This is a genomic window from Curtobacterium sp. MCLR17_051, assembly GCF_003234395.1.
Classification (GTDB): Bacteria; Actinomycetota; Actinomycetes; order Actinomycetales; family Microbacteriaceae; genus Curtobacterium; species Curtobacterium flaccumfaciens.
The window spans coordinates 1-54,226 of record NZ_QKTA01000002.1; the positions used below are offsets into that span (position 1 = coordinate 1).

General features: G+C 71.5%; 60 protein-coding genes (1 of these 60 cut by a window edge). 34 read left to right on the forward strand and 26 right to left on the reverse strand.

Annotation, left to right across the window (positions count from 1 at the left end):
• From DEJ06_RS02975 to DEJ06_RS02985, 3 genes are all read left to right on the forward strand, one after another.
• On the forward strand, positions 1 to 414 hold a 414-nt coding region (locus DEJ06_RS02975), incomplete at its 5' end, for a MauE/DoxX family redox-associated membrane protein (RefSeq protein ID WP_258372583.1).
• Between the two features lie 71 nt (positions 415 to 485).
• The gene (locus DEJ06_RS02980; RefSeq protein WP_228516464.1) at positions 486 to 1,046 is read left to right on the forward strand and encodes an MOSC domain-containing protein; all 561 of its coding nucleotides are present in this window, start codon (positions 486 to 488) and stop codon (positions 1,044 to 1,046) included.
• On the forward strand, positions 1,046 to 2,014 hold the full coding sequence (locus tag DEJ06_RS02985; protein ID WP_111038375.1) for an NAD-dependent epimerase/dehydratase family protein: 969 nt from the start codon (positions 1,046 to 1,048) through the stop codon (positions 2,012 to 2,014). Before DEJ06_RS02980 ends, DEJ06_RS02985 begins: the two co-directional genes overlap by 1 nt.
• A 23-nt stretch (positions 2,015 to 2,037) precedes the next feature.
• Here DEJ06_RS02985 and DEJ06_RS02990 read toward each other — a convergent pair whose 3' ends face one another.
• Positions 2,038 to 2,481, reverse strand: coding sequence for a MarR family winged helix-turn-helix transcriptional regulator (locus tag DEJ06_RS02990; protein WP_146245532.1), 444 nt, complete (start codon positions 2,479 to 2,481; stop codon positions 2,038 to 2,040).
• Positions 2,482 to 2,657: 176 nt separating this feature from the next.
• On the opposite strand from DEJ06_RS02990, the gene DEJ06_RS02995 reads away from it, so the two are divergent.
• From DEJ06_RS02995 to DEJ06_RS03010, 4 genes are all read left to right on the forward strand, one after another.
• Complete coding sequence (locus DEJ06_RS02995) at positions 2,658 to 3,311, forward strand: hypothetical protein (protein WP_027466885.1); 654 nt, start codon at positions 2,658 to 2,660, stop codon at positions 3,309 to 3,311.
• Between the two features lie 122 nt (positions 3,312 to 3,433).
• Positions 3,434 to 4,318, forward strand: coding sequence for a S26 family signal peptidase (locus DEJ06_RS03000; protein ID WP_111038376.1), 885 nt, complete (start codon positions 3,434 to 3,436; stop codon positions 4,316 to 4,318).
• Positions 4,315 to 5,169: a LamG domain-containing protein gene (locus tag DEJ06_RS03005; protein ID WP_111038377.1), complete on the forward strand. Its 855-nt coding sequence runs from the start codon at positions 4,315 to 4,317 to the stop codon at positions 5,167 to 5,169. The genes DEJ06_RS03000 and DEJ06_RS03005 overlap by 4 nt, the downstream gene beginning before the upstream one ends.
• A 231-nt stretch (positions 5,170 to 5,400) precedes the next feature.
• Entirely contained in the window at positions 5,401 to 5,970 is a 570-nt protein-coding gene (locus DEJ06_RS03010) for a manganese efflux pump MntP family protein (RefSeq protein ID WP_027466883.1), read from the forward strand.
• An 81-nt stretch (positions 5,971 to 6,051) separates the two neighbouring features.
• On the opposite strand, the gene DEJ06_RS03015 is transcribed toward DEJ06_RS03010, so the two are convergent.
• The gene (locus DEJ06_RS03015; RefSeq protein WP_111038378.1) at positions 6,052 to 6,384 is read right to left on the reverse strand and encodes a DUF4190 domain-containing protein; all 333 of its coding nucleotides are present in this window, start codon (positions 6,382 to 6,384) and stop codon (positions 6,052 to 6,054) included.
• A 96-nt stretch (positions 6,385 to 6,480) separates the two neighbouring features.
• Positions 6,481 to 7,887, reverse strand: a complete 1,407-nt coding sequence (locus tag DEJ06_RS03020) for a hypothetical protein (RefSeq protein ID WP_111038379.1) — start codon at positions 7,885 to 7,887, stop codon at positions 6,481 to 6,483.
• Positions 7,888 to 8,025: 138 nt separating this feature from the next.
• On the opposite strand from DEJ06_RS03020, the gene DEJ06_RS03025 reads away from it, so the two are divergent.
• The 7 genes from DEJ06_RS03025 (at position 8,026) to DEJ06_RS03055 (ending at position 15,279) form a co-directional block, all read left to right on the forward strand.
• On the forward strand, positions 8,026 to 8,748 hold the full coding sequence (locus DEJ06_RS03025) for an SDR family NAD(P)-dependent oxidoreductase (protein ID WP_111038380.1): 723 nt from the start codon (positions 8,026 to 8,028) through the stop codon (positions 8,746 to 8,748).
• Between the two features lie 97 nt (positions 8,749 to 8,845).
• Complete coding sequence (locus DEJ06_RS03030; protein ID WP_164941154.1) at positions 8,846 to 9,538, forward strand: DUF6766 family protein; 693 nt, start codon at positions 8,846 to 8,848, stop codon at positions 9,536 to 9,538.
• A gap of 151 nt (positions 9,539 to 9,689) precedes the next feature.
• Positions 9,690 to 10,700 carry a LacI family DNA-binding transcriptional regulator gene (locus tag DEJ06_RS03035; RefSeq protein ID WP_111038381.1) on the forward strand — a complete coding sequence of 337 codons (1,011 nt, stop codon included), beginning with the start codon at positions 9,690 to 9,692 and terminating at the stop codon, positions 10,698 to 10,700.
• Between the two features lie 134 nt (positions 10,701 to 10,834).
• A complete protein-coding gene (locus tag DEJ06_RS03040) occupies positions 10,835 to 12,100 on the forward strand; it encodes an ABC transporter substrate-binding protein (protein WP_111038382.1) in 1,266 nt (421 codons plus the stop codon).
• A gap of 25 nt (positions 12,101 to 12,125) precedes the next feature.
• Positions 12,126 to 13,079 carry a carbohydrate ABC transporter permease gene (locus DEJ06_RS03045; RefSeq protein WP_111038383.1) on the forward strand — a complete coding sequence of 318 codons (954 nt, stop codon included), beginning with the start codon at positions 12,126 to 12,128 and terminating at the stop codon, positions 13,077 to 13,079.
• The gene (locus DEJ06_RS03050; RefSeq protein WP_071404106.1) at positions 13,076 to 13,948 is read left to right on the forward strand and encodes a carbohydrate ABC transporter permease; all 873 of its coding nucleotides are present in this window, start codon (positions 13,076 to 13,078) and stop codon (positions 13,946 to 13,948) included. Before DEJ06_RS03045 ends, DEJ06_RS03050 begins: the two co-directional genes overlap by 4 nt.
• A 53-nt stretch (positions 13,949 to 14,001) precedes the next feature.
• Positions 14,002 to 15,279, forward strand: coding sequence for a family 1 glycosylhydrolase (locus DEJ06_RS03055; RefSeq protein ID WP_111038384.1), 1,278 nt, complete (start codon positions 14,002 to 14,004; stop codon positions 15,277 to 15,279).
• 58 nt (positions 15,280 to 15,337) lie between these two features.
• On the opposite strand, the gene DEJ06_RS03060 is transcribed toward DEJ06_RS03055, so the two are convergent.
• Positions 15,338 to 15,733, reverse strand: coding sequence for a MerR family transcriptional regulator (locus DEJ06_RS03060; RefSeq protein ID WP_111038385.1), 396 nt, complete (start codon positions 15,731 to 15,733; stop codon positions 15,338 to 15,340).
• 95 nt (positions 15,734 to 15,828) lie between these two features.
• Here DEJ06_RS03060 and DEJ06_RS03065 point away from each other — a divergent pair, with 95 nt between their 5' ends.
• Positions 15,829 to 16,530: an SDR family oxidoreductase gene (locus DEJ06_RS03065; protein ID WP_111038386.1), complete on the forward strand. Its 702-nt coding sequence runs from the start codon at positions 15,829 to 15,831 to the stop codon at positions 16,528 to 16,530.
• Positions 16,531 to 16,652: 122 nt separating this feature from the next.
• On the forward strand, positions 16,653 to 17,639 hold the full coding sequence (locus tag DEJ06_RS03070; protein ID WP_111038387.1) for a matrixin family metalloprotease: 987 nt from the start codon (positions 16,653 to 16,655) through the stop codon (positions 17,637 to 17,639).
• Positions 17,640 to 17,718: 79 nt separating this feature from the next.
• Here DEJ06_RS03070 and DEJ06_RS03075 read toward each other — a convergent pair whose 3' ends face one another.
• Positions 17,719 to 18,369: an NAD(P)H-binding protein gene (locus tag DEJ06_RS03075; RefSeq protein ID WP_111028867.1), complete on the reverse strand. Its 651-nt coding sequence runs from the start codon at positions 18,367 to 18,369 to the stop codon at positions 17,719 to 17,721.
• A gap of 136 nt (positions 18,370 to 18,505) precedes the next feature.
• Between DEJ06_RS03075 and DEJ06_RS03080 the strand changes: the two genes are divergently transcribed.
• Positions 18,506 to 18,991 carry a DUF4126 family protein gene (locus DEJ06_RS03080; protein ID WP_163342984.1) on the forward strand — a complete coding sequence of 162 codons (486 nt, stop codon included), beginning with the start codon at positions 18,506 to 18,508 and terminating at the stop codon, positions 18,989 to 18,991.
• Positions 18,992 to 19,137: 146 nt separating this feature from the next.
• Complete coding sequence (locus tag DEJ06_RS03085; protein WP_111038389.1) at positions 19,138 to 20,109, forward strand: NAD(P)-dependent oxidoreductase; 972 nt, start codon at positions 19,138 to 19,140, stop codon at positions 20,107 to 20,109.
• Between the two features lie 9 nt (positions 20,110 to 20,118).
• On the opposite strand, the gene DEJ06_RS03090 is transcribed toward DEJ06_RS03085, so the two are convergent.
• From DEJ06_RS03090 to DEJ06_RS03105, 4 genes are all read right to left on the reverse strand, one after another.
• Positions 20,119 to 21,312 (reverse strand): MFS transporter, encoded by a 1,194-nt coding sequence (locus DEJ06_RS03090; RefSeq protein ID WP_111028870.1) that lies wholly within the window; start codon positions 21,310 to 21,312, stop codon positions 20,119 to 20,121.
• Positions 21,309 to 21,551 carry a hypothetical protein gene (locus tag DEJ06_RS03095; RefSeq protein WP_111038390.1) on the reverse strand — a complete coding sequence of 81 codons (243 nt, stop codon included), beginning with the start codon at positions 21,549 to 21,551 and terminating at the stop codon, positions 21,309 to 21,311. Before DEJ06_RS03095 ends, DEJ06_RS03090 begins: the two co-directional genes overlap by 4 nt.
• 133 nt (positions 21,552 to 21,684) lie before the next feature.
• The gene (locus DEJ06_RS03100) at positions 21,685 to 22,563 is read right to left on the reverse strand and encodes a helix-turn-helix transcriptional regulator (RefSeq protein ID WP_111028872.1); all 879 of its coding nucleotides are present in this window, start codon (positions 22,561 to 22,563) and stop codon (positions 21,685 to 21,687) included.
• Positions 22,564 to 22,618: 55 nt separating this feature from the next.
• Positions 22,619 to 23,776, reverse strand: coding sequence for a sorbosone dehydrogenase family protein (locus tag DEJ06_RS03105; protein WP_111038391.1), 1,158 nt, complete (start codon positions 23,774 to 23,776; stop codon positions 22,619 to 22,621).
• A 110-nt stretch (positions 23,777 to 23,886) separates the two neighbouring features.
• Between DEJ06_RS03105 and DEJ06_RS03110 the strand changes: the two genes are divergently transcribed.
• Both DEJ06_RS03110 and DEJ06_RS03115 read left to right on the forward strand, forming a co-directional pair.
• Positions 23,887 to 24,285 (forward strand): cupin domain-containing protein, encoded by a 399-nt coding sequence (locus tag DEJ06_RS03110; RefSeq protein WP_071248546.1) that lies wholly within the window; start codon positions 23,887 to 23,889, stop codon positions 24,283 to 24,285.
• Positions 24,282 to 24,953 (forward strand): SDR family oxidoreductase, encoded by a 672-nt coding sequence (locus DEJ06_RS03115; protein ID WP_111038392.1) that lies wholly within the window; start codon positions 24,282 to 24,284, stop codon positions 24,951 to 24,953. Before DEJ06_RS03110 ends, DEJ06_RS03115 begins: the two co-directional genes overlap by 4 nt.
• Positions 24,954 to 25,065: 112 nt before the next feature.
• Here DEJ06_RS03115 and DEJ06_RS03120 read toward each other — a convergent pair whose 3' ends face one another.
• From DEJ06_RS03120 to DEJ06_RS03155, 8 genes are all read right to left on the reverse strand, one after another.
• The gene (locus tag DEJ06_RS03120) at positions 25,066 to 25,500 is read right to left on the reverse strand and encodes a hypothetical protein (protein WP_111113913.1); all 435 of its coding nucleotides are present in this window, start codon (positions 25,498 to 25,500) and stop codon (positions 25,066 to 25,068) included.
• A 199-nt stretch (positions 25,501 to 25,699) separates the two neighbouring features.
• Positions 25,700 to 28,522 carry an ABC transporter permease gene (locus DEJ06_RS03125; protein ID WP_111038394.1) on the reverse strand — a complete coding sequence of 941 codons (2,823 nt, stop codon included), beginning with the start codon at positions 28,520 to 28,522 and terminating at the stop codon, positions 25,700 to 25,702.
• A complete protein-coding gene (locus DEJ06_RS03130; protein WP_027466859.1) occupies positions 28,519 to 29,247 on the reverse strand; it encodes an ABC transporter ATP-binding protein in 729 nt (242 codons plus the stop codon). The genes DEJ06_RS03125 and DEJ06_RS03130 overlap by 4 nt, the downstream gene beginning before the upstream one ends.
• A complete protein-coding gene (locus tag DEJ06_RS03135; RefSeq protein ID WP_258372378.1) occupies positions 29,244 to 29,828 on the reverse strand; it encodes a PadR family transcriptional regulator in 585 nt (194 codons plus the stop codon). The genes DEJ06_RS03130 and DEJ06_RS03135 overlap by 4 nt, the downstream gene beginning before the upstream one ends.
• Before the next feature lie 177 nt (positions 29,829 to 30,005).
• Complete coding sequence (locus DEJ06_RS03140; protein WP_110859382.1) at positions 30,006 to 30,887, reverse strand: aldo/keto reductase; 882 nt, start codon at positions 30,885 to 30,887, stop codon at positions 30,006 to 30,008.
• Between the two features lie 74 nt (positions 30,888 to 30,961).
• Positions 30,962 to 31,549, reverse strand: coding sequence for a YdeI family protein (locus tag DEJ06_RS03145; RefSeq protein ID WP_111038396.1), 588 nt, complete (start codon positions 31,547 to 31,549; stop codon positions 30,962 to 30,964).
• A 32-nt stretch (positions 31,550 to 31,581) separates the two neighbouring features.
• Positions 31,582 to 32,127 (reverse strand): acyl-CoA thioesterase, encoded by a 546-nt coding sequence (locus DEJ06_RS03150; protein WP_111038397.1) that lies wholly within the window; start codon positions 32,125 to 32,127, stop codon positions 31,582 to 31,584.
• A 123-nt stretch (positions 32,128 to 32,250) separates the two neighbouring features.
• Positions 32,251 to 32,487, reverse strand: a complete 237-nt coding sequence (locus tag DEJ06_RS03155) for a hypothetical protein (RefSeq protein ID WP_111038398.1) — start codon at positions 32,485 to 32,487, stop codon at positions 32,251 to 32,253.
• A 111-nt stretch (positions 32,488 to 32,598) separates the two neighbouring features.
• Between DEJ06_RS03155 and DEJ06_RS03160 the strand changes: the two genes are divergently transcribed.
• Positions 32,599 to 33,585, forward strand: a complete 987-nt coding sequence (locus DEJ06_RS03160; protein WP_071248528.1) for an aldo/keto reductase — start codon at positions 32,599 to 32,601, stop codon at positions 33,583 to 33,585.
• Between the two features lie 177 nt (positions 33,586 to 33,762).
• On the opposite strand, the gene DEJ06_RS03165 is transcribed toward DEJ06_RS03160, so the two are convergent.
• Both DEJ06_RS03165 and DEJ06_RS03170 read right to left on the reverse strand, forming a co-directional pair.
• Positions 33,763 to 34,245 carry an FBP domain-containing protein gene (locus tag DEJ06_RS03165; RefSeq protein WP_111038399.1) on the reverse strand — a complete coding sequence of 161 codons (483 nt, stop codon included), beginning with the start codon at positions 34,243 to 34,245 and terminating at the stop codon, positions 33,763 to 33,765.
• A gap of 168 nt (positions 34,246 to 34,413) precedes the next feature.
• On the reverse strand, positions 34,414 to 35,160 hold the full coding sequence (locus DEJ06_RS03170) for a class I SAM-dependent methyltransferase (RefSeq protein WP_111038400.1): 747 nt from the start codon (positions 35,158 to 35,160) through the stop codon (positions 34,414 to 34,416).
• Positions 35,161 to 35,198: 38 nt separating this feature from the next.
• Here DEJ06_RS03170 and DEJ06_RS03175 point away from each other — a divergent pair, with 38 nt between their 5' ends.
• Positions 35,199 to 35,402 (forward strand): hypothetical protein, encoded by a 204-nt coding sequence (locus DEJ06_RS03175; RefSeq protein ID WP_017887883.1) that lies wholly within the window; start codon positions 35,199 to 35,201, stop codon positions 35,400 to 35,402.
• A gap of 44 nt (positions 35,403 to 35,446) precedes the next feature.
• On the opposite strand, the gene DEJ06_RS03180 is transcribed toward DEJ06_RS03175, so the two are convergent.
• The 3 genes from DEJ06_RS03180 to DEJ06_RS03190 all read right to left on the reverse strand — a co-directional run bounded on the left by DEJ06_RS03180 (position 35,447) and on the right by DEJ06_RS03190 (position 39,363).
• Positions 35,447 to 36,358 carry a helix-turn-helix transcriptional regulator gene (locus DEJ06_RS03180; RefSeq protein WP_071406260.1) on the reverse strand — a complete coding sequence of 304 codons (912 nt, stop codon included), beginning with the start codon at positions 36,356 to 36,358 and terminating at the stop codon, positions 35,447 to 35,449.
• 450 nt (positions 36,359 to 36,808) lie between these two features.
• Positions 36,809 to 38,083, reverse strand: coding sequence for a hemolysin family protein (locus DEJ06_RS03185; protein WP_111038401.1), 1,275 nt, complete (start codon positions 38,081 to 38,083; stop codon positions 36,809 to 36,811).
• A 161-nt stretch (positions 38,084 to 38,244) separates the two neighbouring features.
• Entirely contained in the window at positions 38,245 to 39,363 is a 1,119-nt protein-coding gene (locus DEJ06_RS03190) for a M23 family metallopeptidase (protein ID WP_111038402.1), read from the reverse strand.
• A gap of 162 nt (positions 39,364 to 39,525) precedes the next feature.
• On the opposite strand from DEJ06_RS03190, the gene DEJ06_RS03195 reads away from it, so the two are divergent.
• Positions 39,526 to 40,020 carry a hypothetical protein gene (locus tag DEJ06_RS03195; protein WP_111038403.1) on the forward strand — a complete coding sequence of 165 codons (495 nt, stop codon included), beginning with the start codon at positions 39,526 to 39,528 and terminating at the stop codon, positions 40,018 to 40,020.
• Positions 40,021 to 40,023: 3 nt separating this feature from the next.
• Here DEJ06_RS03195 and DEJ06_RS03200 read toward each other — a convergent pair whose 3' ends face one another.
• Complete coding sequence (locus DEJ06_RS03200; protein ID WP_111038404.1) at positions 40,024 to 40,389, reverse strand: hypothetical protein; 366 nt, start codon at positions 40,387 to 40,389, stop codon at positions 40,024 to 40,026.
• A gap of 193 nt (positions 40,390 to 40,582) precedes the next feature.
• Between DEJ06_RS03200 and DEJ06_RS03205 the strand changes: the two genes are divergently transcribed.
• On the forward strand, positions 40,583 to 42,808 hold the full coding sequence (locus DEJ06_RS03205; RefSeq protein WP_111038405.1) for an NADP-dependent isocitrate dehydrogenase: 2,226 nt from the start codon (positions 40,583 to 40,585) through the stop codon (positions 42,806 to 42,808).
• 17 nt (positions 42,809 to 42,825) lie between these two features.
• On the opposite strand, the gene DEJ06_RS03210 is transcribed toward DEJ06_RS03205, so the two are convergent.
• Complete coding sequence (locus DEJ06_RS03210; protein ID WP_035809287.1) at positions 42,826 to 43,281, reverse strand: DUF3817 domain-containing protein; 456 nt, start codon at positions 43,279 to 43,281, stop codon at positions 42,826 to 42,828.
• 79 nt (positions 43,282 to 43,360) lie between these two features.
• Positions 43,361 to 44,800 carry a DUF4832 domain-containing protein gene (locus DEJ06_RS03215; RefSeq protein WP_111038406.1) on the reverse strand — a complete coding sequence of 480 codons (1,440 nt, stop codon included), beginning with the start codon at positions 44,798 to 44,800 and terminating at the stop codon, positions 43,361 to 43,363.
• Positions 44,801 to 44,940: 140 nt separating this feature from the next.
• Here DEJ06_RS03215 and DEJ06_RS03220 point away from each other — a divergent pair, with 140 nt between their 5' ends.
• Both DEJ06_RS03220 and DEJ06_RS03225 read left to right on the forward strand, forming a co-directional pair.
• Positions 44,941 to 45,717: a ThuA domain-containing protein gene (locus tag DEJ06_RS03220; RefSeq protein WP_258372379.1), complete on the forward strand. Its 777-nt coding sequence runs from the start codon at positions 44,941 to 44,943 to the stop codon at positions 45,715 to 45,717.
• Complete coding sequence (locus DEJ06_RS03225) at positions 45,714 to 46,871, forward strand: GAF domain-containing protein (protein WP_111038407.1); 1,158 nt, start codon at positions 45,714 to 45,716, stop codon at positions 46,869 to 46,871. Before DEJ06_RS03220 ends, DEJ06_RS03225 begins: the two co-directional genes overlap by 4 nt.
• A gap of 54 nt (positions 46,872 to 46,925) precedes the next feature.
• On the opposite strand, the gene DEJ06_RS03230 is transcribed toward DEJ06_RS03225, so the two are convergent.
• On the reverse strand, positions 46,926 to 47,369 hold the full coding sequence (locus tag DEJ06_RS03230; protein WP_111028891.1) for a disulfide bond formation protein B: 444 nt from the start codon (positions 47,367 to 47,369) through the stop codon (positions 46,926 to 46,928).
• A gap of 90 nt (positions 47,370 to 47,459) precedes the next feature.
• Here DEJ06_RS03230 and DEJ06_RS03235 point away from each other — a divergent pair, with 90 nt between their 5' ends.
• The 8 genes from DEJ06_RS03235 to DEJ06_RS03270 form a co-directional block, all read left to right on the forward strand.
• Positions 47,460 to 48,110, forward strand: coding sequence for a ScbR family autoregulator-binding transcription factor (locus DEJ06_RS03235; protein ID WP_111023391.1), 651 nt, complete (start codon positions 47,460 to 47,462; stop codon positions 48,108 to 48,110).
• Positions 48,111 to 48,227: 117 nt separating this feature from the next.
• Entirely contained in the window at positions 48,228 to 49,103 is an 876-nt protein-coding gene (locus DEJ06_RS03240) for an aminoglycoside phosphotransferase family protein (RefSeq protein ID WP_111038408.1), read from the forward strand.
• A 58-nt stretch (positions 49,104 to 49,161) separates the two neighbouring features.
• On the forward strand, positions 49,162 to 49,773 hold the full coding sequence (locus tag DEJ06_RS03245) for a hypothetical protein (RefSeq protein WP_111038409.1): 612 nt from the start codon (positions 49,162 to 49,164) through the stop codon (positions 49,771 to 49,773).
• Positions 49,770 to 50,501, forward strand: coding sequence for a DinB family protein (locus DEJ06_RS03250; RefSeq protein ID WP_111038410.1), 732 nt, complete (start codon positions 49,770 to 49,772; stop codon positions 50,499 to 50,501). The genes DEJ06_RS03245 and DEJ06_RS03250 overlap by 4 nt, the downstream gene beginning before the upstream one ends.
• Before the next feature lie 208 nt (positions 50,502 to 50,709).
• Positions 50,710 to 51,357: an ABC transporter permease gene (locus DEJ06_RS03255; protein ID WP_071245638.1), complete on the forward strand. Its 648-nt coding sequence runs from the start codon at positions 50,710 to 50,712 to the stop codon at positions 51,355 to 51,357.
• Positions 51,344 to 52,615: an ATP-binding cassette domain-containing protein gene (locus DEJ06_RS03260; RefSeq protein ID WP_071406247.1), complete on the forward strand. Its 1,272-nt coding sequence runs from the start codon at positions 51,344 to 51,346 to the stop codon at positions 52,613 to 52,615. The genes DEJ06_RS03255 and DEJ06_RS03260 overlap by 14 nt, the downstream gene beginning before the upstream one ends.
• Positions 52,612 to 53,376 (forward strand): ABC transporter permease, encoded by a 765-nt coding sequence (locus tag DEJ06_RS03265; RefSeq protein WP_111038411.1) that lies wholly within the window; start codon positions 52,612 to 52,614, stop codon positions 53,374 to 53,376. The genes DEJ06_RS03260 and DEJ06_RS03265 overlap by 4 nt, the downstream gene beginning before the upstream one ends.
• Positions 53,373 to 54,226, forward strand: the 5' portion of a protein-coding gene (locus DEJ06_RS03270; RefSeq protein ID WP_111038412.1) for a glycine betaine ABC transporter substrate-binding protein. Its footprint extends 163 nt past the window's final position; only the first 854 of its 1,017 coding nucleotides appear in the window; the start codon lies at positions 53,373 to 53,375; its stop codon lies off the right edge, out of view. The genes DEJ06_RS03265 and DEJ06_RS03270 overlap by 4 nt, the downstream gene beginning before the upstream one ends.

Genomic DNA, 54,226 nt, shown 5'->3' on the forward strand with positions numbered 1-54,226 from the left:
ACCCGCACCCCCGCAGTCCGTTCCACCCGCCCCCGGACCATCGTCCGCATCCTGTTCGGCGCGATGCTCACCTGGGCCGGCATCAGCCACCTGACGGTGGCGCGCGAGGAGTTCCAGGCGCAGGTGCCGAAGTTCGTGCCGCTGCCGACGGACGTCACGGTGATCGCCTCCGGCGTGGTGGAGATCTCCCTCGGGGCTGCGCTGATGCTCCTGGCTCGGCGTCAGGTGACGGTCGGGTGGGTCGTCGCGGTGTTCTTCCTGGCGGTCTTCCCCGGCAACATCGCGCAGTGGATGCACCACCGCGACGGGTTCGGTCTGGACACCGACACCAAGCGCTTCGTCCGCCTGCTGTTCCAGCCCGTGCTCATCGCCGTCTCGCTGTGGGCGACGAACGCGCTGCGCAAGCGCCGCTGAACCGGCCCGCGCGAGCGCCACTGAGCGACGCTGCACCCGCGCGACCGTGACCATGGGGCAGAATCGGCCCCATGAGCGGGGACGACATGGACCAGCCGCGCGTGGTCGCGGTGAGCAAGGACGGCGAGCACCGGTTCAGCAAGCCGTTGGTCGACGCGGTGACGCTCGTGGCGGGGTGGGGTATCGAGGGTGATGCCCACGCCGGCACGACCGTGCAGCACCGCTCCCGGGTCGCGCGTGACCCGTCGCAGCCGAACCTGCGCCAGGTCCACCTGCTGCACGCCGAGCTGTTCGACGAGGTCGCCGAAGCCGGGTTCAGCGTCGAACCGGGACAGATGGGCGAGAACGTCACGACCAGTGGCATCGACCTACTCGGGCTGCCCGAGGGAGCAGTGCTGCACCTCGGCGACGACGCCTCCGTGCAGGTCACGGGCCTGCGGAACCCGTGCCAGCAGATCAACGGCTTCGAGCCGGGGCTCCTCCGTGCCGTGTTGGGGCGTGCCGAGGACGGCACGGTCGAGCGCAAGGGCGGGGTGATGAGCGTCGTGCTCACCGGTGGCACGGTCCGGCCGGGCGATCGCATCCGGGTCGAGCTCCCCGACGGTGAACGACGACCCCTCCAGCCCGTCTGATGACGCAGCGCGCGCGACGCGTCCTGGTACTCGGCGGAACCGGTTGGCTCGGGCGAACGATCGTCGACGAGCTGTTGGCCGAGGGCGCCGACGTCACCTGCCTCGCCCGGGGCACCACCGGCAGCGTCCCCGAGGGAGCGCGCTTCGTCCAGGCGGATCGAGCCCTGGCCGGCGTGTACGAACAGGCCACCGGCGACTGGGACGAGGTCATCGAGCTCGCCAGCGCCCCCGAACTCGTCGCCCCGGCGCTCGACGCCCTCGCCGACCGGGCCGCGCACTGGACCCTGGTGTCCACGGTCTCGGTGTACGCGGACAACGACGAACCGGGCGCCGACGAGTCCGCCCGGCTGGTGGAGCCGAAGGACCCGTCCGAGTACGCCGACGCGAAGGTCCTCGCCGAGCGCATGACGCGGCTCCGGCTCGGGTCACGGCTGCTCATCGCACGCCCGGGGCTGATCGTCGGCCCTGGCGACCCGAGTGACCGGTTCGGGTACTGGCCCGCACGCCTCGACCGCGGTGGGCCGGTGCTGGTGCCGACGCCGGCGGAGCGGTTCGTCCAGGTGATCGACGTCGCGGACCTCGCTGCCTGGCTCGTCCGGGCCGGGCGCGACGGGTTCGTCGGCACGGTCAACGCGGTGGGCGCTCCGGTGCCGATGCAGGACTTCTTCCGGTGTGTGGCGGAGGTCACCGGATTCGATGACGAGCTGGTCGCGGTCGACGACGACGTCCTGCTCGCGCACGACGTGGCCTACTGGGCCGGACCGCGATCACTCCCCCTGTGGATCCCGGTGTCGGAGGGAGGGTTCGCACAGCGCTCCACCGTGGCGTTCAGGGACGCCGGCGGAGTGACCCGACCCCTCCGGGACACCGTCGCGCGCGTGCTCGAGGACGAGCGCGCCCGCGGGACGGATCGGGAACGCCGTGCCGGCCTCACCTCGACAGCGGAACGGGCGATCCCCACCAGGTAGACGCGCGGTCCCCGCGAGCGAGATCAGGACGCGGCGGCAGCCTGTTCGTACAGACTCGTCGCGAGGTCGTTGAGCACCTCGTGCAGTTCGCCCTTGTGCGCCCCGTCGACGGCCCGGAGCATCGCTGCGTACCGCTCCTGGTAGTCCGACACGACGACATCGCCCGGAGGCAGCAACCGCAGCAGTGAGCCGCGGCGATCGGCCGGGTTCGGTGCGCGCTCGAGCAGGCCGGCGGTGCTCATCCGGTCGATCATGTTCGTCACCGCGCCCGAGGTCAGCCCCAGGTACCCGGCGACCTCTGTCGGCGTGGAGTACCCGGTGTCGCTGATGAGCACCAGGGCGCGGAGAGCGTTCTCGTGCACGCCCGCCCGGGCGCTGAGCTGACTCACCAGGCTTGCGTTCGCACGCACGACGGCGGTGAACGCGGCCATGAGATCGGCTGCGTCGTCGTTCCGTCCTGCTGCCACGAGGGCCTTCTTCCGTGTCGGGTACCGGGGGGACAAGAGGCGTCCCCCGCACTGGGGTGAGTATACGAGTGGTCAACTTGGTGAATCACTGACTATCTTAACCGTTGAAGCAAAACAGCCCGAAGGTCTTGCTTCCCCCGACTTCCTGCAACCACCACCGAACGAAGAGGTACCCCGTGTCCACCAAGCTCCGCACCTCCGCACTGAAGCGGATCCGCTTCGCCCCCGTGGCGCTCCTCGCGGGTATCTTCGCCGCCGTCCTGCTCTCCCTCTCGCTCACCGGCACCCTCTCCGGGTTCGCCGCGAGCATCACCAACAGCAGCAACACCGCCGGCAGCGGCACGCTGATCATGCAGGAGCAGAACGCCGGCGCGACCGTCACCTGCCTCAGCACCGACGGCGGCTCGGTCTCGACGAACTCGGCGACCTGCTCGACGATCAACAAGTTCGGCGGCAGCACGACGATGACCCCGGGCAACACGGTCAACACCGCGATCTCGATCAAGAACACCGGCACCGCGAACGCCAGCACCTTCACGCTGAACCCGGGCGCGACGTGCACCCAGTCGGCGAACGGGTCGGCCAACGGCACCGCGACCGACCTCTGCGCCAAGATGAACCTCGTCGTCACCTCCGGTTCCACCACCGTGTTCAGCGGCACCCTCGCCAGCTTCAAGGGTGCGGCGGCGTCGGCCTTCACGATGCCGCAGGCCCCGGCCGCCGGCGCGAGCGTCCCGTTCAACTTCGCGGTGACCCTGGACTCCTCGGCCGGCAACACCTACCAGGGCCTCGCCGCCTCGGTCCCGATGACCTGGACCTTCACGGCCTGATCCGACCCCCCCATCACTCCTCCCCCAGACCGGCGACGCTCGGCCGACCCCCCTCCGGCCGAGCGTCGCCACCCCAGCAAGAACCCGAACCCGACCCCGACCCCGACCCCGGAGCAGCGCCCATGAGCCAGACCGCAGCGATCCCGCTCAGCGGCATGCTCGACCGCCCGGTCCTCCGCGGCCGTCAGGTCACCCGCTCCGAGACGGTCCTCGCCTGGTCGGTCGCCGCGATCGCCGCACTACTCCTCACCGCCGCCGTCCTGTTCCTCTCCGCCGGCGGCCGCTGGTTCGTCGTCGAGACCCCCTCGATGGGCGAAGCCGCCCCGGTCGGCACCCTCGTGCTCGACCTGCCGGTGGACGTCGCCACGCTCAGCGTCGGCGACATCGTCTCGTTCGAGACCTCCGCCAACCCGGACGTCGTCTACACGCACCGCATCGTCTCGATCGACGCGGACGGTGGGCTCCACACCCGCGGTGACGTCAACGGCGCCACCGACCCGTGGACGCTCACCCAGGCCGACGTGATCGGCACCCCCGCGCTCCTGGTCCCGCGCATCGGCTGGCTGCTCCGCGCTGCCCCGATCCTGCTCATCGGCACGCTGATCATCCTGACCCTGACCAGTGCGTTCACCGACCGGGTGACCCGCACGTGCCTGCGGATCGCGGGCAGCGCCCTCACCGTTGCGTACGCGGCGTTCGTGTTCAAGCCGTTCGTCAACGTGACGACGATCACGAACACCTCGAGCCCGACCGGCGTCGAGGCCACCGTGATCTCGTCGGGGATCTTCCCGGTCCGCGTCGACGCCCACGGCGGCAACAGCGTCCACCTGGTCGACGGCGAGATGGGCAAGGTCGTCATCCACGAGCTGACGAAGAACGGGCACTACCAGCTCATGTCGAACATCGACCTCGACCCCCTGGGTTGGGTCGCCCTGTTCGCCGTGTGCCTCGTGCCGCTCGTGGCGTGCCTGGCGGTCGGCCGCGTCGAGGCGGTGCGTCCGTCGTGATCCTCCGCCGTCTGCGCGACGGTCGCGTCGTCGCCGTCCTCCTCGTGGTCGCCCTGGCCGTCGTCGTCCTGCTGAACCAGTTCGCCCCGACCCGCTCGGCGTACACCGCCCGCGTGACCAACAGCGCGAACACGGCCGCGACCGCCCCGTACTTCACGTGCACGGGCGCTGTCGGCGCCGACACCGCGAACGCCCTGTTCGCCTACCGCCTGACCGAGGCCTCGGGTTCGCGGACGGCCACCGACTGGTCGGGCCGCGGCGCGAACGGCACCTACCAGGGCACCATGACCGCGACCACGCCGAGCCCGAACGCCTGCCCCCGCGACAGCGGGAACGCCTACGCGCTCAACGGCTCGACGAGCTACGTCTCCACTCCGCGCTCGTACGCCAACCCCACGACCTTCAGCGAGGAGGTCTGGTTCCGCACCACGGTCGCCGGCGGCATGCTCATCGGCTTCGGCAGCAGCCAGACCGGAGCGTCGAGCCAGCACGACCGGAAGCTCTACCTGACCACCAGCGGCCAGCTCGCGTTCGGCACGTACAACGGCGCCACGCAGGTCCTCACCTCGCCGAAGGCCTACACCGACGGCGCCTGGCACCACACCGTCGCCACGATGTCGCCCACCAACGGGATGCGCCTGTACGTCGACGGCACGCTCGTCACGTCGAACGCGGCCTTCAAGAGCCCCGAGAACTTCACCGGGTACTTCCGCGTCGGCTACGACGTCGTCAGCGGGTGGCCGGGTGCCACGAACAACCCGTACTTCACCGGGTCGATGCGGTACGCCGCCGTCTACGGCACCGAACTGACGGCCAGCCAGGTGGCCGCGCACGCGGCCGCCGGTTCCTGACGCACTGACTGCCGGACTGGAGGCTCGTGGCCGTGCCCGCCACGAGCCTCCAGTCCGTCCCCTGGTCACGTCGAGAACGTGGGCCGGGTTGGCGGACCGGGCCCACCAACCCGCGGATTCGGGGCGACGAATCCCGCTGATCAGGCCTTTTCGTGCCCTGGACCGTGCCAGGATCGTCAGGTCCTGAGACGTCGGAGTCTCCATCCGACCGTCTCGAAAGGCGCCACCCCCATGTCCTTCTGGGCCCTCTTCCTCATCGCGCTCGGCGTCTCCGCAGACGCCTTCGCCGTCGCCCTCGGCAAGGGCCTGCACATGAAGCGCTTCGACGTGCGGCACGCGATCGTGATCGCGCTGACGTTCGGGGTGTTCCAGGCGGTGATGCCGTTGCTCGGCTGGCTGCTCGGGTCGGCGTTCGCGCAGTACATCGCGGCGTTCGACCACTGGGTCGCGTTCGGGCTGCTCGCGCTGATCGGCGGGAAGATGCTGTGGGAGGCGTTCTCGAAGCACGAGGACACCGAGCAGGACACCGACCGGCTGCCGGTCCGCGAGCTCCTCGTACTGGCGGTCGCGACCAGCATCGACGCCCTGGCGGTGGGTGTCACCCTGGCGTTCCTGCCCGTCTCGATCGGCGGCGCGGTGCTGCTCATCGGGATCACCACCGCGGTGCTGTCGTTCGTCGGGGTCCTGGTCGGTCGCCGTGTCGGTGCCCGTTTCGGCAAGCCGGCGGAGATCGCGGGTGGTGTCGTCCTGATCCTGATCGGTCTGAACATCGTGCTGGAGCACACCGGCGTCATCGGCTGAGGCCACGGTCGGAACCGGCGCCGGACAGACGGGAGGCCCGTGGCGAGCTGCCACGGGCCTCCGTTCTGGTGCTGGTGGGTGTCAGTAACTGCCCATGCTGCCCGCCGGAGCGTTCGCGACGACGGCGATCAGGAAGATGACCCAGATGATGCCGAACACGAGCGACAGGGCGCTGATGATGACGCCGGCGAGGGCCAGGCCGCGGCCGCGCTCCCCGGTCTTCTTGATCTGCGAGAGCGCGATGATCGACACCACGAGGCCGGCGATGTTCACCACGAAGGCCAGGACGAACCCGACGATCGCCATGACGTTGAAGCGGTCGGACGACGGCTGCATCGGAGCGCCGTAGGGCTGCCCGCCGGCGGCGTAGGGGTTCGGGTTCTGCTGGTTGTACTGGGGCGTGCCGTCACTCATGGCGCCGCGTCCTCTCTGGTCAGGGGATGTCTACACAGGAAACGTACAGGACCAGCGGGCCGCACGGGGCGGTGGGATCAGGCAGGACCGCACCCGTCAGATGTCGAGCACCCCGTCCACCGCGTCCGACCGGTCGGCGATGTGTCCGCTGGCGATGTCCTCGTCCAGGTGCACGCCGACGTAGGTCCAGTCCTCCACGTGCCCGGCATCGTCGAACACCCGGTAGCGCCGACGGAGCCGCAGGTACGGCACGGCGCGGTGCTCGAACGACACCACGACCTCGGTCGCCGGCCACTCGCCCTCGACGGTGACCTCGACCGCCCGGTAGTCACTCGCCGACCGGCGGGGCTCCGGGTGGTCGCGTGTCCACAGGATGCCAGGCTGGTCGAGGGCCTCGAACACGTCCACGAGGTCCGCGACCGCGCGCTCCCGTGCGGCAGCGTCCAGGTCGTGCAGCGGCCAGTGCGCGCCCTCGACGTCGGTCAGGTCGAACTGCTCCGTCCACGGAGCGCGGGCTGCTTCCAGACGCTCCTGTTCGTCCTCCCACGACGTCTCGTCCTCGTCGCTCGCGGCACGGGACGGCAGGTCATCGGTGGTGACGACGCTGGGCAGGCCGACAGCGACGTCGAGGTCGACCTCCCGAGCGTCGTAGTGGTAGGTCAACCCGCCCGTCAGATCGGGCGTGCGCCGGGGTCCGGTGGGCATGTACCGGATGGTGAGGACCGAGCCGGTGCGGCGGACGTCCTCGACCAGGTGGTCGACGGTGATCGTCGTCCGGCTGCCGTCGGTCCGGACGAGCACGAGCTCGGTCGGCGGGGTCGGCAGGGGCGGCGCGGGGTCAGCCGGTGGTCCCGACGGGCGAGGGAAGTCGTCCTCGTCGTCGGCGTCGGGTCCGGCACTCCAGAAGGAGCGGGGGCGGACGTCGTGATCGTCGTCGTCCAGCAGCTCGGGGTCGTCGTCCTCCGGCTCCTCGCCGGCCGCCAGCGTCGCCGCCCACTCCTCCGGCGACGGCCAGAACGGCTCCGACGGCGCCCACGGCAGGGTCTCCGGGTCGACGCCGTCGAGCGGGTCGTCCGAGTCCTCGTCGTCGTCCTCCGGATCCTCGAGCCCCTCGTCCTCTGAGTCCTCGTCCTCACCCATCCACATGGACGCGTCACGTGGGTCGCCGATCCACAGCCCCTCGACGTCCGCCCCGAGCACGCGTCGATCCCCGAGATCGACGGCACACGTCTCCCCGGCCGGCGTGACGTGCACGGCCGTCCGCGACTCTGTGTCGAGGTCGCCTTCAGCGTCCTCGCGCGACACGTAGACCACCCAGGCACCTGTCGCGGTCCCGAGGACCCCGACCTCGTCGACCGCACCGTCCGGCAACGGGGCGTCCGGCCAGGTCACCCACCGCACGTCGTCGCCCGTGACGACCGCCGCGACCGGTCGTGTGGCGTCCGGCACGATCGTCGCGTCACCGACGCCGACGGCGTCGATGGGCTCGAGGAAGCTGCTCATGCAGCGACCGTACCGCGGCCCTGTGGCCGGCCCGTGAACAGCCGGGAGGCCCGTGGCGGGCCCGCACCGTGCCTCCCGTCCGCCCGTTGCCGGTCCACCTGCCGGACCCGCTGCAGCGGTCGGGCGCATGATGGGCGGATGGCACGCATCCTCGTCACCGGATCCACCGACGGCCTCGGGCGGGGAACCGCCGACTCGCTGCTCCGCAGCGGGCACGACGTCGTCGTCCACGCGCGCAACCGGGCCCGCGCCGAGGCGGTCGCCGACCTGGTGGAGCGCGGCGCCGAACTCGTCGTCGCCGACCTGGCGGACCGCGACGCCGTGATCGCCACCGCCCGGGAACTCGACGCCGGCACCCCGCTCGACGCCGTCGTGCACAACGCCGGCGTGATCTCGGGCCGTTCCCTGGTGCCCGTGAACGTCGTGGCGCCGTACCTGTTCACCGCGTTGCTGCGCTCGCCGGGGCGGCACGTGTACCTGAGCAGCGGGATGCACCGGGGCGGCCGCCCGCGCCTGGACACCGTCGACTGGACCGGCGCTTCGGAGACGAACTCGTACTCCGACACGAAGCTGTTCGTGACGGCGCTCGCCGCCGAGGTGCCGCTCCGACGCCCGGGCGTGCTGAGCAACGCCGTCGACCCGGGCTGGGTGGCGACCAAGATGGGCGGGGCCGGCGCTCCGGACGACTTCGAGCTCGGACACCGCACGCAGGAGACGCTCGCGACCGACCCGGACCAAACCATGACAGGCGGTTACTGGTTCCACGGGGAGCGGCAGGAACCGCACCCGGCGGTCGCGGACCAGCGGTTCCGCACCGCACTGCTCGACGCGCTCGCCGAGGCCACCGGCATCACGCTCTGAGTCGCTGACGGAACCGCCGCGAGCGGTCGGGTGCTCCTGCGAAGGCGTTCGTGGCGTCCGGACGAGGATGGCGTCGACACGACGAACGGAGGACCCGGTGACCCTCGGCCTGCACAACGGATCGAGTGGGTGGCAGCGCGTGCGACGGCACGGCCTGCTCCTCGCGAACGTCGCCGTCTTCGTCGTGTGCTTCGTCGGCATGGTGTTCGCCGGGTGGCGGGTGTCCGCGGCGGACGCACTCCAGCACGGCGAGGCGGCCGTGTCGCTCTGGGGTTTCCTGACGAGCGGAGACTTCGCCGAGGCGACCTTCGAGAACTGGGAGAGCGAGTTCCTGCAGATGGGCGCGTACATCGTGTTCACGGTGTTCCTGTTCCAGAAGGGGTCGAGCGAGTCCGAGCCCCTGGACGAACAGAGCCCGCAGGACGAGGACCCCCGGGAGCACGCCGACGACCCGAAGGCCCCGTGGCCGGTGCGCCGGGGCGGGATCGTGCTCGTGCTGTACGAGAACTCGCTGCTGATCCTGTTCGCGGTGCTGTTCCTCGGCAGTGTCGTCGGGCACGTGATCGGTGGCGCTGCGGCCTACAACGAGGAGCAGCTCGAGCACGGCGACAGCGTGGTCTCGGCGTGGGGCTACCTCGGCACGAGCCAGTTCTGGTTCGAGTCGATGCAGAACTGGCAGTCGGAGTTCCTCGTCATCTCGGTGATGGTGATCGCCACCGTGTCCCTGCGGCAACGAGGGTCGAGCCAGTCGAAGCCCGTGGCCGCACCGACGGAGCAGACCGGCGCCTGAGTCGGCCGAGACCGGACGGGAGGCCCGTGGCGGACCCGCCACGGGCCTCCCGTCCGGTCCGCACCACGCTGGTGCGGTAGGTTCCTGCCGAACGCAGTCCGCACGTGAGAGGGGGCGCCCGATGGCGCAGGGGCACCGCTCTCCGCCCACGATGAGCGACGTCGCGGCCGTGGCAGGTGTCTCGAAGAAGACCGTCTCGAACGTGCTGTCCGGCTACGAACACGTCTCCGTCCGCACCCGCGACCGTGTGATGGCCGCCGTCGACGAGCTCGGCTACGAACTCAACGTCTCGGCCCGGAACTTCCGCGCCGGACGCTCCAAGGTGCTCGGGCTCGCGGTGCCGGAACTGCGGCAGGCGTACTTCGCCGAACTCGCCGACGCCGTCATCCGCGCTGCCGGAGCCGTGGGCTACACGGTGCTCATCGAGCAGACCGCGAGCGGCGTGCGTGAGGCGGACGCGATCACCCGGATGCGCGAGCACTCGATCGACGGCATCATCTACAGCCCGCTGACCGTCCGGCCGAGCGATGCCGCCGCACTCGAGGTGAAGTTCCCCCTGGTCGTGCTCGGTGAGCCGATCCCGGACGCCCCCGTGCCGTTCATCGCGATGTCGAACGCCGACGCGCTGCGGGACGCGACCGCGCATCTGCTCGACGCCGGCCGCCGGTCGATCGCGTTCATCGGCTCCGACCCGTCGGGACCCGTGCGCACGGCGCAGGAGCGACTGCGGGGCTACCGCGAAGCGCTCGACGACCACGGCCTGCCGTTCGCGCCCGAGCGGGTGGTGCCGACCGCGCTGTGGCACCGGGCCGAGGGTGCGGCGGCCGCACGGCAGCTCCTCGACGCCGGCGTGGCGGTCGACGGGATCGTCTGCTGCAACGACGCGCTGGCGCTCGGGGCGATGAGTGCCCTGCAGCTCGCGGGCCGGACCGTGCCGGACGACGTCGCGGTCGTCGGGTTCGACGACATCGAGGAGTCGGCGTACTCGACCCCGGCGCTGACCACGGTGTCGGCCGACCTGGACCGCGTCGCGGCGACAGCGGTCGGGGTGCTCGTCGCCCAGCTCGAGGAGGGTGCCCCGGCGACACCGGGGGTGCTGCGCTCCCCGCACGCACTCGTCGTCCGGGCGTCGTCCGGACCGTTGCGTCCGGTTGCTGCCTGACCCGTTGACCACGGGCGCTCCCCGACCCCTTGACCGGGCGGTCAAGCACCGGCTACTGTCCACATTTACACCGGTGTAAATCCGGGATGGACGAGGTCCGCACACCGACGTGCCGGACGGATGGCAGGTTTTCGATGAAGAAGCACATCGCGGTCGTCGCGCTCGCAGCAGCGGCGTCGCTCTCCCTCGCCGGGTGCGCCGGCTCCCCCGGGTCGTCGGGTGACGGCGGCCACGTCGACCTGACGTTCTGGCACGGCTACACCGAGGCCGACGGCAAGGTCCTGGACGGCATCGTCAAGGACTTCAACGCCTCGCAGGACAAGGTCACCATCACGACCCAGACGAAGACCTGGGCCGTGATCGACGACACGATGCTCCCCGCCCTGTCCGCGAAGAAGGGCCCGGACCTCGTCGCGATGACCTCCGACCGGCTGCCGGTCTACGCGCAGAAGAAGGCGCTGGTCGACCTCAGCGACTTCTACGCCGACGACGCCAACAACACCGGGGACCTGAAGGAACAGGCCGTCGCGATGGAGCGGGTCGACGGCAAGGAGTACGGGGTGCCGAGCGGGTTCGTCCCGCTCTCCGTGATCTACAACAAGAAGCTGTTCGCAGCTGCCGGCATCGACTCCTTCCCGACCACCTGGGACGAGTGGGTCGCCGACGCGAAGAAGCTCACGAAGGACGAGAACGGCGACGGCACCCCCGAGCAGTACGGGCTCGTGCTGCCGGACCACCAGACCGTCGGCAACGGCATCTGGCCGAGCCTGTTCGCCGGCAACGGCGGATCGATCACGAACGAGGCCGGCACGAAGTCCACGATCGACTCCGCCGCGAACGCCGAGACGCTCGAGTACTGGGCGAAGGCGGTGCGCGACGACAAGATCTCGCCGACCGGTGTCGACGGCATCGCCGCGGACAAGCTCTTCACGGCCGGCAAGACCGCCATGGAGATCGGTGGCCCCTGGATGGCCGGTGTCGCCGAGGCGTCGGACATCGACTACGGCATCGCCGCGATCCCGGCGGGCCCCGAAGCGCAGGTGGCCTCGGCCATCGGCATCTCGCTCGGTGTGACGGCCCAGACCGACGACGCGAAGCAGGCCGCAGCCGAGCGGTTCCTGCGCTACTTCAACGAGCAGTCCGTCGCGACGAAGTGGGCCCTCGGGTCCGGCTGGCCGCCGCTCCGCACCGACGTCACCGCCGCGGACGTCGACGAGAACCCGACCGTCGCGACGCTCACCGGGCTGCCGGGCACCACGATCCCGCTCCTGCCCGGCGTGGTCGACAGCGCCGACGTGCTCACCGCCGTGGACACCGCGACCCAGAAGGCGATGGCGGGCGGGGACCCCGAATCGCTCCTCGCCACCGCCGACGCCGACGTGCAGTCGGCCCTGAAGTAGCAACAGCGGCCCTCGGAGGACCCTCGTGACCACGCAGCAACTCGGCCGACGCCGTCGGTACCGACCACCGGGCCAGCTCGGCGGACGATCGCCCCTCAACGGCACGTTCCGCCGCCGCGCCACCATCGTCGGGTTCCTCGCACCCGCGATCGTCATCCTCGGGGCGTTCGTGCTCTGGCCGATGCTCTCGGCGCTCCAGCTGTCGTTCACCGACGCCAGCGGGTTCGGCGACCCGTCGTTCATCGGCTTCGCGAACTACGTCCGGGTCTTCACCGACCCCGACGTCCTGCGGTCCATCGGCAACACCGCGCTCTACTCGGTGCTCTTCACCCCCGTCGCGATCGTCGTCGCCCTGGTGCTCGCCCTCGTGCTGAACCACCCGGCCCTGCCGTTCCGCGGGTTCTTCCGGTCGGCGTTGTTCCTGCCGTTCATCGTGTCCCTGGCCGTCGCCGCGTTCGCGTGGTCGTACCTGCTCGACCCGCAGATCGGCCTGCTGAACCACTGGCTGCAGCTCGTCGACATCCGGCTCGGCAACGTGCTGCAGGACCCGACGCTCGCGATGCCCACCGTGGTGCTCGTGGCCGTGTGGAAGAACTTCGGCTTCTACATGGTGATCTTCCTGGCCGGGCTGCAGGAGATCCCCACGAGCCTGTACGAGGCAGCGCAGCTCGACGGGGCCAACGGCCGCCAGCGGTTCGCGAACGTCACCTTCCCGATGCTGAGCAACACGATGGCGTTCGTCGTCATCGTCGCCCTCATCGCTGCACTGCAGGCGTTCGACCAGATCTACGTCCTGACCGGCGGTGGTCCGTACCGGTCGACGGAGACGATCGTCATGCAGATCTACCAGTCCGGCTTCAAGGACCTCGACCTCGGGTTCGCGAGCGCCCTGGCGTACGTGCTCCTCATCGCGACCCTGCTGCTCAGCCTCGTGCAGTTCCTGTTCTTCGGGAAGCGCGGAGAGGACACCGCATCATGACCGCGCTCCCCCGTCCCGCGACCGTCGTCCGACGCAGCACCGTGGCCCGTCGACAGCCGTCGATGCGGTGGCTCGGCTTCGCAGCCGTGGCCGTCGTGACCCTGGCGGTGCTGCTCCCCGTGCTCGTGATCGTGTTCACCGCGTTCAAGCCGGCGAGCGAGGTCAACGCCTACCCGCCGACGCTGTTCCCGCACACCTGGACGCTCGACAACTTCCGGGCGATCTTCACGCAGCTGCCGTTCGGCCGGCTCATCCTGAACAGCTTCGCCTTCGCCGGCGGTGTGACGGTGTTCGCGCTGGCGTTCGACGCGCTCGCCGCCTACGCCCTGGCACGGCTCGACTTCCGGGGCAGCAAGGTGCTGCTCATCGTGATCGTCGCCAGCCTGATGATCCCGTTCCAGGCGACGCTCATCCCGATCTACCAACTGGTGTCCGACCTCGGGTGGGTGAACACGTTCGCGGGGCTCATCGCGCCGCGGGCAGCCGACGCCTTCGGGATCTTCTTCCTGCGGCAGTTCTTCGTGTCGCTCCCCCGCGACCTGGACAACGCGGCGCGGATCGACGGGGCCTCGGAGTGGCGGATCTTCCGGAGCGTCGTCCTGCCGAACGCCGTCCCCGCCCTGCTCACCCTCGGCATCTTCACCTTCGTCAACAACTGGAACGACCTGCTCTGGCCGCTGGTGTTCACCACCGACCAGGACATGGGGACCATCACGTCCGGCCTCACCCTGCTGACCGGACCCGGCGGGATCATCCCGCAGGGCGTGATGATGGCCGGCGCCCTGATCGCCGTGCTGCCCCTCGCCGTCATGTTCCTGCTCGTGCAACGCCGCTTCATCGAGAGCGTCGCCAGCACCGGGCTCAAGTGACGACGACACCGCACGAGCCCGGAGCGGCCGTGCCCACCACGAAACGAGACACCATGCACTGGTCCGACGACGGCAGGCTGCACTTCGCCCTGGGCATCGAGGACACCTTCGTCCCGCAGGCCCGACCGGGTGAACGGCCCATCGACGAGTACGAGCTGACCGACCACTACCGGCAGTACGCCGCTGACCTCGGGCTGGCGGTCGACGTCGGCGCCGAGCTCCTGCGCTGGGGCGTCCCCTGGTACCGGGTCGCCCCCGAGCCCGGCGTCTGGGACTGGTCGTGGGTGGACGGTGTCATGGCGCGGTTCCGCGAGACCGGCCTGCGCCCCGTGGTCGACCTGCTGCACTACGGCACGCCGCTCTGGCTCGACGGGCAGTTCGCCCACCCCGACTACCCGGCGCACGTCACCGAGTACGCCGCCCGGTTCGCGGCGCGGTACGGCGATGTCGCCACCGACTACACGCCCGTCAACGAGCCCGTCATCCACGCCCTGTTCTCGGGTGAGTACGGGTACTGGCCCCCGTACCTGACCGGCGCCGAGGGGTCGGCCCGGATCGCGTCCGCCCTGGCCAAGGGGTTCGTCTCGACGCAGCACGCGATCACGCGTGAGCTCGGGGACGCCGCCACCTTCGTGCACGTGGATGCCGGCATCCGGTACGTGGGCGACGTCGACGCCCCGGAACACCGCGACACGGTCGCCCGCCTGCGCGCCCAGACGTTCCTGGTCGAGGACCTGGTCACCGGGGACGTCGACGACGCGCACCCCCTGGTCGGTCGGCTCCGGTCCGGGGGCGTCACCGACGCCGACCTCGACTGGTTCCGGCAGCACGCGGTCCGGCCCGACGTGATGGGCGTCAACTACTACCCGCTGCACTCCACCGAGGTGTTCGAGGCGGGGGTGCACCACGGCGGCGGGTTCGCCGACCCGCGGCCCTACGAGGACACCGGCGTCGAGGGGCTCCGCGACGTGCTCACCACCTACGCCGAGCGCTACGGCGCCCCGGTCATGCTCACGGAGACGTGCGTCACCGGTTCGGTCGAGGAGCGCATCGGCTGGCTGGACGCCTCGGTCACGGCCGTGCGGGAGCTCCGTGACGAGGGCGTGCCGGTCGTCGGCTACACCTGGTGGCCGTTGTTCGACATGTACGAGTGGACCTGGCGGCACACGGACGCCCCACGCCAGGAGCACCTGCTCACGATGGGCCTCTTCGACCTCGTCGAGGACGGCGCCGGCGGCCTCGACCGTCGCCGCAACCCGGTCGCCGACGCGTTCGCTGCGCACACGCGACAGGAACGGGCCGTGGCAGCGGCCCTGTCGGCGACCCCGTGACGGACGGGAGGCCCGTGGCGGACCCGCCACGGGCCTCCAGTCCGTCAGGTGCCGGGTCTCAGGCCGCGACCGCCTCCGCAGGTCGGTCACGCAGTGCCGGGCAGTGCTCGGCGGTGGGGTGCTCGGTGATCTCGATGACCTGGTCGAGCCGGCCCCGGACCGCCTCGAGCTCGGCCAGCTGCGCGGTGATCCGGTCCCGCTCGGCGATGAGGAGCGCGAACGACTCCGGCGTCGACTCCCCGCGGTCGACGCATGGCAGCAGCTGCACGATCGTGCGGCTCGCGAGCCCGGCGGCGAACAGCTGCTGCACGAGCTGGACCCGCTCGACGGCGGCGTCCGTGTAGACCCGCTGCCCGCTCGCGGTGCGCGACGCGGTGAGCAGCCCCTGCTCCTCGTAGTACCGCAGCGAGCGGACGCTGACGCCGGTCTCTGCTGCGAGGTCACCGATGCGCATGGTGCTCCGATCCGGGGCTTGCCCCTGACATGGATGTGAGGTCTTAGCGTAGCCGAGCCGCTGCGGGAGACACCCGCGCGGCAGGAGGAGACACCATGGACATCGCTGGATCGGTCGCACTCGTCACCGGCTCGAACCGGGGCATCGGACGCCGCTTCGCCCTGGAGCTGCTGGAGCGCGGGGCGTCGAAGGTCTACGCAACCGCACGCCGACCCGAACTCGTCGACGTCGAGGGCGTCGTCGCGCTGCCCCTCGACATCACCGACCAGGCCTCGGTCGACGCGGTGGCCGCCGCCGCGGGCGACGTGACGCTGCTCGTGAACAACGCCGGCATCTCGACGCAGGGCTCCCTGGTGACCGACGACCTGACCATCGTCCGGAAGGCCATGGACACGCACTTCTGGGGCAGCCTGTCGATGATCCGTGCCTTCGCACCGGTGATCGAGCGGAACGGCGGCGGCGCGATCGTCAACGTGCTGTCGGCCCTGTCGTGGTTCGCGGCGCCCGGCGCGGGTGGCTACGCCGCGGCGAAGGCGGCCGAGTGGAACATGACGAACGCCGTCCGCCTCGAGCTCGCCGACCGGGGCATCAGCGTGCAGGGACTCCACCTCGGCGCGGCCGACACCGACATGATGGGCGACTACGACGGCCCGAAGACCGACCCGACGGACGTGGCCCGAGCGGCACTCGACGGTGTGGAGCGTGGCGCGGCCGAGGTGCTCGTCGACGACTGGAGCCGGATGGTGAAGGCGTCGCTCGCCGATGCACCGGAGCGCTTCTACGCGCAGATGGCCTGAGCGCCGCCCCTGACTGGGGGTGTGTCCCCGCAGCGCAGTCCTGGACCCGCTGCCTGGTCATCGGCGAGCATGGACCCCGATCAGGAGCGGGGGGGCACGTCGCCTGCCGCTGGAAGGGAACCATGCGTCCTGTCAGGAACGCGCTGAGCACCGGGGCGATCGTCGCGATCCTCGCCGGCCTCACCATCACCGCAGCACCCGCCCAGGCGGCGACCCCGGGGGCCGGCGCGAGCTGCGCCCCCGGGACCCTGTCGGTGCAGACGCTCGAGAGCGGCTGCACGGCGACCTCCGGCACGGTCGTGACGCCCGACGGCCGCACCTTCGCGCTCCCCGCGCCGGGTGAGAGCGTCATGGCGAGCAGCTCGGCCGCCCCCGGGGCGCCCGAGCTCGCCGACGTCCTCATCGCGAACAACGGCTCCGCCGGTGTCGCCGTCCGCGTCGACGAGGCCTGGACCGGTTCGGCCCCCGCCGTCCAGCAGGAGCGTGCGCTGAGCCAGGCCGCGACGGCACAGGCAGCCCCCGCCGCGACGACCGCTGCGACCACGAAGTGCACGAGCACGGCGTACAAGGCGTCCGGCTACACCTGGCCGAGCACGGTCAAGTGGTACTACAACCAGACCGACCAGAAGTCGACGTACGCCAAGGACGCCCTGCGCAAGGGGGCGAACGCCTGGAACGGCACGATCTCGGCGTGTGACCGCACCGTCACGTCGACGGCGAAGAACGACTACCTGCGCCTCGCCACCCAGAAGCCCAACCTCACCGACCAGGGCGGCTGCTCGCGGAACAACGGCTACAACGTGATGGGCTGGGGCAAGCTCCCGACCGGGACCCTCGGCGTGACGTGCATCTGGTTCGACGGCAACGGCAACGCCCGCGAGGCCGACCAGCGCTACGCCACCGGCTTCAAGTGGAGCTCGACGGCCACCTGCTCGGGCGCGCGCTTCGACACCCAGGTCGTCGCCACGCACGAGTGGGGCCACCTGTACGGCCTCGACCACGTCGCGACCGGCACCGGCCAGGTCATGGAGCCGTCCGGCGGCTACTGCGAGCTCGACGGCCGCACGCTCGGCCGTGGCGACATGACGGGCATCTCGACGCTCTACTGAGCTCGACGCTCTGCAGGGACACGGACGGGGTCGTGGCGGGTAACCGCCGCGACCCCGTTGGTCTGTCTGTGGGTCTCGGTCAGACCGCGTCGGCGCGCAAGAACTCCGCCACCGGCGTCGACCCGGTGTTGAAGCGGAACGTGTTGCCGGCCGTGCCGGGGTTCTCGACCACGTCGGCGACCACGTGCGCCACGTCACCGCGCGGCACCTGCGTCGACGAGCCGTCCCAGTCGACGGAGCCGGTCGGCTCGTCGTCGGTCAGGGTGCTCGGGGCGACGATCGTCCACTGCAGCCCCGAGTCACGGAGCACGGCGTCGGCGATCATCTTCGACTGCGCGTACGCGAAGAAGTCCTGGTCCTGCGGGACGCCGTGGTCGAGCTGCGAGCCCGAGAACGACACCATCACGTACCGGTCGACGCCGGCCTGCTTCGCCCCCTGGATCGACAGCACCGCAGCGTCGCGGTCGATCGCCCAGGTCCGGTCGACGGACCCGCCACCGGCACCGGCCGACCACACCACGGCGTCGTGCCCGCGGACGAGTTCGGCGAAGTCGTTCAGGGACTGCTGCTGGATGTCCGCGACGTGCGGTTCGCCGCCGTGGGCTCGGATCTCGTCGGACTGGTCGGCGTTCCGGATGACGGAGGTGACCGTGTGTCCGCGCTCGGACAGGATGCGGGTGGCGAGGAGTGCGACCTTGCCGTGGCCGCCGAAGACGATGACGTTGCTCATGGGCCGGACGCTACTCGGGGCGGCTCCGTGCCCGGGGAACGCCCGGGGAACGCCGGACGTCCGCCCGTCGCCCGCGATGCTCGGAACACCCGAGGTCACCCTGCGTACCGTCGGGGGCAACACGACAGGAGTCACGATGAGCAAGCAGCACGAGCAGCACACCCTGGTCCGCACCCTGGTCCTCGGCATCATGAGCGGCGGCCGGAGCGCCACCCCGCTCGCCGTCCTCGCACTGAACCACGACCGGTCCTCGCTGAAGGGCTCGTGGCAGCAGTGGAAGGTCTTCAGCACCCCGGTCGGCCGCGGGCTGCTCGTGGCCTCCGCCATCGGTGAGCTCATCGGCGACAAGCTGCCGAAGACCCCGAACCGCATCGCCCCCTCGGCGCTGCTCGGACGTGTCGCGTCCGGTGCCCTCGCCGGTGCCGCCCTCGGCACCACGGGCAAGCGCGACCTGCGCATCGAGGGCGCGATCCTCGGTGGCGTCGGTGCCCTCGTCGGCAGCTTCGTCGGCTGGGGTGCGCGCAAGGCCCTCGGGGGTGCGGGCCTGCCCGACCCCGTCGTCGCGCTCGCCGAGGACGCCGCGACCATCGCCGGCTCCGTGAAGGTCATCACCGCCGACTGAGCGTGCCGCTCGTGCGCGGCGAGGGCCGCGCTCGCGGGCGCCGCGCTCGCCGCGGGCGCGTTTCGTGAGCAGGAGCGGTCGGGTCGCACCGCCGCACCCGACCATTCCTGCTCACGATGCGCACGCCTCGGCCTACGGTGGCCCCCATGCACATCGTCGTCATCGGAGCCACCGGCCACATCGGCTCGTTCCTCGTCCCCCGTCTCGTCCGCTCGGGTCACCGGGTCGTCGCCGTCACCCGCGGCACGAGCACCCCGTACGCCGACGCCCCGGAGTGGCAGCAGGTCGAGCGGATCACCGCCGACCGCGAGCAGGAGGACCGCGACGGCACCTTCGGCAGCCGCATCGCCGCCCTCGGTGCCGACGCCGTCGTCGACCTCGTCTGCTTCACCGAGTCCTCGGCCGCAGCGCTGGTCGACGCGCTCCGCGGTACCGGCACGCACCTGGTGCACTGCGGCTCCATCTGGCGCGCCGGCGTCTCGCACGTGCTGCCGATCACCGAGCAGAACGCGACCCCGCCGTTCGGTGACTACGGCGTCCAGAAGGACGCCATCGCCCGGATGCTCAAGGAAGAAACCGCATCAGGCGGTTTCGTCACGACGTCGCTGCACCCCGGTCACATCAGCGGTCCGGGCTGGACGCCGATCGGTCCGCTCGGCAACCTCGACACCTCGGTGCTGACGAAGCTGTCCGCCGGCGAACCGCTCGAGGTCCCCGGGCTCGGCGCCGAGACGATGGCACACGTGCACGCCGACGACGTCGCGCAGGCGTTCCAGCTCGCGGTCGAGCACCGCGATGCGGCGGCGGGTGAGGACTTCTTCGTCACGGCTCCGACGGCGCTCACCGCGCGCGGGTACGCCCACCTGGCAGCGTCGTGGTTCGGCCAGGAGGCCCGGCTCGAGTCCGTCACGTGGGACCGGTTCCGCGAGACCACGGCTCCGGAGCACGCTGACGCCAGCTGGGAGCACCTGTTCCGCAGCCAGGTCTTCAGCACCGAGAAGGCGCGTCGTCTGCTCGGCTACGCACCGGCGTTCACCGCCGAGGAGACCGTGCTGGACGCCGTGCGCTGGCTCGTCGACCACCGTGAGCTCGAGGTCGCGAACCCCCTGGTCCGCTGAGCCCCGTGGTCAGGCCCGCTCCGGCTCGACCACGAGCCCGCGGTTCCGGTGCACGACCCAGACCGTCGCGGCGAACCCCGCCAGCACCGCGGCGCCGATCGTGACCGCCGTCCAGCCACCGGCGTTCCACAGCACCGACGCCAGCGCGGAGCCGATCGCACCGCCGATGAAGTTCGAGGTGACGAAGGCGGTGTTGAGCCGGCTCCGCGCGGCCGGGTCCACCGAGAAGAGCCGGGTCTGGTTGAGCACGTTCGCGGCCTGCACGGCGACGTCGAGCAGCAGCACGGCGAGCAGCACCACGACGATCGAGTGCGCACCGATCCCGGCGACGACCAGGGAGACGAGCAGGAGCACGATCGCTCCCCCGGTGACGGGTACCGACAGCCCCCGGTCGTGCAGCCGCCCGACCCGCTGCGCCGCAACGGCACCCGCGAGCCCCACCAGGCCGACCAGCCCGATGCTGCTGGTGGAGAAGTCGTAGGGGTCGCTGCTCAGCAGGAACGTCAGGGCGGTCCAGAACATCGTGAACACGGCGAACACCGACGAGCTGATCACGAGCGTGACCTGGACGGTCCGGTGGGTCCGGACGGCACGGAACACCGACAGGATGAGCTGCGGGTACGCCACCTTGGCGCGGGTTCCGAGCTCCGGGATGGCGCGCCGCAGCAGCAGGGCGAGGACCACCGCGACGACGGCGGCGAGCACGTAGATCGCACGCCACCCGAACGCGTCCGCGACCAGGCCGCTGATCGTCCGCGACACCAGGATGCCGGTGAGCACACCGGAGGCGATCGTGCCGACCACGCGTCCGCGCTGCGCGGGGTCGGCGAGGTCCCCGGCAAGCGGGATGAGGAGCTGCCCGGCGACCGTGGTCAGCCCGACCAGTGCCAGGGCGACCAGGAGCGTCGCGAAGGTCGGAGCGATCGCGGCGAGCAGCAGCGCGACGGCGGAGGCGACGAGCACCCAGGGGATGAGGCGCCGGCGGTCGAGGACGTCCCCGAGCGGCACGACGAGCAGGATGCCGAGGGCGTAGCCGACCTGGGTCAGCGTGACGAGCAGCCCGGCGAGCGACGCCGAGGTGCCGAGCGACGATGCGATGTCGTCGAGCAGTGGCTGCGACCAGTACAGGTTGCCCACCGCTGCTCCCCCGGCGACGGCGAACAGCAGCGTCCGGCCCGTCGACATCGAGTGGTCCGTGCTCATGCGTCGGGTGCTCCTTCTTCCGGGAGGTCCAGCTTCTGCTGTCGACGGAACAGCGCACCCAGGTGCCACGGCCCCGGTGCGAGTCGCACGGCCGCCTCGGCCCGTACCCGGGCCTCGAGCTCGCGGTCACGGGTCAGTTCGTGGATCTCCTGCTCGGCCCGCAGCCGGAACCGCAGGCGCTGCAGGAGACCGAGCGGCGCCACGGGTGGCGCGGTCTGCAGGGACTCGGTGTCGTTCATGCGCTCAGCGCGCCCTTCCTGGTCGTGATGGTGAACAGCCGGCACGGAGGTACGACGCGACCGGCACCGGACTGGAGGCGCGGTGCGGGCCCGCCCCGCGCCTCCAGTCAGTGGGGTGGTCGCGACCACCGCGTCAGGCGAGCTGGCGCGCCCGCTCCGCGATGCCCTCGGTCGCCGCCCACGAAGCCAGCACCCGCAGGGCGTCGGCCGTCGGGCTGCCCGGCGTCGCCGGGTAGATGGTGAGCGCGAGCCCCGGGTCCTCGGCGAGTTCGAGCGTCTGGAAGTGGAGCTCGAGCGGCCCCACGACGCTGTGCCGGAACGACTTCACGCCGGCGTAGTGGCGGCGGACGTCGTGCGCTGCCCAGAGCTCGCGGAAGTCGTCGCTCCGCATCGACAGCTCGCCGATCAGCGCGGCGAGGTCCTTGTCGTTCGGCGTCCGGCCCGCTTCGCGGCGCAGGATCGCGACGTTCGTGTGCGCGGCCCGCTGCCAGTCCTGGTAGAAGTTCCGCGCCTGCGGGTCGAGGAAGATGAAGCGCGAGAAGTTCATCGGCCGGGCCGGTGCCGCGACCAGGTCCGAGTGCATCGCGAAGCCGAGCGCGTTCGCGGCGACGATGTCCTGCCGGTTGTTGATGATCATCGCCGGGGCATCCGTGACGACGTCGAGCAGGTACTGCAGCTCGGGCCGGACGGCAGCGACGGGCACGACACGACCGGCGCGACGGGGGGTCTCGTTCTGGTGCTGTGACAGGTCGCGCAGGTGCTCCTGCTCGGCGGGGTCGAGCTGCAGGGCCCGGCCGATGGCGTCGAGCACGCTGTCCGAGACCCCCTGCAGGTTCCCGCGCTCGAGTCGCGTGTAGTAGTCGATGCTGACGCCGGCCAGGCGTGCGACCTCTTCGCGACGCAGCCCGGTGACGCGGCGCCGTGTGCCGAAGGTCTCGACGCCGGCCTGCTCGGGGGTGATGCGGGCGCGACGGCTGGAGAGGAAGTCGCGCGCTTCGTCGCGGTGGTTCATGCCGTCACGGTACTTGGCCCCGTCCGGCGCGAGCGAGGGGCTGCGGGAACCCCTTTCACGTGCGCGTGAACGGGACGGAGACGATCCGGTCGTCCCCGCTCGACGGTGTCCCGCGGCCGTCGGTGTTGTTCGTGACGAACCAGAGCGTGTCCGACGGGCCCTCGAGCACCGTCCGGATGCGGCCGAAGTCACCCGCGAAGTACTCGGTCGCCGTGCCGGGGTCGTCGGCCGGGACCGCCCGGAGCACCTCGCCCCGCAGGTTCGCGACGAACACCGTGTCGTCGACGACGGCGAGGCCGCTCGGGGACGCCTCGTCGGTGGACCACTGCTGCACGGGGTCGACGAACCCCTGGTCCTCGCCGCCGGTGCCCTCGACCTCGGGCCAGCCGTAGTTCGACCCGGGCTCGATCACGTTGAGCTCGTCGTTCGTGTTCTCGCCGAACTCCGACGCGAACATCGTGCCGTCCGACGACCACCCCATGCCCTGCACGTTGCGGTGCCCGAGGCTCCACACCGGCGACCCGTCGATCGGGTTGTCGGCGGGGACGCCGCCGTCCGGGGTGAGCCGCAGGATCTTGCCCGCGAGCGACTCCTCGTCCTGTGCGTCCGTGCTCGCGCCGGCGTCCCCGACACTCGCGTAGAGCATGTCATCGGGTCCGAACGCGATCCGCCCGCCGTCGTGGAACGTGTTCTTCGGCAGCCCGTCGATGATCGTCGTCGCCTCGCCGAGCCCCCACGACCCGGTGCTCCCCGTCAGCTCGTACCGCTGGATCCGGTTGCCGTCGTCGGCCGTGGAGTAGACGAACAGGTCGTCGTCGTGCAGCGCGAGCCCGAGCAGTCCGCCCTCGCCGCCGTGGCTGACACCGTCGACCGTGCCGACCTGACGGGTGCTGCCGTCGGACCGCAGCTCGAGCACCCGGGCCGAGTCGCGCTCGCTGACCAGCGCGTCGCCGTCGTCACCCGTCAGGACCACCGACCAGGGGGCCTCCAGGCCGGTGACCACGTCGGTGGTGTCACCGTCGAGCGCCACCTGACCGGCCGACAGGTCGGTGGGCGCGGTCGCGCGCGCCGACGGCGAGCCGCCCCGGTCGGATCCGTCCCGCTCTGCTCCGTCGCCGCTCGTGCAGGCGGTGAGCGCCAGCGCGGTGACGGCGGCGAGGCCGGCCACCGACCAGAGGCGGCGGCTGCGGGGTGTTCCGGCGGGTGTGTCCACGATGATCCTCCCGGGGTCGTTGGTCGATCACACACGCTGCGTTCGGGAAACCCCTGAGGGGGTCTGTCGGCACCTCCCGACGGTGCGCACGGCGGCCTACCGTCGTCGGCATGCAGATCGAACCGAAGCAGCCGACCGTCAAGAACCCGCCCGAGCAGTTCACCGGCGACGTGTACCTCGACGCAATCGCCTCGCCGAAGGAGCCCGGTCAGACGATGACCGTCGCCAAGGTCCGGTTCCTGCCCGGCGCCCGCACCGCCTGGCACTCGCACGCCAAGGGGCAGACCCTGCACGTCACCGAGGGCGTCGCGCGGATGGGCACCCGGGACGGCCGCGTCATCGAGGTGCAGGCTGGACAGACCGTCTACACGCCGGCCGGCGAGGAACACTGGCACGGCGCGACCCCCACCGACTACATGGAACACCTCGCGATGCTCGAGGCCGCCGACGACCCGGCGACGACCACCACCTGGCTCGAGCACGTGAGCGACGAGGAGTACACCGCATGACCACCATCGCCATCGTCGGGGCCGGCAAGGGCCTCGGCCTCGCCGTCGCCGAGCGCTTCGCCCGTGAGGGCTTCGCCGTCGCCCTGATCTCCCGCAACCAGGACCGCCTGGACGGCCTCGCCGCAGAGCTGCGTGAGCGCGGCCACACCGCAGCCGGGTTCGCCGCGAACGTCCGAGACGGGGACTCCCTGCGCACCGCACTCGAGCGCGCCACGGAGCAGCTCGGCCCCATCGAGGTGCTGCAGTACAGCCCGCTCCCCGCCAAGGAGTACATGCGCCCCGTTCTCGAGACCACCGCGGACGACCTGGTCGGCCCGATCGAGTTCTCGGTCTACGGCTCGGTCAACGCCGTGCGCCAGGTGCTGCCCGGCATGCGCGCCATCGGCCACGGCACGATCCTGTTCGTCAACGGCGGCAGCGCAGTCCGACCGGGCGCCCGCGTCACCGGCACGTCCGTCGCCTTCGCCGCCGAGAGCGCCTACGCGCAGCTGCTGCACGACGCCGTACGCGACGAGGACGTCCACGTCGGCCAGCTCATCATCCCGTTCGGCCTCGACGACGGGCGGCCCGAGCACTCCGGGGAGTCCATCGCCGACCGCCTGTGGGCGATCCACACGGAGCGCGGCGACTTCCGCACCTACGCGGAGGCGCTGCCCGAGCTCGCGTGAGCGGCATCGAGTGAGCAGAACGCGACGAGTCCGAAAACCCGACCCGTCGCCTTCTGCTCACTCCATGACGGACGGGAGGCCCGTGGCGACCCCGCCGCGGGCCTCCCGTCCGTCAGTCCGGCGAGTGCACTTTCGCGAGCTCCATGGACGCTTCTCGCCAGGAGCGCGCGCGGGCGGTGCTCATCACCGCGACGTGCGGTTCTGCCCAGTCGGTGATCGCCGGCCCGCGCATCATTCGACCGGTGTGCGCGATCACGGCTCGGAGTGCGGCCTCGGTCAGCTCGGCCGCGAACGCCTCGCCCCCGGGCACCCCCGCGAGTTCGGTGAGGTAGGCATCCCCGAATCGTTCCGCAGCCGCCGCGCGCAGACAGGGGCTGTCGAGGCGCTCGTACCAGCGCCGGACGAACGCGTCGTACGGAGCCATGTCCACAGCGAAGCCGCCCGAGGCGAAGAGCAGGTCGGCGACCCGGTCGGGAGTCAGCCCCTGAGCTTCGGCGACCGCGGCTTCGATCGCTCCGGCATCGACGAGCCGTGCAATATCGCTCATCTCACCCATCCGTTGCTGATGTGGCCACTCAAGGACGTCCGCACTGTGATCGTTCGGTTGTTGTGACGCCAAACGTAGTCAATGTGCTTCCGAGTCTTCGTTGCCGGTCACTTCGTGAGCAGAAGACGTCGAGTCCGAGCAGCCGACTCGACATCTTCTGCTCACCAAACGAAGCGGAGCGCACGAGGCAGCGCGCGCGTCAGTGCGCCCGTCGCACCGCCACCCGCCGCCGACCCCGCGAGGTCAGCCAGGCCCCGGCCGTCACCACGAGGGGCAGGCCGATCGCGAGCAGGGCCAGCACCGGCCAGTCCGGCACGAACGGCATGTGGTTCACCCCGACCGGACTCTCGGTGAACCGCAGGGTCAGGGCGCGGATCGGCAGGAGTCCGAGGAGCGTCCCGATCACCGAGCCGACCGTGGCCAGGATCGCCGCCTGCCAGGTCGACACCCCACGGCGCAGGCGCGGTGCGGCACCGATGGCGTCGAGCACCTCGTCGTCCCGCCGGCCGTCGGACCGTGCGAGTCCGATCGCCACCGCCGTCGCACCGATCGTGACGGCCGCAGCCAGTGCGAGCACGATCGCCCGGATGATCGCCTCGTTGTCGATCGGACCGGCCTCGTAGATGAACGACGGGCCGCTCCACCGTGCACGGTCGTCGCCGCCGAAGCTCTGCCACGCCGAGCTCAGCTCGTCCGCCTGGGCCGGGTCGAGGTCGTGGGGCAGCGTCGTGACGAGCATGCCGTCGACCACGGGCACGCCGTACTGCTCGGCGGTCGCCTTCGTCATGAAGACGCCGACCTGGATCCGCGGGGTCTGCACGTCGAGCACGGCGGGGATCGAGACGCTGGCCGCCGGTCGGCTCCGCTCGGTGATGGGGTCGCTCTCCCACGTCCGGTCGTGGAAGGTGTCGACGCGGACCGCGCCGTCGTGGGCGTACTCGGGCCAGAGCGACACGGCCCGACCGCCCTCGAGTGCGCTCCGGACGGCGGCGGACGGCCGGTGCCCGGTGAGCACGGCGTAGTCGTCCACGGTCCCGGTCCAGATGTGCGGGCTCGACACGCTCGCCGTGTCCAGGTAGTACGAGCAGCTCGTCGTGTCGTTCGCGGGGCAGTCGTACGCGCTCCAGCGGTGCGGGATCGTGACGGTCGAGGGGGTGTCGCCCGGCTGCTCCTGCGCGACACCGAGCACCCGGATGCGGTCCTGGTCGAACACCCCGGACACGACCTTCGCCGCGTGCGCAGTCAGCGCTGCGTCGTGGCGACCGGTGCTGCCGCCGTCCTTCGTCTCGGTCTGCACCTCGGCCGTCGCCACCCCGACCGCCGTGGCGTACTCGTAGCCACGGACGTACTGGGCGTGGCTCGACGCACTCCACGTGATCACGACCGACGCCACGAACACGACGCTCATCACGCTCGCCAGCACCGGCACCGTGCGGACCGGGTTGCGGCGGGCGTCGCGGGCGGCGAGCCGTGCGGACAGACCGGCCCGCGAGGTGAGCCGCGTGATCAGGGCGAGCAGCCACGGTGAGCAGATGGCGATGCCGAGCTGCATCAGGCACGGCCCGATCGCGACGCCGGCACCGACGACGTAGGCCCACCGGTCCTGCTGCACCGGACGGTCGTTGAGCATGAGCACCCCGACACCGCACGCCAACGTCATCACGGCGCCGAGGACCACGAGCAGCGGCCCCCAGATGCGACGACGACGGCGGGCCGGACGGCTGACGGGCACCGGACGGAGCGAGCCCCGCAGTGCCGCGAGCACGTTGATCCGGGTGGCCGACCGAGCGGCGACGAGTGCGGAGACGAGTCCGGCGAGCACGCCGGCCACGGCGATCGACAGCAGCAGGAGCGGCGGCACGTGCAACCCGGGGAACGACGCCACGTTGCCGTTGTCGATCAGTCGATAGGCGAGCACGCCGATCCCGGTGCCGGCGGCGACCCCGAGGACCGCGCCGACGAGGCCGAGCACCACGCCCGACCCGGCGACGATCGTGCGGACGAACCGCTTGTCCCCGCCGACGCTCGTGACGATGGCGTACGAGCGGGTGTCCGCCCGGGTGCCGACCAGGAACGCGGCCCCGGCGAGCAGGGCGACCTCGAACATCGCGAAGACGCCGAGCAGTCCCATCGCCCCGAGGTACCAGCCGAGCGACGAGCCCAGCTGCCCACCGGGGAGCCGGGCGTCGGGCGGGTCGAGCACGACCGGACGCGACTGCACGATGATGCCGTGCGCGTTGAGCTGCCGGATCTCCGACCACGTCGGGGCGTCCGACGGCAGGTACACGGTGACGTCGGTGAGCCCCACGTCGTCGGTGGTGTCGGTCGTCGAGAGCGTCGTGCCCCAGGGCAGGAACACGCCCTGCGAACCCGGGTCCGTCCCCAGGTCGGTCATGGTGCCGGTGATCGTGAAGCGCTTGGTGACCGGGTCGGTCAGGTCCACCGTGTCGCCGATGTGCGCCCCGAGGCGTTCGAGCGTCGCCGGCGTGACCATGAGCTCACTGCGCGTGGTCGGCGTGGAACCGTCGAGCACGTGCCAGTGACCATCGAGTGACGGATCCCAGACGCTGCCCTCGACGGCGGTCAGTCCGACCGGGCCGTGCGCACCCTGGAGCACGACGGGCGCGCTGCCCACCGGGATCGACAGGGCGCCGTCGGGCACGTGGGCCAGGACGTTCGTGAACGGTGAGTCCTCGTCCGACTTCGTGACGGGGCTGTTCCGCTTCGAGTCCGTGGACTGCCACTGGACGGGGTCCTGCACCATGCCGGGCAGGTCCGGGCCGGACACCCGCATCTGCGCCGATGCACGGCCGAGGTCGTAGTCGAGCCGCTCGGTGACCGTGGCTTGCGTCGACTGCACGACGACGGCGACGGCGGCGAACCCGGCGGTGGGGATCCCGATGAGCGCGATGATCAGTGCCGCGCGGCCTGCCTTCGCGAACGCCAGTCGACGCCCCAGACGGAGCGCCGGTCTCAGGGCGAACGGCGTCCGGCCGGTCCCGGCACGCCGACCCCGGCTCACGAGGCGGTCCGGTCCGTCAGCGCCGCCTCGACGCCCGAGTACACGGTCTCGTCGACCACCCGACCGTCGCGCAGGAACACGATCCGGTCCGCCCAGGCCGCGTGCCGGGCGTCGTGGGTCACCAGGAGGGCGCCGGCTCCGGCGTCGACGTGCCGACGGAGCATGCGGAGCACGACCTCGCCGGTCTGCGAGTCGAGGGCTCCGGTCGGTTCGTCGGCGAGCACGAGCCGGCGCTCGCCGACCACGCCGCGGGCGATCGCGACGCGCTGCTGCTGGCCGCCGGACAGGTCGTCCGGGTAGGCGTCGGCGCGGTGCGACAGCTCGACGTTGTCCAGCGCGAGCTCCGCGGCGCGGCGGGCCTGCGAGGCCTTCCACCCGTCCAGCTCGAGCGGCAGTGCGACGTTCTCGACCGCGGTCAGCGAAGGGATCAGGTTGAAGTCCTGGAACACGAACCCGATGAGCCGGCGCCGCAGCGCTGCGAGCTCCTTGGCTGGGCGGTCGGACACGAAGGCGCCGTCGATCAGCACCTCACCGCTCGTCGGCGGCAGCAGGGTGCCGGCGCAGGCGAGCAGCGTCGACTTGCCCGACCCCGAGGTGCCCATCACGGCCACCATCTCGCCACGCTCGACCCGCAGGTCGATCCCGGCCAGGGCTGTGACGGCCTTCGCGCCGGAGCCGTAGTGCACGCTCACGGCGTCGAGCTGCAGGAGCGGTGCGGCGGTCACCGCGCGCTCCGGGGAGCGGAAGCGGCAGCGGAGGCGTCGGTACTGGCAGGCGCCGCCGGGTGCTCGTCCGGCCGGTACCGCGCGACGCTCGACTCCACGTGGTCGAGCCAGCGCACCTCGGCCTCGGCCTGGAACACCATCGACTCGAGCACGAGCGACCACGCCAGGTCCGTCGACGGGTTGGTCGTCCGCTTCAGCCGCGTCAGGTCCTGCAGGTTCCGGATCGCGGCACCGCGCTGCACCTGCACCAGCCGGGCGACGTCGACCCCGGGCACGGTCACGGCGAGGGCGAACTTGATCGCCAGCTCGTCACGGCCGCGCTTCGCGGGCACGGGCTCGCTGAACCAGCGCGCCACCTCCGCACGACCCGCGTCGGTCGCCGTGTAGACGACGTGTCCGTCGTCGTCGGCGTCGCCGCGGGCCACGAGGCCGTCGCGTTCCAGGCGGTCCAGGGTCGTGTAGACCTGGCCGATGTTCAGCGGCCAGCTCCCGCCGGTGCGGTGCTCGAACTCCCCCCGGAGCTGGTACCCGTAGCCGGGTCCCCCCACCAGCAGCGCGAGGACGCCCATCCGAACGCTCATGACACTTCCCCTGTCTCGGGCCACCGTGGCCATACTGAGTATGCACATACCCGGTATGCGTGCGCAAGCACGGATCTGGACAGGGCGGGAAAACGGACGGGAGGCGCGGTGCCAGCTGGCACCGCGCCTCCCGTCCGACCGGTCGTCGCGTTCGCGACCCGCGGTCGCGTCCCTGGGTCAGTGACCCAGCTTCGCCAGCTCCTCGAACTCGTCGTCGGTCAGCTCGACGGTGGCACCCGCGAGGTTGTCCTCCAGGTGCGCGACGCTCGACGTGCCGGGGATCGGCAGCATCACCGGGGAGCGCTTGAGCAGCCAGGCGAGCGCGAGCTGCGCCGGGGTGGCACCCTTGCGCTCGGCGATCTCGGTGAGCGGCGAGTCCTCGCCGGTCAGGCCACCCGTGGCCAGGGGGAACCACGGGATGAAGCCGATGCCCTGCTGCTCGGACCAGTCGAGCAGCTCCTCGGCGTCACGCTTCTGCAGATTGTAGAGGTTCTGCACGGAGACGATCGTGGCGATCTCCTGCGCGGCCTTGACCTCGTCGACGGAGACCTCGGACAGGCCGATGTGACGGATCTTGCCCTCGTCCTGCAGCTTCTTCAGCTCGCCGACCTGGTCCTCGAGCGGCACCTTCGGGTCGATGCGGTGCAGCTGGAAGAGGTCGATGCGCTCGAGGCCCAGGCGGCGGAGGCTCATCTCCGCCTCTTGCCGGAGGTACTCCGGGCGGCCGACGGGCGGCCAGACGTTCGGGCCGGTGCGGGTGAGGCCGGCCTTCGTGGCGATGACGACGTCGTCGCCGTAGGGGTGCAGGGCCTCCTTGAGGAGCTCCTCGGCGACGTAGGGGCCGTACGAGTCGGCGGTGTCGAAGAAGTTCACGCCGAGCTCGACGGCGCGCTTGAGGACGCGGATCGCCTCGTCGTGGTCCTTCGGCGGTCCCCAGACGCCGGGGCCGGTGAGCTGCATGGTGCCGTAGCCGAGCCGGTTGACCTCGAGGTCGCCGCCGATGCGGAAGGTGCCGGAGGACGCGGCCGGACGGTTCGTGGTGTCAGTGCCTGTGGTCATGTCCCCGGTCTACGCCCGGTGCGTTGCCGGTCCCTGAGTCGGTGTCCCCCGACCGCTTTCCGGGTTCGCAGGGTCTACGGACGGGTGGGTCGCGGGTACGGGGTCTCGCCGCGTTCGAGTCCGCCGACGAGCTTGGTGAGCCGCTTCGTCCGCACCGTGGCGTTGGGGGCGGTGGTGATGCGGTGCAGCACGGCGTACCGGTTGGTGGCGTCGAGCTCGGCGAACAGCGCGGCGGCTGCGGGGGCGGCGTCGAGCGCGGCCTGCAGGTCCTCGGGCACCGTGGCCGTTGCCGAGCCGGCGTAGGCGCGGTCCCACCGGCCGTCGCCCTTGGCGCGCTCGATCTCGGCGTGCCCGCGCTCCCGCATCCGCCCCTCGGCGATGAGTGCGGCGACCAGGCCGAGGTTCCGCTGCGACCACAGCGAGGCCTTCCGGCGCGGGGTGAACCGCTGGCGGTAGGTCGTGTCGTCGCGCCCGCGCCGCTGCCCGTCGATCCACCCGGAGCAGAGCGCCTCGTCGAGGGCCGTGTCGTAGGTCAGCGTCGTCGGCTCCGTGACGCCCTTCTTGGCGAGGACGAGCCACACGCCGTCGGGTTCGTGCTCGTGGTCGTCGAGCCAGGCACGCCACGCTGCGACGTCCGGCAGCACCAGGTCGACGATGTCCATGCGGTCATCGTAGGACCGGCCTTCCGCGCGGGTCAGGCCGCGCTGCTGCTGATCCGGGTCGCGCTCGCCCAGTCGTGCACCCAGTCGGGCACGGTGAGGTCGCGGTCCGCGCCGCCCGCCGCCTCGAGCAGGTCCGCGGTCGGCACCGTCCCGCCGGAACGCCGCAGGAACCGGGCCTGCACCACCGCGCGGGCCATCACGGCACCCTGCCGCACGAACGTCTGCTCCAGGTACACGGCACGGTCGTCGACCCCGAGCACGTGGGTGCGGAGCTCGAACCGCTGCCCGAGCGTCAACGACCGCTTGTACGTGATCGTCTGCGCCGAGACGACGGGGTACCAGCCACGTTCGGACAGCGTTGCCCAGTACCCGGAGCGGAGCATCAGGTCGAGCCGACCGAGGTCGAGCATCGACAGGTACTTGCCGTTGTTGACGTGCCGCAGCGGGTCGAGGTCGGTGGGAGCGACCCGGAACGGCGTCCGGACCTCGTCCCAGAGCGACGCCCGGCGGCGTCCACCGACCCGAGCGCGCAGACGGGTCCGCAGCTGCAGCAAGAGCAGTCGGAAGTACAGGTTCACGGATTGATCACACCAGTGCGCGGAGCAATCGGGCGAGCACCTTGGAGGAACCTCACGAAGCGCGGGCAGCCCGGGTCACCGGGGACCCGCTGCTTCCGACAACCGCCGGAGCGGCCGGGTGGGTCAGCCGGAGAACATCCCGCTGGCGGCGCTGCCACCCGGGTGCGCGGTCTTCGACACGCCTTCGGCCGTCGATCGAGCGGCCTCGGCATCGGCCATGGCACGTGACCCGGCCGTGGGGTCGGAGAAGTCCTCGAGGTCCGCGAGCGCTCGCCGCCGACGGCGGTTCTGCACCTCGAGCACGACGAGCAGGGCGCCGAGCACGACGACCACGGCGATGACGATCCAGATGACGACCACGACATTCCCCCGAGCCCGGGGCGTCTGCCCCGTCCCTCGCAGCGTAGCGGTGCCGAGGCGGGTACAGCCAGTGCCTCCCGCCGTCAGGGGGACCGGGAGTAGACCTGCAGCATGCAGACACGCAAGCTCGCAGACCTCGAGGTCGGACCGATCGGCCTCGGAACCATGGGCATGAGCGCCTTCTACACGGGCGCCGGCACCGACGACGACGAGTCGATCCGCACCATCCACCGCGCGATCGACCTCGGCGTCACCCTGTTCGACACCGCCGAGGCGTACGGCCCCTACACGAACGAGGAACTCCTGCGCCGCGCGCTCGAGGGCCGCCGCGACGACGTCGTCATCGCGACCAAGTTCGGCCTGTACCACCACGAGGCCGGTGAAGAGACGCCGACGCAGCAGCGCGGGATCTCCAGCAAGCCCGAGTCCGTGCGCGAGGCGCTCGAGGGCTCACTCCGTCGCCTCGGCACGGACCACATCGACCTCTACTACCAGCACCGCGTCGACCCGGCCGTCCCGATCGAGGACGTCATCGGCCAGCTCGCCGGCTTCGTGCAGGAGGGCAAGATCCGGCACATCGGACTGTCCGAGGCCGGTGCCGAGACCATCCGCAAGGCCCACGCCGTCCACCCGATCACCGCGCTGCAGAGCGAGTACTCGCTGTGGACGCGGGACCCCGAGGGCGACGTGCTCGACACCCTGCGCGAGCTCGGCATCGGCCTGGTGCCGTACTCGCCGCTCGGCCGCGGGTTCCTGACGGGTGCCATCACGAAGCCGTCCGACCTGGACTCCGACGACTTCCGCCTGGCGAACCCGCGCTTCCAGCAGGAGGCGTTCGAGCAGAACATGCGCATCGTCGACGCGGTCAAGGAGATCGCGACCGAGGCCGGCGCCACCCCGGCGCAGGTGTCGCTCGCCTGGCTGCTGGCCCAGGGTGACGACATCGTCCCGATCCCCGGCACGAAGCGGGTCTCCCGCCTCGAGGAGAACGTCGGCGCAGCCGACCTGACCCTCACGGCGGACCAGCTGTCGCGCCTGTCGGCGCTGCCGGTCCCGACCGGTGACCGCTACCCCGACATGTCGACCATCGGTCGGTAGACGCGACCGGTAGACGCGACCGGTTGACGGCCTGGAGGCCCGGTGCCAGCTGGCACCGGGCCTCCCGTCCGTCGTCAGTCGCGTTTGCGGACGCGAGACGCCGGCGTCAGCGCGAGACGCCTCCGAATCCGGCGGCGTCTCGCTGACTCGGCGGCGTCTTCCGAGGACGCCGGCGTCTCAGACCTCGGCGGCGAAGGACGCGGCCCGGACCTGCAGGTCCTCGATGCGCCGGAGGCGCGCGGTCTCGACGTCGTAGCCCTCGTAGGCGGGCGGCGGGAGCTTCCGGACGTTCCGCGAGCACTGGAAGTCCTGGCAAACCAGGGTGCCGACGGTGTTGCCGTTGCGTCCGGCCGGCCCGGATCGCTTGGCGCTGTAGAACGTGACGTCGTTCGGCAGCTTGACGTCCTGGCACCACGAGCACTGGGCACGGGAGCGGGGCGAGGCCTCGGCCTGCCGGAACAGGATGCCGATCAGGTCGCCGTCCAGGGTCGGCACGACGGCGTACGCACGCCGACCGATCTTCGGGTCGCGCCAGCCGAGGTAGTCGAGCGCGTCCCAGTCGAGCGTCTCGAAGTCGGCGGGCAGCGTGAGGTCGGACACCTCCTTGCGCGAGGCGTTGACGAAGGACGTGCGGAGGGTCTTCTCCACGATGGGGCGCATGGGTGATCGCTTTCGTGCGGGCCCGGGGTGTGCGGACGCACACCGCACCGGGCGGAGGAGGTCAGGGTTCGACGAGGGCGGCCGCACCCGAGGGCACGACCGAGGGCCTCACGCCCTGATGCCGGCGATACGGGCGCCGACCACCTCCTGGAAGCTCACCCGACCAGCCTACGACCGGGTGTCAAGCCCGGCCCGGTCCGTCCGCGGCCGGTTCGGCGTCGCCGTGACCAGGACGACCGAGCCCTCGTACGTCGGGCGGATCCGCAACGACCCGTGCCGCCGGTCCCACTCCCCCGACTCCAGCGCGGTCCGGAGCGCTGCCACCGACCGCCGGACGGTGAACTCGTCGACGAGGCCCCACGTCGGGTCCGCCTGGCGCACGCCGGGGTCGAGCAGTCGCTCGGGGCGGGCGTAGTACGCCTCGGCGAACCCGTCGACGCACGTGAACGGGATCGGCAGCGGGGCGCTCGTCACGGTGTCGTCGCCCAGTGCGTCGGCGACCCGCGGCAGTGCGGGGTGGCGACGGGCGTCGGCCGCCAGCACCTCGGGCGCGTACTCGGCGAGCCAGGAGCGCTCGATGCGGTCGGGGTCGAACGTCAGCACCACGATGGGGCCCCGGGTCACGCGACGCACCTCGGCGAGCCCGCGTTCGAGGTCGTCCCACTCGTGCATCGAGAAGGTCGACACCGCGGCGTCGAAGGTGTCGTCGGCGAAGGGCAGGTCTCCGGCGGGTTCCACGGCGGTCACGTCGCGGTCGGTCGGCGCGTACGAACGGGCAGCGGCAGCGGCACTGACGTCGAGCACGGTCCGGGCGTCACCCAGGGCCTTCGCGACCGCACGGGCGAACGCGGGTTCGGGCCGGCGGTGCTGCCGGTGGTCCGCGTCCCCTGCTGAGCCGTCCGTGGTCCTCGTCACGTCCCCACCCTACGAACCCGCGCTGCTATGTTCGACGGATGCTCGCAGACAGTGGTCTCGGATTCGTCGTCGTTCTGTACGCCCTGTTCGTGCTGGCGCTCGCCGTGCTGGCCGTCGCCCTCATCGTGCTCGTGTTCGCCGCGATCCGTGTGCTGCGGTTGTCGGCGACGGAGCGGCAGCTGCGCATCGAGCGGATGCGCTCGCCGGAGCTGTTCGACGGCGACGTGCCGCCCCAGGCCTGACGTTCCGACCACGGCGCTGACGCACCTGCCCGTCGGGGTCCGGGTCAGTCGACCGACTCGGACTCGGACTCCGACTCGCGCAGGGCCGCGTACTGCTCGGCCCGCTCCGTCGCGGCCCAGCTGCCGAGCAGCGCGAGCGACCGCTCGGACTCGCTCCCCGGTTCGGCCGAGTACGAGAACAGCGTCAGGCCGGGATCGGCGACCAGGTCGAGCGCCTCGTAGGACAGCCGCAGCTCCCCCACGATCGGGTGGTCGATGCGCTTCTTGCCGGTGCGCTGCATCCGGACGTCGTGGGCGGCCCACCAGCCGCGGAACTCCTCGCTCCGGGTGGAGAGCTCACCGACGAGCGTGATGAGCCCCGGCTCGCAGGGGTTCGACACCGCGGCGGTCCGGAGCACGGCCACGGCGTCCTTCGCGGTCTGTGCCCAGTCCGGGAAGAAGTCGCGGGCAGCCGGGTCGAGGAACGTGAAGCGTGCGGTGTTCACCGGGCGTCCGGGGCCGGCGAAGAGCGGAGCGTAGAGCGCGCGGCCGAGCTCGTTCGTCGCGACGACGTCCCCGCGCTCGTTCCGCACCCAGGCCGGTGCGCCGGTGATGGCGTCGAGCAGCCGCTGCACGCCGGGGCGCACGCGGGTCGGCACGTTCCGGTGCATGACCTTCGCGCCGGAGTTCGCCAGGCGCGTGAGGTCCCACAGGTGCGCACGCTCGTCCTCGTCGAGCTGCAGGGCGCTCGCCAGGCCCTCGAGCACGCTGTCCGAGACGCCCTTGAGCGAGCCGCGCTCGAGCCGCGTGTAGTAGTCGACGCTGACGCCGGCGAGCATGGCGACCTCGTGCCGACGCAGCCCGGGCACGCGTCGGACCCCACCGCCGAACGACGGCATGCCGACCTGCTCGGGGGTGAGCCGCGCCCGCCTGGAGGACAGGAAGTCGCGGATCTCGTTGCGCACGTCGATACCCATGCGACGAGCGTACGTGCCCGGGCCGTGCGTCCGGCAGGCACGGGCGGTACCCGTCAGCCGGTCAGGGCGCGGCGGGGCCGCCGGCCGTCGCTGACTGGTCACGACACGTCGCGTGCCGTGCGCCGTCCCGTCGCAACCTGTCGGCTGGTGGCGCCGCAGGCGACGGCCTGTGACCGCTCGTCGGCGTCTGGCGGGGTGTTGCGACCGCCCGGAGCGGACGGGAGGCGCGGGGCGGCCCCGCCACGCGCCTCCCGTCCGCCGTCTGGTCGCGTTCCGTTGCGTGACCGGCCGTGCCCGACCGGTCGCGACACGTCGCGTGCCGCCCACCGGGTGGTCGCGACCTGTCGGCTGGTGGCGCCGTAGACGACGGCCTGTGACCGCTCGCCGGCGTCCCGCGGGGTGTTGCGACCGCCTGCCGCTACGGGCTTTCCCCCCCGCTCCGTCAGCCAGTCAGGGCGCGGCGTCGGCCCCGATGCGCACGCGGGCGACGCGGTGACCGTCCATGGCGGTCACCTCGAGGCGGTGGGAGCCGACCAGGACGACGTCGCCGACCTGGGGCACGCGGTCGAGCTGCACCTGCACGAGCCCACCCACGGTCTCGTAGTCGCCGTCCGGCAGGACGGGACCGCCGTCCGCGGCCAGGTCCTCGAGCACCGTGGCCCCGTCGACGCCGTCGTGCGCCAGCATCGACTCGTCGTACTCGGTGGAGTCCCACTCGTCGCGGATGCGGCCGACGAGGTCCTCGAGCAGCGCCTCGAGCGTGACCATGCCCGCGCTGCCGCCGTACTCGTCGACCACCAGGGCGATCTGGTGGCCGTCGGTGCGCATGTCCGCGATCGCGCTCGACAGCGACTTCGTCTCGGGCAGGGCGAGCACCGGTCGGACGAGCGTGGCGACCGGGGCCGAGGGGTCGACCGGACGCAGCAGGTCACGGAGGTGCACGAAGCCCCGGACCTCGTCGCGCCCGCCGGAGGTCACGAGGTACCGGGTGTGCCCGGCCGCGATGGCCTGGTCGGTGGCCTCGGCGACGGAGAGGCCGGCATCCAGCGTCGAGACGTCGTACCAGGGGCGCATCGACTCGCGCAGGATGCGGTCACCGGCGTCCAGGGCGCTGCGGGCGATCCGGCGTCCCTGCTCGTCGACGCCGGTGTGCTCGTCGACCAGGCCGCGGAGCTCCTCGGTGCTCATCGACTCGCTGCGGGCGTCCGGGTCGCCGCCGAGCAGTCGCACGACGGTGTCGGTGGACTTCGAGAGCAGCCAGATCACCGGCCGCATGAGCACCGCGAAGCGCTCCAGGGTCGGGGCGACCGCCATCGAGAAGCCCTCGGCACGCTGCAGGGCGAGGCGCTTCGGCACGAGCTCGCCGAACACGAGCGACAGGTACGCGATGACGAGGGTCATCAGCACCAGCGCGACGGCTTCGGCGGTGCCCTGCTCGAGGCCGAGTCCCTGGAACAGCGGCGCGACGTCGGGTGCGATCGAGGACGCACCGTACGCGGCGGAGAAGAACCCGGCGACGGTCACGCCGATCTGCACGGCGGACAGGAACCGGTTGGGGTCACGGCCGAGCTCGGCGACCCGCATCCCGCGGGGGCCGCGGCGTTCGAGCTGCTGCAGCTGGGATTCGCGGAGCGAGACGAGTGCGATCTCGGCGGCCGCGAAGACCCCGCCGACGAGCACGAAGAGGATGACGAGCCCGAAGGCGATCCAGGTGTCGGGGCCCATCAGCGGGCAGCCGCCTCGGATCGACGACGGGCGGGCGGTCTGTGGGGATCGTCCATGCCTGTGAGTCTGCACAGGCCGACTGGGACATCACCGTGCCGCCGCTCGACAGCGGCTGTGGATCCCGCGTCGCGACGGGGAGCGGTCGCTGCGGGGCGCGGTCGCTACAGGGTGAGCGAGCGACCGATGCGGGCTTCGAGCCACGCCTTCGGGTCGATCGGCGTGACGCCGTCCATCAGGACCTCGAGGTGCAGGTGCGCACCCGTCGAGACGCCGGAGGACCCGACGAGCCCGATGAACTGCCCGGCAGCGACGGTGTCGCCGACCTTGAGCGGCGAGGAGCCGGGGATCATGTGGCCGTAGAGCGTGGAGACCTGACGGCCGTCGACCACGTGGTCGATGATGACCGCGTTGCCGTACGAGAAGTAGGTGCCCGAGACCCGGACCTTGCCCGCGGCGACGGCACCGATCGGCGTGCCCATGCCCGGGGTGAAGTCGAGGCCCTGGTGCAGCGACGAGCACGCCCCGCACGGTGCCGAGCGGTACCCGAAGCCGGAGCTCATCTGCACCGGGCCGGGGAACGGCGAGCGGACCGCGCCGCCGAACGAGACGGCGCCACCCGCGGTCGCCGCGGTGTCGGCGGAACCAGCGGTCTTCGTGGTGACGGTCGAGCCGCCGCCGACGGTGAACCCGTCACGGTCGAACCCGGCGGCCGTGACCGCCTGGGTCACTGCGTAGTCCTGGGTGCGCACGACCGGAGCGATGGTCGAGGTGGCCATCGAGGTGCCGGCGCTCGCGTGGGCGGGCATCGCCGAGGCGGCGAACATCGCGATGGCGGCGGCGGCGCTGGTGAGCGTGATGCGTCCGGCGCGGGCCGACCGGGAGGCCCGGGGTGCGCTGGCGACGCGGGTCACCCTGGGTGCGGGGCGACGGACGACGCGCTGGATGCGGTCGTCGACGTGCTCGGTGGTGGCGCGTGCGGCTGCGGAGCGGCGGCCGGCCGGCTCGGTGGCCGAGGACACTGTCGCGAGGACCACGGCCTGCACGGGCTTGGCGATCTTCGCGGCCTTCGGTGCCTTGGCCGGCTTCGCGGCCTTCGTCGGCTTGGCGACCTTCGCTGCCTTGGCCGGCTTCTCGGGCTTGGCGGCCTTCGCGACCGGCGCCGTCTTGCTGCGACGCTGCGGTCCGCGGGCCGCTGCGCGCTCGGCCTGGAGGGCGGCGCGACGGGACAGGTGCACCACCGGGGTCTCCGGGTGCTGGTCGAGTTCGGGTGCAGTCGTCATGGCCGCCCACCATTCTGCACGACTCTGTCGCTTTGTACAGGCCCTTTCGTGATCTTTTCGTTACCGAGTGCGCTGGGAGGCGCCTGATCACCACGGGCGGAAGCGTCCCCCGGGCCCTCCGCATCGGTACGGTCAGGGGAAAGCGACGGAAGGACCCGCACCATGGCCCGATCGCCGCGTGAGCGGTACGGAACGGTCGACCTGGCGTCGGCCGACGTCGTGCTGGCCGGTACCCAGGAACTCCTCCCCGTGCTCCGGGCCGCGGCCGTGCGCGCCGGGATCGACGCTGCGCGGATGCGGATCATCGGGGTCGACGACCTGCCGGACCCCGAGGAGACGTGGGACGCGGCGTTGGCCGTCATCGCGATCCGTCGCCCCGGTGACGACCCCGCGTTCCACCGGGCGCAGGCGGCTGCCGAGCTCATCGCACCGATGCTCGCGCCGCACGCCGTCCGCATCGTCGTCACGGTGTCCGGGGTGACCCGCCTGGCGCCGAAGCTCGAGCGCACCCTGACGTCCGAGGTCCTGCACCAGATCGATGCCGCGTCGGCGTCCTCCGGGTTCCGTCGGCCCTTCCGGCCCCTGCGCATGCGGCTCGGGCTCGCCGGGCTCCGTGCCGCCGGCGTCCGGGTGTTCCGCGTCTCGATCGGCGACTGAGGCTCAGGCTCCGTCGGGTCCCGAGCCCTGCGCGGCGCTCGCCTGCACCGACGGGTGCGGAGGAGCGGCGTGCGCGACGACGGAGACACTGCCGACGGCGAGCACGAGTGCCAGCGCTCCGGCGGTGCAGGCCGTCCCGATCCGCCGCAAGCGCGACCGGCTGCCACGCTGACGCGGTGCGAACCGCTTCGTGCTCCGTCGGGGTTCGGGGCCGACGAGCCAGGGACCGGAGCCGTCGGGGTCGTACGAGAACGGGCCGGAGCCGTCCGGCGCGTACCGGTAGGGCCCGCTGCCGTCCGAGGCGTAGGCGGACCGCAGGTCCTCCGCCCTCCAGCCGAAGTCGTCCGGGGTCTGCCGTGTGGTGGTCATGCGCGCTCTCCCTCGCTCTGGTGCTGCGGAAGACCAGTCCACGCACCGTTCCTATGTGTCGACAGTGCGCCTCCAGGGTGTCGGCCGAGCATCTGCCGCGCGGAAGCGGGGGCCATGTATCTTGATGTCGAGACATCCTGCGCCACGAGTACCGTGGACGTACCGACGGTCGAACAAGGGAGTACCCGCCAGCATGGCCAAGATCATCTACACCCTCACGGACGAGGCGCCGTTCCTCGCCACCCACTCCTTCCTCCCGGTCATCCAGGCCTTCGCCGGCACCGCGGGTGTCGACGTCGAGACCCGCGACATCTCGCTCGCCGGCCGGATCATCGCCCAGTTCCCGGAGCGGCTCACCGACGAGCAGCGCCTGGACGACGCCCTCGCCGAACTCGGCGACCTGGCGAAGACCCCCGAGGCGAACATCATCAAGCTGCCGAACATCTCGGCGTCGATCCCCCAGCTCAAGGTCGCGATCAAGGAACTGCAGGCGCAGGGCTACGACCTGCCCGACTACCCGGACGAGGCCACGACCGACGAGCAGCGCGACGTCCGCGCCCGCTACGGCCGTGTCCAGGGCAGCGCCGTCAACCCGGTGCTGCGCGAGGGCAACTCCGACCGCCGCGCACCCCTGTCCGTCAAGAACTACGCCCGCAAGCACCCGCACCGCATGGGCGCCTGGTCGCGTGACTCGAAGACGAACGTCACCACCATGGGCGTCGACGACTTCCGCTCGAACGAGAAGTCCTGGATCGCCCCCGCCGACGACGTCCTGACGATCACCTTCGTGGCCGAGGACGGCAGCGAGCAGGTCCTCAAGCAGTCGATCCCCGTCCTGCAGGGCGAGGTCGTGGACGGCACCGTGCTGCACGTGGCCGCACTCGAGTCGTTCCTGCGCAAGCAGATCGAGCGCGCCGCCGCCGAGGACATCCTGTTCTCCGTGCACCTCAAGGCCACGATGATGAAGATCTCGGACCCGATCATCTTCGGGCACGTCATCAAGGCGTTCTTCCCGTCGGTGTTCGAGCGCTACGGCGCCGACCTCGCCGCCGCGGGCCTGACCCCGAACGACGGTCTCGGCTCGATCCTCGCCGGCCTCGCTGCGCTGCCGAACGGCGCCGAGATCGAGCGTGCCTTCAAGCAGGGCATCGCCGACGGCCCCGAGCTCGCCATGGTCGACTCGGACAAGGGCATCACGAACCTGCACGTGCCGAGCGACGTCATCGTCGACGCGTCGATGCCCGCGATGATCCGCACCTCGGGGCACATGTGGGGCCCGGACGGCGACGAGCACGACACCCTCGCCGTCATCCCCGACTCGAGCTACGCCGGCATCTACCAGGCCGTGCTCGACGACTGCCGCGCCCACGGCGCCTTCGACCCGTCGACGATGGGTTCCGTGCCCAACGTCGGCCTGATGGCGCAGAAGGCCGAGGAGTACGGCTCGCACGACAAGACCTTCGAGCTCCCCGGTGCCGGTGTGGTCCGTGTCACGACCGCCTCGGGCGACGTCGTCATCGAGCACGACGTCGAGCCCGGTGACATCTGGCGTGCCTGCCAGACCAAGGACGTCGCCATCCGCGACTGGGTGAAGCTCGCCGTCACCCGCGCCCGTGCCTCCGCGACGCCGGCCGTGTTCTGGCTCGACGAGACCCGTGCGCACGACGCAAACCTGATCGGGCTCGTCCGCGAGTACCTCGGCGAGCACGACACCGACGGCCTGCAGATCGAGATCCTCGCGCCCGAGGACGCCATGCGCTTCTCGCTCGAGCGCATCCGCCGCGGCGAGGACACCATCTCGGTCACCGGCAACGTCCTGCGCGACTACCTGACCGACCTGTTCCCGATCATGGAGCTCGGCACCTCGGCGAAGATGCTCTCCGTCGTCCCGCTGCTGGGCGGTGGCGGCCTGTTCGAGACCGGTGCCGGTGGTTCCGCCCCGAAGCACGTGCAGCAGCTCGTGCAGCAGAACTACCTGCGCTGGGACAGCCTGGGCGAGTTCCTCGCGCTGGCGGTCAGCCTCGAGCACCTCGCCGGTGTGACGGGCAACGAGCGGGCGAAGATCCTGGGCGAGACCCTCGACCGTGCCACCGGGACGTTCCTGGAGCAGGACAAGTCCCCGGGTCGGAAGCTCGGCTCGATCGACAACCGCGGCAGCCACTTCTACCTGGCGAAGTACTGGGCCGAGGAGCTCGCGGCGCAGACCCAGGACACCGAGCTCGCGGCGTCGTTCGCGGACCTCGCGGCGAAGCTCGGTGAGCAGGAGCACACCATCGTCGACGAGCTCGTCTCGGTGCAGGGTCACCCGGCCGACATCGGCGGCTACTACCGCCCCGACGACGCCAAGACGAGCGCGGTCATGCGTCCGTCCGTGGTCGCGTCCGCACCACGAACCCGACCACCGCTGCTCACGAAGTGACGGGGGCGCTCGTCGCGTCAGCCGCGGGACGGCACGGGCGGGCCGGCGGCGAGCAGCCCGGTGAAGACCAGGGCGACGGCCACGACCCCGATGCCCGCGGCCACGGCGGGCCGACGCACCACGAAGAACAGCAGACGGTCCCAGAAGCCCGAGTGGGCGTCCGGCGAGCGGCGCCAGGAGCCCTCGAGCATGCCGCGGCGGGCGACCGCGACCTCGAACGGCACCGTGGCGTACGGCACGACGGCACTGGCCCAGCCGAGCACGAGCGCCCCGAACGACCACCGCTGGTTCACCGCCACGACCGTCGTGACCACCAGGTACGCCAGGAACACGAAGCCGTGCACCCCACCCCCGATGCGGACGCCCCAGTCGCCGGCGTCCAGGCCGTACTTGAGCACCATCCCGAGGATGAGCAGGGTCCAGGTCACGAGTTCGGCGACCGCGGCGGCGCGGAACAGGGAGCGCGGAGTCATGCCGCCAATCGTGGCGGACCCGGTTGACAGACAGCAGAACGCCCCGGATCGTCCGACCCGGGGCGCGCTGCAGGTCCGCTCAGTGCCGCACGACCACCGTCTGCCCGAGGCGGTTCACACCCGCGCTCGCGTCCCACGTGCCGGTGTTCGCCGTCTGGATCGCGAAGGCCGGGTTCGCCGCCACCGAGGCCTCCGGCGCGGGCAGGGCGAGTGCGACGCTCCAGTGCCCGTTCGGCACGTCGGCCAGCGACGCCCGGACGGTCACGGTCCGTCCCGGCTGCCAGGACGACGCGTCGGCGGCCACGGGCACGGTCACCCGGCGATCGCCGTCGGTCAGGACGAGCTGCACCGGGCGGCTGTTGTACGGCGCCGCCCAGCCGTCGTTCCGGATCGACACCGCCACCGACGGCTTCGCGCCCGAGGTGGCGGTGCTCGACGTCATCGTGAAGCGGTAGCCGAGCTTCTTCGCGGCGTCGGTCATGCCGTCCGCGCGCCAGGTCGTCAGGACGTCCTTGTTGTAGTCGAGGTTGAGGTAGCTGTAGTGGTACTTCGCCATCTCGGCCGAGGCGGACGGGTAGTCGGTCCGCGGCGCGTTCACGGCGCAGGTCTCACCACCGACGGGGACGTACCGCGACTCCGCCGCCAGGTAGTCCTGGTCGAGCGACAGCGGGTTGCTCAGGAACGTGCCGAAGTCGTCCGGCGAGGCGAGGAAGCAGTCGTTGTGGTGCCCGATGCGCGACGCTGCCGATCCGTCGTGTGCCTGCTCCGGGGTGAGCGCCCCGGCCGTGCCGGACGGCGTGCGGAGTGCGTCCTGCTTCATCTGCATCGTGCGGACCTGGACCGAGCGGCTGGAGGGCAGGGCGGCGAGTTCGGCCTGCAGGACCTGTCGTCGGGCGTCCTTGTCGGCCTCGGTCAGCACACCCGGGTTCGCCGGGTCGCTCGCGAAGTGGTCGGTGTAGTAGCCCTCGCCCCAGAGCCCGATGAATCCCCCCTGCAGGGTCGGGATGACGTCGGCGTTCCGGCGGAGCGTCGGGGTGAGCTGCTCGATGTGCGCGAGCACGGTCGGCAGGTCGGCGTCACCGTAGGGCGCCGAGTACGGGTACGAGCCACCCTGGACGTACGCGAACCGGGTGATCACACCCACGCCGGCTGCGCGCGCGGTGTCGTAGTCGTGCTGCACGAGCGCGAGCCAGGCCGGACTGAGTTGCCGCTGCTGGACGAACGCCTCCATGTAGAACACCCGGACGACCTGCGTGACGCCCTCGGCCCGGTAGCCCCGGAGCGTCGCGGCGTCGAGCGGCGTGTACCCGGTGCCGTCGGCGCGGTAGTGCGTCTCGGTGGTGTGGTCGAACCCGCGCGAGGGGTTCGGGATGACCGCGTCGCTCGCCGTGTAGGTCACGGTCGAGGTGGTCGCGGTTCGTTTCGAGTGGTGACCGGTGGGTGATGCCCACGCGGTGGTCGGTACGGCGAGTGCGAGCACCGCCGCGAGTGCGACGGTGGTGATGGTGCGGTGCTGCATCGGACGAGCCCCTGTCCTCGGCGCGGGCGGTGACCGGCACCCCCTGGCACCGTCGCCTGCGCGATTGTGATCTGAAGGTAGGCCAAACGATCAGAAAACGCCAGGACCTGCGCAAAGCGATCACGGGTAGCGTGGGTCCCATGTCGCCGTCGACCGAGAAACGTCCCCTGAACATCGTCGTCTGGAACGAGAACGTGCACGAGACCCGCGGTGACGCGACGGTCATCGGGCACTACCCCGACGGCATGCACGCCGTGATCGCCCAGGCGCTCCGGCAGCTGCAGCCCGGGGCCGACGTCTCCACCGCCACCCTGCAGGAACCCGACCACGGCATCACCGCCGAACGACTGGCCACCACGGACGTGCTGTTCTGGTGGGGCCACGCCGCCCACGACGAGGTCAGCGACGCCGTCGTCGACCTGGTCGTCGACGCCGTGCACGCCGGCATGGGCCTGGTCGTGCTGCACTCCGGCCACTACTCCAAGCCGTTCAAGCGCCTGATGGGCACGACCTGCTCGCTGAAGTGGCGGAACGACGGCGAGCGTGAACTCGTCTGGACCGTCGCGCCCGAGCACCCGATCGCCGCCGGGGTGCCGCACCCGATCGTCATCGACCGGCAGGAGATGTACGGCGAGTACTTCGACATCCCGCGCCCCGACGAAGAGGTGTTCCTGTCGACCTTCGCGGGCGGCGAGGTCTTCCGCTCCGGCGTCGCGTACCGCCGGGGGCTCGGCAAGGTCTTCTACTTCTCGCCCGGCGACCAGGAGTACCCCGTCTACCACCACCCGGACATCCAGCGTGTGCTGTCGAACGCCGCCGCCTGGGCCGCCCCGGTGTCCGAGCGCCGCGAGCTGACGGCTGACCCCCACCCACGGGACTGGTTCCTGACGGACGATGGGGGTAGACAGGCCGGGTGACCAACCATCTCGACGGTGCGCACAGGCGCACCGCGGTGATCGAGGCGCTCGCCATCTTGGGATCAGGACCCGAGGAGCGCTTCGACCGCATCACCCGCATGGCCCACGAGGCGTTCGACGTCCCGTTGACCTTCCTCAACCTCGTCCACCACGACCTCGTCACCACGCAGTCGACCTTCGGCTGGCACCAGGGGTCGAGTGTCCCCGCCAGCGAGCAGTTCTGCGCGTCGACGGTGCTCACCCGCGAACCGATGGTGATCCCGGACGCGTCGCTCGACGCCCGGTTCGCGCATACGGCGGCGGTGGCCGAGCACGGCATCCGGTTCTACGCGGGCGCACCGTTGACCATGGTCGACGGCACCCGGGTGGGCACGCTGTGCCTGATGGACGCTGTTCCGCGCACGTTCTCGCCGGACGACGTCGCCCTGCTGGGTGACCTGGCCCGGTGGGCGGAGCGTGAGCTCGGCGTCGCCATCGACCGCGGGCGGGTCCGTCGGGTGCTCGACGGCCTGGTGCCGGACCCGGTCGCGGTGCCGGGGTACGACCTCGACGTCCTGGTGGCCCAGCACGACGACGGCGGGGGTGACGTCGCCGACTGGCGCGTCGCACCGGACGGTGCCCTGCACGTCACCGTCGGCCGGGTGAGCGCGGCCGGCCCGGCGTCGGGCCTGCTCGCCGCGGCGGTCCGCGGTGCCGTGGCGGCACGGACCGGCTCGGCCATGTCGGACGCGATCGTCGGCCTGGAGGCGCAGGTCACCGCCGACCTGTCGGCTGCGGACGCCGTCGGCTCGCTCTTCCACCTGCGGCTCGACCCGACGTCGGGTCACGTCGACTTCGGCGACGCCGGCCACGGCCTCGCCGTGCTCGTCCCCGCCGACGGTCCGGCTCGCGTCCTGCACCCGCTCGACCTGCCGCTCGGGCTGCAACCGGAGTCGATCCCCCGGTCGCCCGGCGCGCTCGACCTGGAACCCGGGGACCGGCTGGCGATCTGCACCCAGGGCGTCCTGTCGCTGGAGGGGCTCCGGCACCTGGACGACCTCGCCGCGCTGGTGCGCTCGGCTCCGGACGGGGCCACCGTGGTCGAACGGGTGCGCACGGCGGTCCCCACGGATGCCGTGGTCGACGTCACGCTGGTGGTGCTCACGCGGCACTGAGTGGGATCCGCCGCCCAGGCGCCGCCCGGGGTGCGGACCGCCGCCCGCAGCAGATCAGGAGCGGAAGCGGTCCTGCCGTGGGCGCGGGGTCCCGGTCAGCGAGACCACGAGCAGGGTCGCGAGCAGGGCGAAGCCAGCCAGCTCGATGCCCAGGCCGGCGAGCTGCCAGTACGCGCTGCCGACGTGCTGCGGCTGCGTGATCGACTCCGGCCACCACGACTGGATGAGCGGGAACGAGCCCGGGAACGGGTCGAGGCCGAACACGACGAGCCCGCCGAGCAGCATCACAACGCCGAGGCCGGCCATCGCCCCACGGGACCGACGGAGCATGTGCACCACGAGGGCCGCACCCATGCCGGCGAGCCCGACGACGGCGATCAGGAACGCGAGCACCACGATGGTCTGCGGCGCGAGCGCGACCCAGTCCAGCACCGCGATCGGCAGCAGCAGCCACCGACCCGTCCGTGCCCAGCGCGCAGGGTTCCGCCATCCGTCCATGGCGACCGACCGTAGGGCACCCGGCCGAACGCCTGCCGAATGCGGCCAGTGCACCCCGGCGGCAGCGAGCGCTGACTACGATCGGACCCCATGGCGCAGGACCGACCGACCCGGCAGCAGCGGTCGCTCGCGACCCGCACGGCGATCATCGAGGGCGCGGCCGCGGAGTTCGACGAACGCGGGTACGTCGGTGCCTCGATGGACGGCATCGCCGAACGCATCGGGATGACCAAGGGTGCGCTGTACTTCCACTTCACGTCGAAGGCCGACATGGCCGGGGCCGTCGTGGCCGAACAGCACGCGATCTCCCGCCGGTACGGCGAGGCCGCGGTGGCCCGGGGCACCACCCCGCTCGAGTCGATCATGTGGCTGTGCCAGGGGCTCGCGGTCCAGATGACGTCCGAGGTCGTCGTGAGCGCCGGGGTGCGGCTGTCGACCGACGTGGCCGCGAGCGACGTCGCCCGGCAGGACCCGTACACCGACTGGACCACGGTGGTCGCCGGGTTCGCGCGGCAGGCCGTCGAGGTGGGCGAGCTCGACCCGCGGTGGGACCCGGACCTGGTCGGCCGGGTCGTCGTCCGCGCCTACACCGGCGTGCAGACCGTCTCGGACGTGATGACCCGCCGGGCCGACCTGTTCGCGGGCCTGCGGGAACTCTGGACGGTCCTGCTGGACGCGTTCGTCACCGAACGGCTGCGTCCGGAGATCCCGCGGCTCGTCGCGCTCATCGCTCCGGAGTGACGCGGGTCCCCCCAGGGAAACACCCACGTCACCTCACCTCTGAGACTACCGAGAAGGGGGTCGTGCCACCGGCCCCAGTTCGCGGGCATGTGTCCGGCGGCCCACTAGCCTGACGCGGTGCCCACACCCGCTGCCGAGGTCGACGTCGACGTCCCGCTCGTCCGGTCCCTGCTGCGCGACCAGCACCCCGACCTGGCCGGCCTCCCGCTCGAGGTCGTCGCGAACGGCTGGGACAACGTCGTGCTGCGTCTGGGCGACGACCTGGCCGTCCGGGTCCCCCGTCGGGAGCTGGCCGCACGGCTCGTCGAACACGAACAGCGCTGGTTGCCGGACATCGCCGCCCGGGTCGGATCGGTCGTCCCGGTGCCTGCCCCGGTGCGCACCGGACGCCCCGCCCTCGGCTACCCGTGGTCGTGGAGCATCGTGCCGTGGCTGTCCGGCACGGCGATCGGTGAACGTGCGGCCGGGGTCCCCGTCGCCGAGGCGCTCGCCGCGTTCGTCGGGCTCCTGCACGTCCCGGCCCCGGCCGACGCCCCGGCGAACCCGTTCCGTGCGGTGCCGCTCGCGTCGCGGAGCGACGCCGTGCTGGCGCGACTCGACGAGCACGGCGTGCACCGGGCCGGAGAGCTGGCCACGCTGTGGCGGACCGCAGCGGCCGTGCCCGCGCACGCCGGGCCTCCCGTCTGGGTGCACGGCGACCTGCACCCCTTCAACCTGCTCGTCGACTCGTCGGACGGAGTCGACCGCCTGTCGGCCGTGGTCGACTTCGGGGACGTCACCGCGGGCGACCCCGCCGTCGACCTCGCGACCGCCTGGCTGACGCTGGACCGGCCGGGGCGTTCCGCGTTCCGGGCGCGCGTCGCGGCCTCGGATGCCACCTGGCTGCGCGCACGTGGGTGGGTGGTCGCGCTCGCGTCCGCGCTGGCGACCGCCGACGAACGCGCCTTCCGGAGCGTCGCGCGACGGAGCATCGACGCGGTGCTGGACGACTGAGTCCCCACGGGGCTATCGTGACCGCACCATCCGTGCACAGCCGATCGGAGGGGCCGCCATGACCCTCGAGCTCCGCGTCCAGCACGACGTCGCCACCGACGCCTCCCCCGCCCCCGTCCGACCCGAGCGACGCGGTCTCCGTGGCCTGCTCGACCGGATCTCGGACCGCCGCGCCGCCGCCCGCGCGCGACGGGTCGACGACCGGGTGCGCGAACTCGGGGAACTCGTCCACCTGCTCTCCGACGCCCGCGCCGTCGTCGAACGCGGGTGGGTCCAGCACGCCTGGTTCGCCTACCTCGACGAGCACGGCCGCGAGCGCAAGGCCTCCAGCGCCGCCGCGATGGACGTGCAGGGCCGGCCGCTCGTCGGTGCCTGCCTGGTCGGCGCGGTCGTGTCCGCCGCCGGCGGGCCGCACGCGGTGCACGCTCCCCGGGTGCAGCACGCGCTCGACGTCGTGTGGCACGCCCTCGCCCGCGACGAGGGCGAGCCCGTGCTGTGGTGCCCCGCGCCGGACATCCGGATGGGGCGGGTACGGGACCTGACGAGCTGGAACGACGCCCCGGCACGCACCGGCACCGAGGTCGCCGGCCTGCTGCTGACGGCTGAACGGGTCGCCGTGCAGGAGTCGACGCGCCTGCAGGAGCTCCGGGTGGCACGATCGGGGGCATGAGCGACGTCGAAGCGGTCCCCGAGGTGCACCCCGCGAGCACCAGCACCCTGGCCGCGAGCGGCAACGCCCTGCTGTCGGACGAAGGGGCCACGCGGGACCCCGCCGGTGCGGCGGCGGCGGACGGCGCGGACGCCGCTGCCGCCGACGCCGCGGTGAAGCGGACGCTGCACCGGTACCTGCAGAAGCACCGTGCGGCCCTGCTGGCCAAGCTCGACGGGCTCGCGGAGCGGCAGGCCCGCTGGCCGGTGACGCCCACGGGCACGAACGTCCTCGGGCTGGTGAAGCACGTCGCCGGGGTGCAGGCCGGCTACTTCGGCGAGGTGTTCGGGCGGCCGTTGCCGGACCAGCCCGCCTGGCTCGAGTCGGAGGACGGCGAGGACATGTACGCCTCGCTCGACGAGACCATGGCCGACATCGTGGCCTTCCACCACCGGAGTGCCGCCCACGCCGACGCCACGATCGAGGCGCTCGACCTCACCGCCACCGGGACCGTGCCGTGGTGGCCGGAGGGGCACCGGGAGGTCACGCTGCACCGGATCCTGGTGCACATGGCGTACGAGACCGCCCGGCACGCGGGTCACGCCGACATCGTGCGCGAGATGCTCGACGGCCTGGCAGGCGACGGCGACGGCAACCTGGCCGACAAGTCCCCGGAGGAATGGGTCCGGTGGCGTGAGCAGCTCGTCGACATCGCTGAGCGAGCGGGGTTGCGCGGCCTCGGCGCATAGCCGAGCAGGCAGACCGATCGTTACCGTTCTCCCAGGCTCGGCGTGGTGAACCACACCTGACCTGGGGTTATTCTCCTCGCAACCGCAAGGGAAACCGTCGTCTCGGTGGGGTTGCGTTGTACAACCGGTCCAGCTGCTGCGTAGCTTTGGCCGAGCTCGTGCCCCGATCTGTGGGCAGTTCAGCCGACCGGAAGGGGAGCGCCCACCCGTGTTCCAGTACGTCGTGGAGCGATGGAACCAGATCTGGTTCGCATCGTGGCAGCACTTCTCACTGGTCGTCCAGTGCGTCGTCCTCGCCACGGTCATCGCCGTGGTGCTCGCCACACTCGTCTACCGCAGCCCGCGCCTGACCGCGTTCGCGAACGGGGTGTCGGCCATCGGCCTCACCCTGCCGTCGTTCGCCGTCATCGGCCTGCTCATCGTCCCGCTCGGCTTCGGCGTCCTGCCGTCGGTCGTGACGGTCGTCTTCTTCGCCGCGCTGCCGATCCTGCGCAACGCGGTCGTCGGTCTCGCCGAGATCCCGCCTGCCGTCGTCGAGTCGGCGCGCGGCATCGGCATGAGCCGGTTCCGCACCCTGCTGCAGGTCGAGCTGCCGATGGCGTGGCCGATCATCCTGAGCGGTGTCCGCGTGGCTGCGCAGATGGTGATGGGCATCGCCGCCATCGCCGCGTACGCGCTCGGCCCCGGGCTCGGCGGCTTCATCTTCTCCGGGCTGTCCCGCCTCGGCGGCGCCAACGCCCTGTTCTCCGTCGTGGTCGGGGTGGTCGGCGTCGTCCTGCTCGCCCTGGTCCTCGACCTGCTCCTCATCGGCCTCGGCCGCCTGACCATCTCGAGAGGTATCCGTGTCCAGCACTGACTCCGCCACCACCACCGCGCCCGACGGGGACGTCACCGGGCGCAGCATCCTGCTCGACGAGGTCACCAAGCGGTACCCCGGGCAGTCGAAGCCCGCCGTCGACGGCATCACGCTCGAGATCCCGGCCGGCAAGATCGTCATGCTCGTCGGCCCGTCCGGCTGCGGCAAGACGACGACCCTCAAGATGATCAACCGCCTGATCGAGCCCACGCAGGGCCGGATCGTCGTCGGCGACGACGACGTCACGGGCATCGACGGCGACGAGCTCCGTCGCCGCATGGGCTACGTGATCCAGGCCGGCGGGCTCTTCCCGCACATGACCGTCGCGGCGAACATCGCGATCGTGCCGAAGATGCTCGGCTGGTCGAAGGAGAAGATCGCGGCGCGGGTCGACGAGCTGCTCGACCTGGTCTCGCTCGACCCCGACACCTACCGCGACCGGTTCCCCCGCGAACTCTCCGGTGGCCAGCAGCAGCGCGTCGGCGTGGCCCGTGCGCTCGCGGCGGATCCGCCCGTCTTGCTCATGGACGAGCCGTTCGGTGCGGTCGACCCGATCACCCGCCAGCGCCTGCAGGACGAGCTGCTGCGCATCCAGGAGGAACTGCACAAGACGATCGTCATCGTCACGCACGACTTCGACGAAGCCGTGAAGCTCGGCGACTGGATCGTCATCTTCACCGAGGGTGCGCACATCGTGCAGTACGACACCCCGGAACGGATCCTGGCCGAGCCGGCGAACGAGTTCGTCGAGAACTTCATCGGCTCCGGCGCGGGCCTGAAGCAGCTCACGCTGAACCGCGTGCGCGACGTCGAGGTCGAGTCGGCCGTGACCTGCTCGCCCGGCGAAGAGGTCAAGGCCGTGCTGCAGCGGATGAACGAGGCCGGCGGGCACCAGCACGCCGTCGTCGTCGACCACCGCCAGCGCCCGATCGGGTGGCCGTCGCGCCGCCAGCTCGAGCGTCTCGAACGCATCCCCGACGGCGTCGAGCCCGGCCTGCCCGTCGTGGGCGAGGCCGCGACCCTCAACGACGCGCTCGACACCATGCTCGTCTCGAGCGCCGGCGCCGCGCTCGTCACCGGTCGTCGTGACGCGTTCCGCGGCGTGATCACCGTCGAGACCGTGATGGAGGCGATCACCCGCTCCCGCGCGACCGCCGCAGGCGACCAGGCCTACACGCCCGTCGGCACGAACACGAACCCGATCGAGACCATGCCGTCGTCACCGGTGTCGGCCATGCCCACCGGAGAAGACCTGTGAGCGCAGTCGCCGCTGCCGGCCCCGCCACCGGTGCGAGCACCTCGTGGAAGGGCCTGCTGTTCCAGCCGATCGCGATCCTGGTCGTCCTGGCCGGCTTCGCGGTGTGGCTCGCGACGGCGGACCTGACCCCGACGGAGCGCACGACGCTCAACCCGGCGGACATCCTGGCCCTGACCGGTCAGCACCTCGTGCTGACCCTGCAGTCGACGGTCCTGGTGCTCGTGATCGGCATCCCGCTGGGCGTCGTGCTCACCCGCGGGCCGCTGCGCCGGGCGAGCCCGTACGTGCTCGCCGTCGCGAACTTCGGGCAGGCGGCCCCCGCCGTCGGCCTCATCGTGCTGCTCGCCGCCTGGCTCGGCCTGAACAGCTCGTCCGCCGTCATCGCGCTCGTGCTCTACGCGATCCTGCCGGTGCTCCGGAACACCATGATCGGCGTGCAGAGCGTCGACGACCGCCTGGTCGAGGCCGGTCGCGGCATGGGGATGAGCGCCTTCAGCGTGCTGATGCGCGTCGAACTGCCGCTCGCGGTGCCCGTGATGCTCTCGGGCATCCGGACCGCCCTCGTGCTGCTCGTCGGCACGGCGAGCCTGGCGACCTTCGTCGGTGCGGGCGGACTCGGTCTGCTCATCACGACGGGCGTGACGCTGTTCCTGCCGAAGGTGCTCGTCTCGGGGGCCCTGCTCGTCGCCCTGCTCGCCCTCTCCATCGACTGGCTCGGCCGCGTGGTCGAGACGGTCGCACGACCGAAGGGACTCCGATGACCCGCCGCACCCGCAGCACCCGCACCCGGGTCGGAGCCGCCGCGTTCGTCGCCGGTGCCACCGCCCTCGTCCTGACCGGGTGCGGCCTGCAGCCCGCCACCTCGTTCGTGCCCGAGGCCGGCGCCGGCTCCATCCAGCGCATCGACGACCTGCCGGCCGGCGCCCACATCACCGTGACGTCGAAGAACTTCACCGAGCAGCTCGTGCTCGGCAAGATCGCCGTGCTCGCCGCCAAGGCCGCGGGGTTCGACGTCACCGACGAGACGAACGTGCCCGGCAGCGTCGCGGTCCGTGAGCTGATGACCTCGCACGCGGCCGACTTCACGTACGAGTACACCGGCACCGCGTGGCTGACCTTCATGGGCCACACCAAGGGGATCCCGGACAAGACCGAGCAGTGGACGGCGGTGAAGAAGGAGGACGCCGGCAACGGACTGACCTGGCTCGAGCCGGCGCCGATGAACAACACCTACGCGTTCGCCGTCCGCAACGAGGCGGTGAAGGAGCTCGGGGACGTCAAGACGCTCTCCGACATCACGAAGCTGCCGGTCGACCAGCGCACGTTCTGCGTGGAGTCGGAGTTCAACTCCCGCGCCGACGGCTTCAAGCCGATGCTCAAGAAGTACGGTCTGGAGCTCGGCGGTTCGGGGTCGAACGGGGTGCCCAGCAGCAACGTCAGCATCCTCGACACCGGCACGGTCTACACGGCCACCGACCGCGGCAAGTGCAACTTCGGTGAGGTCTTCACCACCGACGGCCGCATCAAGTCGCTCGGGCTCACGGTGCTCGAGGACGACAAGGGCTTCTTCCCCGCGTACAACGTCGCGCCCGTCATCGACTCGAAGACGCT

What these genes read in the sequence shown, in the direction of transcription:
- DEJ06_RS02985 (WP_111038375.1), top strand. Translation starts at nt 1,046, where the DNA reads ATGACGCAGCGCGCGCGACGCGTCCTGGTACTCGGCGGAACCGGTTGG.
- DEJ06_RS02980 (WP_228516464.1), top strand. Translation starts at nt 486, where the DNA reads ATGAGCGGGGACGACATGGACCAGCCGCGCGTGGTCGCGGTGAGCAAG.
- DEJ06_RS03080 (WP_163342984.1), top strand. Translation starts at nt 18,506, where the DNA reads ATGAGCAAGCAGCACGAGCAGCACACCCTGGTCCGCACCCTGGTCCTC.
- DEJ06_RS03145 (WP_111038396.1), bottom strand. Translation starts at nt 31,549, where the DNA reads ATGGACATCGTCGACCTGGTGCTGCCGGACGTCGCAGCGTGGCGTGCC.
- DEJ06_RS03120 (WP_111113913.1), bottom strand. Translation starts at nt 25,500, where the DNA reads ATGAGCGATATTGCACGGCTCGTCGATGCCGGAGCGATCGAAGCCGCG.
- DEJ06_RS03165 (WP_111038399.1), bottom strand. Translation starts at nt 34,245, where the DNA reads ATGCGCCCCATCGTGGAGAAGACCCTCCGCACGTCCTTCGTCAACGCC.
- DEJ06_RS03205 (WP_111038405.1), top strand. Translation starts at nt 40,583, where the DNA reads ATGGCCAAGATCATCTACACCCTCACGGACGAGGCGCCGTTCCTCGCC.
- DEJ06_RS03190 (WP_111038402.1), bottom strand. Translation starts at nt 39,363, where the DNA reads ATGACGACTGCACCCGAACTCGACCAGCACCCGGAGACCCCGGTGGTG.
- DEJ06_RS03060 (WP_111038385.1), bottom strand. Translation starts at nt 15,733, where the DNA reads ATGCGCATCGGTGACCTCGCAGCAGAGACCGGCGTCAGCGTCCGCTCG.
- DEJ06_RS03050 (WP_071404106.1), top strand. Translation starts at nt 13,076, where the DNA reads ATGACCGCGCTCCCCCGTCCCGCGACCGTCGTCCGACGCAGCACCGTG.
- DEJ06_RS03215 (WP_111038406.1), bottom strand. Translation starts at nt 44,800, where the DNA reads ATGCAGCACCGCACCATCACCACCGTCGCACTCGCGGCGGTGCTCGCA.
- DEJ06_RS03040 (WP_111038382.1), top strand. Translation starts at nt 10,835, where the DNA reads ATGAAGAAGCACATCGCGGTCGTCGCGCTCGCAGCAGCGGCGTCGCTC.
- DEJ06_RS03055 (WP_111038384.1), top strand. Translation starts at nt 14,002, where the DNA reads ATGCACTGGTCCGACGACGGCAGGCTGCACTTCGCCCTGGGCATCGAG.
- DEJ06_RS03250 (WP_111038410.1), top strand. Translation starts at nt 49,770, where the DNA reads ATGAGCGACGTCGAAGCGGTCCCCGAGGTGCACCCCGCGAGCACCAGC.
- DEJ06_RS03235 (WP_111023391.1), top strand. Translation starts at nt 47,460, where the DNA reads ATGGCGCAGGACCGACCGACCCGGCAGCAGCGGTCGCTCGCGACCCGC.
- DEJ06_RS03180 (WP_071406260.1), bottom strand. Translation starts at nt 36,358, where the DNA reads ATGGGTATCGACGTGCGCAACGAGATCCGCGACTTCCTGTCCTCCAGG.
- DEJ06_RS03185 (WP_111038401.1), bottom strand. Translation starts at nt 38,083, where the DNA reads ATGGGCCCCGACACCTGGATCGCCTTCGGGCTCGTCATCCTCTTCGTG.
- DEJ06_RS03095 (WP_111038390.1), bottom strand. Translation starts at nt 21,551, where the DNA reads ATGAACGACACCGAGTCCCTGCAGACCGCGCCACCCGTGGCGCCGCTC.
- DEJ06_RS03090 (WP_111028870.1), bottom strand. Translation starts at nt 21,312, where the DNA reads ATGAGCACGGACCACTCGATGTCGACGGGCCGGACGCTGCTGTTCGCC.
- DEJ06_RS03075 (WP_111028867.1), bottom strand. Translation starts at nt 18,369, where the DNA reads ATGAGCAACGTCATCGTCTTCGGCGGCCACGGCAAGGTCGCACTCCTC.
- DEJ06_RS03025 (WP_111038380.1), top strand. Translation starts at nt 8,026, where the DNA reads ATGGCACGCATCCTCGTCACCGGATCCACCGACGGCCTCGGGCGGGGA.
- DEJ06_RS03195 (WP_111038403.1), top strand. Translation starts at nt 39,526, where the DNA reads ATGGCCCGATCGCCGCGTGAGCGGTACGGAACGGTCGACCTGGCGTCG.
- DEJ06_RS03100 (WP_111028872.1), bottom strand. Translation starts at nt 22,563, where the DNA reads ATGAACCACCGCGACGAAGCGCGCGACTTCCTCTCCAGCCGTCGCGCC.
- DEJ06_RS03010 (WP_027466883.1), top strand. Translation starts at nt 5,401, where the DNA reads ATGTCCTTCTGGGCCCTCTTCCTCATCGCGCTCGGCGTCTCCGCAGAC.
- DEJ06_RS03210 (WP_035809287.1), bottom strand. Translation starts at nt 43,281, where the DNA reads ATGACTCCGCGCTCCCTGTTCCGCGCCGCCGCGGTCGCCGAACTCGTG.
- DEJ06_RS03160 (WP_071248528.1), top strand. Translation starts at nt 32,599, where the DNA reads ATGCAGACACGCAAGCTCGCAGACCTCGAGGTCGGACCGATCGGCCTC.
- DEJ06_RS03070 (WP_111038387.1), top strand. Translation starts at nt 16,653, where the DNA reads ATGCGTCCTGTCAGGAACGCGCTGAGCACCGGGGCGATCGTCGCGATC.
- DEJ06_RS03085 (WP_111038389.1), top strand. Translation starts at nt 19,138, where the DNA reads ATGCACATCGTCGTCATCGGAGCCACCGGCCACATCGGCTCGTTCCTC.
- DEJ06_RS03175 (WP_017887883.1), top strand. Translation starts at nt 35,199, where the DNA reads ATGCTCGCAGACAGTGGTCTCGGATTCGTCGTCGTTCTGTACGCCCTG.
- DEJ06_RS03000 (WP_111038376.1), top strand. Translation starts at nt 3,434, where the DNA reads ATGAGCCAGACCGCAGCGATCCCGCTCAGCGGCATGCTCGACCGCCCG.
- DEJ06_RS03065 (WP_111038386.1), top strand. Translation starts at nt 15,829, where the DNA reads ATGGACATCGCTGGATCGGTCGCACTCGTCACCGGCTCGAACCGGGGC.
- DEJ06_RS03110 (WP_071248546.1), top strand. Translation starts at nt 23,887, where the DNA reads ATGCAGATCGAACCGAAGCAGCCGACCGTCAAGAACCCGCCCGAGCAG.
- DEJ06_RS03035 (WP_111038381.1), top strand. Translation starts at nt 9,690, where the DNA reads ATGAGCGACGTCGCGGCCGTGGCAGGTGTCTCGAAGAAGACCGTCTCG.
- DEJ06_RS03135 (WP_258372378.1), bottom strand. Translation starts at nt 29,828, where the DNA reads ATGAGCGTTCGGATGGGCGTCCTCGCGCTGCTGGTGGGGGGACCCGGC.
- DEJ06_RS03220 (WP_258372379.1), top strand. Translation starts at nt 44,941, where the DNA reads ATGTCGCCGTCGACCGAGAAACGTCCCCTGAACATCGTCGTCTGGAAC.
- DEJ06_RS03200 (WP_111038404.1), bottom strand. Translation starts at nt 40,389, where the DNA reads ATGACCACCACACGGCAGACCCCGGACGACTTCGGCTGGAGGGCGGAG.
- DEJ06_RS03115 (WP_111038392.1), top strand. Translation starts at nt 24,282, where the DNA reads ATGACCACCATCGCCATCGTCGGGGCCGGCAAGGGCCTCGGCCTCGCC.
- DEJ06_RS03245 (WP_111038409.1), top strand. Translation starts at nt 49,162, where the DNA reads ATGACCCTCGAGCTCCGCGTCCAGCACGACGTCGCCACCGACGCCTCC.
- DEJ06_RS03020 (WP_111038379.1), bottom strand. Translation starts at nt 7,887, where the DNA reads ATGAGCAGCTTCCTCGAGCCCATCGACGCCGTCGGCGTCGGTGACGCG.
- DEJ06_RS03015 (WP_111038378.1), bottom strand. Translation starts at nt 6,384, where the DNA reads ATGAGTGACGGCACGCCCCAGTACAACCAGCAGAACCCGAACCCCTAC.
- DEJ06_RS03140 (WP_110859382.1), bottom strand. Translation starts at nt 30,887, where the DNA reads ATGACCACAGGCACTGACACCACGAACCGTCCGGCCGCGTCCTCCGGC.
- DEJ06_RS03230 (WP_111028891.1), bottom strand. Translation starts at nt 47,369, where the DNA reads ATGGACGGATGGCGGAACCCTGCGCGCTGGGCACGGACGGGTCGGTGG.